A 57,671-nucleotide genomic window follows, 5' to 3' on the forward strand; every position below is an offset into this window, starting at 1 on the left:
GACAGGCCGTATTGAAAATACAGCATGGCGTTGAGATAGCACAATCGCTGTTGCCACTTCAGTCCGCGGCCGAATAGCGGGTTATCCATGCGCAAGATTTGTGTCATGCCGCGCGCCCAGCGGATACGCTGGATGACATGCAGCCCCAGTCGTTCGGTGGCCAGGCCGGCCGCCAGCGGGATCGCCAAGAAGGCCGAATTCCAGCCCTTACGCTGTAGTTTGAGCTCGGTATGGGAATCTTCGGTGACGGTCTCCACCGCAAAGCCGTGGGTTTCCTCCAGCGCCGTCCGGCGAATTACCGCGCAGGAGCCGCAGAAGAAGGTCGCGTTCCAGTTATCGTTGCCCTGCTGCACCGGTCCGTAAAACAGCGCGCCCTCATTCGGGTTATGCCGCGCCGCCGAGAGATTGCGCTCGAACGGGTCGGGAGAATAAAAATAGTGCGGCGTTTGCAGCAGCGCCAGCCGCGGGTCAATGAGAAAACTGCCGACGGTGGCTTGCAGGAAACCGCGCGTCGCGACGTGGTCGCAGTCAAACACGCTTTGTTGAATAAATCCGAAATTTGTGACGACTTCCTCCCTATCAGGGCGATTGTTACATGATGCGGACGCTGTTTGGCATTCCTAACAACGTGATCCGGTTAAGCGCTTTGACCATTGCCATAGCCTCACCTACCTGCGCGTCATAGTCATGCAGACTCAGATGACCACCCAGAAGTATTTTAAACCGGAACATGGCCGTTTCAGCCAGTGAACGCCGGTGATAACCTACTTTCTTTTTCCAGGTATCGTTATTGCCGCTCAGATGCTGATTTGCCACCGCATGGTTACGCTCATGGTATCGAGCTGGCCAATATTGCGCACCACTTCGCGGTGGGATAAGCGGCTTTATTTTTTTCCTCAGCAGAGCATCATGACAGTAACGCGTATCGTAAGCACTGTCAGCCGACGCTTCCCTGATTTTCCGGTGGGTTTGGTTAATCAGCCCGGGCAGCGCCTGCGCATCTGTCGTACCGCTTAGCGATAAATCGGCACAGATAATTTCATGTGTCGCGCTATCTACTGCCAGATGAAGCTTGCGCCATACTCTGCGCCTCTCAGCCCCATGCTGTCTGACTTTCCATTCGCCTTCGCCGAAGATTTTCAGGCCGGTGCCATCGATGACCAGGTGTGAGATTTCGCCGCGGGTTGGCGTTTTTATGCTGATGTCGACGGTTTTTGCTCGCCGGCTGACCAGAGAGTAATCTGGGCAGCGCAGCGACAGCCCCATCAGTTTAAAAATCGAGTCAACGAAACCCTGTAACGCCCGGAGCGAAAGGTTAAACACGCGCTTTATCATCAGAACCGTGGTAATGGCCATATCGGTGTAGTGAAGCGGCCGGCCACGATGTTCAGGTGGTGTACTCTCAGTCCATGCAGCAATGGCTGACTCATCAAGCCATACTGTCAGGTCCCCCCGCTGCCTGAGCGCATTGTTATATGCGGGCCAGTTGGTGATTTTAAACTTTTGCTTTGCCATGGGGACCTGATGTTGAAACGAATGTAGTGATCAGAGCCGCCAGTCACCTAAAAGTTCGATTTATTCAACAAAGCCAGTCAAACACGCAAATCAGTTCGCCCCGGGTCAGGGTCAGGGCATGGTTAAGGTTGCCCGCTTTTGCGTGTTTATTATCGTCGCGGGTGATATAGCCTACGCCGGCGTCGGCGGCAAACACCGCAAATTCGCTACGCTTGCCATCATCGAGAATATAGATACGCATTTTATCGCGCGGGTAATCAATGCATTGCGCCGCCAATACGCTTTGTTGAATAAATCCGAAATTTGTGACGACTTCCTCCCTATCAGGGCGATTGTTACATGATGCGAACGCTGTTTGGCATTCCTAACAACGTGATCCGATTAAGCGCTTTGACCATTGCCATAGCCTCACCTACCTGCGCGTCATAGTCATGCAGACTCAGATGACCACCCAGAAGTGTTTTAAACCGGAACATGGCCGTTTCAGCCAGTGAACGTCGGTGATAACCTACTTTCTTTTTCCAGGTATCGTTATTGCCGCTCAGATGCTGATTTGCCACCGCATGGTTACGCTCATGGTATCGAGCTGGCCAATATTGCGCACCACTTCGCGGTGGGATAAGCGGCTTTATTTTTTTCCTCAGCAGAGCATCATGACAGTAACGCGTATCGTAAGCACTGTCAGCCGACGCTTCCCTGATTTTCCGGTGGGTTTGGTTAATCAGCCCGGGCAGCGCCTGCGCATCTGTCGTACCGCTTAGCGATAAATCGGCACAGATAATTTCATGTGTCGCGCTATCTACTGCCAGATGAAGCTTGCGCCATACTCTGCGCCTCTCAGCCCCATGCTGCCTGACTTTCCATTCGCCTTCGCCGAAGATTTTCAGGCCGGTGCCATCGATGACCAGGTGTGAGATTTCGCCGCGGGTTGGCGTTTTTATGCTGATGTCGACGGTTTTTGCTCGCCGGCTGACCAGAGAGTAATCTGGGCAGCGCAGCGACAGCCCCATCAGTTTAAAAATCGCGTCAACGAAACCCTGTAACGCCCGGAGCGAAAGGTTAAACACGCGCTTTATCATCAGAACCGTGGTAATGGCCATATCGGTGTAGTGAAGCGGCCGGCCACGATGTTCAGGGGGTGTACTCTCAGTCCATGCAGCAATGGCTGACTCATCAAGCCATACTGTCATGTCCCCCCGCTGCCTGAGCGCATTGTTGTATGCGGGCCAGTTGGTGATTTTAAACTTTTGCTTTGCCATGGGGACCTGATGTTGAAACGAATGTAGTGATCAGAGCCGCCAGTCACCTAAAAGTTCGATTTATTCAACAAAGCCCCTACAACGTTGCACTGTTCATCAAAAAAAGGATTTATATCAAAAACATAAGGCTGGATGCAGTTTTCTCTGCCGAATGCTGATGTAACAACTAACGATAGCGAAACGTTCTTGTCCATCACTATTTTATCATAATGTTTAAACTCATCCTCGCTTTGTTGAATAAATCCGAAATTTGTGACGACTTCCTTCCTATCAGGGCGATTGTTACATGATGCGGACGCTGTTTGGCATTCCTAACAGTGTGATCCGGTTGAGTGCTTTAACCATTGCCATTGCCTCACCTACCTGCGCGTCATAGTCATGCAGACTCAGATGACCACCCAGAAGTGTTTTAAACCGGAACATGGCCGTTTCAGCCAGTGAACGCCGGTGATAACCTACTTTCTTTTTCCAGGTATCGTTATTGCCGCTCAGATGCTGATTTGCCACCGCATGGTTACGCTCATGGTATCGAGCTGGCCAATATTGCGCACCACTTCGCGGTGGGATAAGCGGCTTTATTTTTTTCCTCAGCAGAGCATCATGACAGTAACGCGTATCGTAAGCACTGTCAGCCGACGCTTCCCTGATTTTCCGGTGGGTTTGGTTAATCAGCCCGGGCAGCGCCTGCGCATCTGTCGTACCGCTTAGCGATAAATCGGCACAGATAATTTCATGTGTCGCGCTATCTACTGCCAGATGAAGCTTGCGCCATACTCTGCGCCTCTCAGCCCCATGCTGCCTGACTTTCCATTCGCCTTCGCCGAAGATTTTCAGGCCGGTGCCATCGATGACCAGGTGTGAGATTTCGCCGCGGGTTGGCGTTTTTATGCTGATGTCGACGGTTTTTGCTCGCCGGCTGACCAGAGAGTAATCTGGGCAGCGCAGCGACAGCCCCATCAGTTTAAAAATCGAGTCAACGAAACCCTGTAACGCCCGGAGCGAAAGGTTAAACACGCGCTTTATCATCAGAACCGTGGTAATGGCCATATCGGTGTAGTGAAGCGGCCGGCCACGATGTTCAGGTGGTGTACTCTCAGTCCATGCAGCAATGGCTGACTCATCAAGCCATACTGTCAGGTCCCCCCGCTGCCTGAGCGCATTGTTATATGCGGGCCAGTTGGTAATTTTAAACTTTTGCTTTGCCATGGGGACCTGATGTTGAAACGAATGTAGTGATCATAGCCGCCAGTCACCTAAAAGTTCGATTTATTCAACAAAGCCTGTGTCACGCTATCTACTGCCAGATGAAGCTTGCGCCATACTCTGCGCCTCTCAGCCCCATGCTGCCTGACTTTCCATTCGCCTTCGCCGAAGACTTTCAGGCCGGTGCCATCGATGACCAGGTGTGAGATTTCGCCGCGGGTTGGCGTTTTTATGCTGATGTCGACGGTTTTTGCTCGCCGGCTGACCAGAGAGTAATCTGGGCAGCGCAGCGACAGCCCCATCAGTTTAAAAATCGAGTCAACGAAACCCTGTAACGCCCGGAGCGAAAGGTTAAACACGCGCTTTATCATCAGAACCGTGGTAATGGCCATATCGGTGTAGTGAAGCGGCCGGCCACGATGTTCAGGTGGTGTACTCTCAGTCCATGCAGCAATGGCTGACTCATCAAGCCATACTGTCAGGTCCCCCCGCTGCCTGAGCGCATTGTTATATGCGGGCCAGTTGGTAATTTTAAACTTTTGCTTTGCCATGGGGACCTGATGTTGAAACGAATGTAGTGATCAGAGCCGCCAGTCACCTAAAAGTTCGATTTATTCAACAAAGCCTTTGAGGGGGATACATAGACCACTCATCAAACATCACCCTTGAGAATTAAGCATACTATTAAGGAGTGGTCAGTATTGACGGCAGCGGGATAAAATTACATCATTGAATTTCCCTTATTGACATGGCGAAGATTGCATGTTAATCGGATCGGCTTACCTAGGTGGATCATGCAGATGCCTAATTTATCGAGAAACACTACTGTTGGCAGTTTTTAATAACCTTACTAAAGTAATGCGAAGCGTGTTGCCATGAGAGCCATCATCGTCAGCCAAATTTTCAGTGGTTAACTTCGCACTCCCTGGACGCCCATATTCATAGACCAAAGTGGTCTAAAATGCGAGTCTTTTTAGATGCTTTTATACTTAAGCTTGAGCCTGATGCGTCAAGGCTCAAGCCAACGAAACCGTTTTATTTCCTAAGTGCGGATTTTATGTTCATCAATAACCTATGCCAGCCGCAAAAATAGAATTCACAGAAGGGATCCCATATTTGAGATACACGCCCACGGTACTGCCTAAAGCGCAGGAAATAATAGTGACTGAATGAGTGATTGGCATTGATACGTCATTAGGTAGTTTGCCCAGTTTACGTGATCTCTCCAGATGATGTCGGCTAGTACGTAAAATATAATAGTCAACTAATATTACACCCGCGATGGGAGGGAAAATTAAACCAAGCGCCATCAAGAAGGGAATGAAAGCATCCAAAACGCCTGACAATGACAATAATGTGCCGAGCAAGCCTATCAGCAACGTTATGGCTGTATAATTGAATCTCTTACCGGTCAGCATTTCAAGAAAGCCAATGATGTTAATAGAGGCGGAGTATAAATTGGTGTCATTAACCTTGATGGCGGATAATATAACTGTAAGAACGCCAATCCAACCCGCCGTATGAATCATGATGAGCCTGTTTAGAAAGTTGTGTATTTGCCTGATTTTGATATGTTCAATCCAACATCAAAAACAGGTTAATTTATGGACGAAAAACAGTTGCAGGCTCTGGCTAACGAACTGGCCAAAAATCTCAAAACCCCTGAAGATCTCAGTCACTTCGAATCGGCTGCTGAAAAAAATTAGCGTCGAAGCATCTCTCAATGCCGAAATGACCCATCACCTCGGCTACGATAAAAATCAGCCTAAACCGGGGACCAACGCCCGTAACGGCTATTCCACAAAAACCGTTACCACTGGCGATGGCCCGCTGGCGCTGCGTACTCCGCGCGATCGTGACGGTTCCTTTGAACCGCAACTGGTGAAGAAGAACCAGACCCGGATTACCGGGATGGATAACCAGATTTTATCGTTGTACGCCAAAGGGATGACCACCCGCGAGATCGCCGCCGCGTTCAAAGAGCTGTATGACGCCGATGTCTCGCCGGCGCTGGTCTCAAAGGTCACCGATGCGGTCATGGAGCAGGTTGTCGAATGGCAAAACCGGCCTCTGGATGCAGTCTATCCCATTGTTTATCTTGACTGTATCGTTCTAAAAGTCCGGCAGGACAGCCGCATCATCAACAAATCTGTGTTCCTGGCGCTGGGCATCAACATCGAAGGCCAGAAAGAGTTGCTAGGTATGTGGCTGGCCGAAAATGAAGGCGCAAAGTTCTGGCTGAACGTGCTGACAGAGCTGAAAAACCGCGGCCTGAACGATATCCTTATCGCCTGCGTAGACGGGCTGAAAGGTTTCCCTGACGCTATTAACGCGGTGTATCCGGAGGCGCGGCTCCAGCTGTGTATCGTACATATGGTGCGCAACAGCCTGCGGTTCGTCTCCTGGAAGGACTACAAGGCCGTCACCCGCGACCTGAAAGCTATCTATCAGGCCCCTACGGAAGAAGCCGGCTTGCAGGCGCTGGAAGCGTTCTCCAGTGCCTGGGACATCCGCTACCCGCAAATAAGTCGAAGCTGGCAGGCAAACTGGGCCAATCTGGCCACGTTCTTTGCCTACCCAACGGACATCCGCAAGGTGATCTACACGACCAACGCCATCGAGTCGTTAAACAGCGTGATCCGGCATGCCATCAAAAAGCGCAAGGTGTTCCCGACCGACGACGCAGTGAAAAAGGTGGTGTGGCTGGCGATACAGGCGGCCTCACAGAAATGGACAATGCCTTTGAGGGACTGGCGCATGGCAATGAGCCGCTTTATTATCGAGTTCGGTGACCGCCTGGACGGTCACTTCTGAGAAAAGGCATTTACACAGAATCGTGTACAGGGTCATCATGATCTCTACAACATTCGAGGTACCCAACGCATGAGCGACTAATATAGCTATTCCATTGATAAAGAATTCACCGATAATCACCGAGGACATTATCATCCAAAATAGGTGTTTACCGTTTTTACAATATCGGCTTGTATCAGGTGTAATCAAGGCGCCTACGATAGGCTTTGTTGAATAAATCGAACTTTTAGGTGACTGGCGGCTCTGATCACTACATTCGTTTCAACATCAGGTCCCCATGGCAAAGCAAAAGTTTAAAATCACCAACTGGCCCGCATACAACAATGCGCTCAGGCAGCGGGGGGACATGACAGTATGGCTTGATGAGTCAGCCATTGCTGCATGGACTGAGAGTACACCACCTGAACATCGTGGCCGGCCGCTTCACTACACCGATATGGCCATTACCACGGTTCTGATGATAAAGCGCGTGTTTAACCTTTCGCTCCGGGCGTTACAGGGTTTCGTTGACGAGATTTTTAAACTGATGGAGCTGTCGCTGCGCTGCCCAGATTACTCTCTGGTCAGCCGGCGAGCAAAAACCGTTGACATCAGCATAAAAACGCCAACCCGCGGCGAAATCTCACACTTGGTCATCGATGGCACCGGCCTGAAAATCTTCGGCGAAGGCGAATGGAAAGTCAGGCAGCATGGGGCTGAGAGGCGCAGAGTATGGCGCAAGCTTCATCTGGCAGTAGATAGCGCGACACATGAAATTATCTGTGCCGATTTATCGCTAAGCGGTACGACAGATGCGCAGGCACTGCCCGGGCTGATTAACCAAACCCACCGGAAAATCAGGGAAGCGTAGGCTGACAGTGCTTACGATACGCGTTACTGTCATGATGCTCTGCTGAGGAAAAAAATAAAGCCGCTTATCCCACCGCGAAGTGGTGCGCAATATTGGCCAGCTCGATACCATGAGCGTAACCATGCGGTGGCAAATCAGCATCTGAGCGGCAATAACGATACCTGGAAAAAGAAAGTAGGTTATCACCGGCGTTCACTGGCTGAAACGGCCATGTTCCGGTTTAAAACACTTCTGGGTGGTCATCTGAGTCTGCATGACTATGACGCGCAGGTAGGTGAGGCAATGGCAATGGTTAAAGCGCTTAACCAGATCACACTGTTAGGAATGCCAAACAGCGTCCGCATCATGTAACAATCGCCCTGATAGGGAGGAAGTCGTCACAAATTTCGGATTTATTCAACAAAGCGTCACCGAGGTTGATGCGAGCATTTTGCAGACGGTCGACAAGGATACTCTCATTGAAGGGGAGTGGATGTATCGAGACGGAAAAATCCAGCCGCGAATTTACAGTGCTGAAGAACACCGCGAAGCGGCAGCCATGCTGAAAGAAGAAAAGCAGCGACAGGCTGAGAACAAAATAGCCCCGCTGGCACGTGCTGTTCGACTAGGTATATCAACGGATAAAGGGCTTTGTTGAATAAATGAGCCTGTTTAGAAATTTGTGTATTTGCCTGATTTTGATATGTTCAATCCAACATCAAAAACAGGTTAATTTATGGACGAAAAACAGTTGCAGGCTCTGGCTAACGAACTGGCCAAAAATCTCAAAACCCCTGAAGATCTCAGTCACTTCGATCGGCTGCTGAAAAAAATCAGCGTCGAAGCAGCTCTCAATGCCGAAATGACCCATCACCTCGGCTACGATAAAAATCAGCCTAAACCGGGGACCAACGCCCGCAACGGCTATTCCACAAAAACCGTTACCACTGGCGATGGCCCGCTGGCGCTGCGTACTCCGCGCGATCGTGACGGTTCCTTTGAACCGCAACTGGTGAAGAAGAACCAGACCCGGATTACCGGGATGGATAACCAGATTTTATCGTTGTACGCCAAAGGGATGACCACCCGCGAGATCGCCGCCGCGTTCAAAGAGCTGTATGACGCCGATGTCTCGCCGGCGCTGGTCTCAAAGGTCACCGATGCGGTCATGGAGCAGGTTGTCGAATGGCAAAACCGGCCTCTGGATGCAGTCTATCCCATTGTTTATCTTGACTGTATCGTTCTAAAAGTCCGGCAGGACAGCCGCATCATCAACAAATCTGTGTTCCTGGCGCTGGGCATCAACATCGAAGGCCAGAAAGAGTTGCTAGGTATGTGGCTGGCCGAAAATGAAGGCGCAAAGTTCTGGCTGAACGTGCTGACAGAGCTGAAAAACCGCGGCCTGAACGATATCCTTATCGCCTGCGTAGACGGGCTGAAAGGTTTCCCTGACGCTATTAACGCGGTGTATCCGGAGGCGCGGCTCCAGCTGTGTATCGTACATATGGTGCGCAACAGCCTGCGGTTCGTCTCCTGGAAGGACTACAAGGCCGTCACCCGCGACCTGAAAGCTATCTATCAGGCCCCTACGGAAGAAGCCGGCTTGCAGGCGCTGGAAGCGTTCTCCAGTGCCTGGGACATCCGCTACCCGCAAATAAGTCGAAGCTGGCAGGCAAACTGGGCCAATCTGGCCACGTTCTTTGCCTACCCAACGGACATCCGCAAGGTGATCTACACGACCAACGCCATCGAGTCGTTAAACAGCGTGATCCGGCATGCCATCAAAAAGCGCAAGGTGTTCCCGACCGACGACGCAGTGAAAAAGGTGGTGTGGCTGGCGATACAGGCGGCCTCACAGAAATGGACAATGCCTTTGAGGGACTGGCGCATGGCAATGAGCCGCTTTATTATCGAGTTCGGTGACCGCCTGGACGGTCACTTCTGAGAAAAGGCATTTACACAGAATCGTGTACAGGGTCGAATAAATCGAACTTTTAGGTGACTGGCGGCTCTGATCACTACATTCGTTTCAACATCAGGTCCCCATGGCAAAGCAAAAGTTTAAAATCACCAACTGGCCCGCATACAACAATGCGCTCAGGCAGCGGGGGGACCTGACAGTATGGCTTGATGAGTCAGCCATTGCTGCATGGACTGAGAGTACACCACCTGAACATCGTGGCCGGCCGCTTCACTACACCGATATGGCCATTACCACGGTTCTGATGATAAAGCGCGTGTTTAACCTTTCGCTCCGGGCGTTACAGGGTTTCGTTGACTCAATTTTTAAACTGATGGGGCTGTCGCTGCGCTGCCCAGATTACTCTCTGGTCAGCCGGCGAGCAAAAACCGTCGACATCAGCATAAAAACACCAACCCGCGGCGAAATCTCACACCTGGTCATCGATGGCACCGGCCTGAAAGTCTTCGGCGAAGGCGAATGGAAAGTCAGGCAGCATGGGGCTGAGAGGCGCAGAGTATGGCGCAAGCTTCATCTGGCAGTAGATAGCGTGACACATGAAATTATCTGTGCCGATTTATCGCTAAGCGGTACGACAGATGCGCAGGCGCTGCCCGGGCTGATTAACCAAACCCACCGGAAAATCAGGGAAGCGTCGGCTGACAGTGCTTACGATACGCGTTACTGTCATGATGCTCTGCTGAGGAAAAAAATAAAGCCGCTTATCCCACCGCGAAGTGGTGCGCAATATTGGCCAGCTCGATACCATGAGCGTAACCATGCGGTGGCAAATCAGCATCTGAGCGGCAATAACGATACCTGGAAAAAGAAAGTAGGTTATCACCGGCGTTCACTGGCTGAAACGGCCATGTTCCGGTTTAAAACACTTCTGGGTGGTCATCTGAGTCTGCATGACTATGACGCGCAGGTAGGTGAGGCTATGGCAATGGTCAAAGCGCTTAACCGGATCACGCTGTTAGGAATGCCAAACAGCGTCCGCATCATGTAACAATCACCCTGATAGGGAGGAAGTCGTCACAAATTTCGGATTTATTCAACAAAGCACAGCTGAGCCGCCTTTTGGCATAGCAGAGAGGCTAAATATGCATGTGCTAACCAGCATCTGTTGTCTTGGGTTTTCATTGTCTCCTATGGGCATTTTTCTTGAGATTTTTCCGCAGGAGGTGGTAGCGCTTAAATTGGCACAGTGGGTCAGTTTTGGAGCAGCAGTGACACAGAAAAATGAATAGCGATATTTATACTCTACGGCTCTGTTTGTATCTGCATATTTCTGCATGAGTGATAATTATTTTGACGATCAATAACCAATAATTGATCGGTAAAACTTATATTTATATGTAGAAACTATATTGATGAATACACCAATCATACCATGGGTGGGAGGAAAGCGAAGGCTGGCTAAACATATTTTACCGTGCTTTCCTGCGCACAAATTTTACGTTGAACCATTCTGTGGAGGAGCTGCGCTGTTTTTCAGCAAGGATCCATCCACAGTCGAAGTGTTGAACGATATCAACGGGGATTTGATAAACCTCTATCGGGTAGTCAAGTACCATTTGGAGGAATTCGTCCACCAGTTCAAGTGGGCCTTGAGCAGCAGGCAGCTGTTTGATTGGCTGAAAGAAATACCTCCGCAAACGCTGATCGATATACAGCGAGCCGCCCGCTTTTACTGTCTTCAGCAGCTCACATTTGGTGGCAAAGTGAGCGGGCAGAACTTTGGTACTTCGGCTGTGCGATCACAGTCATTGACGAAGAACAGCTATCACAGGCTCACCTGCGTTTATCCCATGCAACCATAAAGCATCTTGGGTGGCAGGCTTGTATTGAAAAATATGATAGGCCACACTCATTGTTCTATCTTGATCCACCTTACTGGAAGACTCAAGGCTATGGCACAGCGTTTGGCCTGGAGCAATACAGCATCATTGATAGCCTTGCTCATTCAATAGCAGGAAGAATGGTGATTTCAGTTAATGATATCCCAGAAATGAGGCTCATCTTCAAAAACCTTCATATCGACGTTGTTGACCTAAAATACTCATTAGGCAAGAACCGTCATAGTAGACGCGAGTTGGTCATTCGTAATTTCGCCTGATTTCCTGTTTGCAAACAATTCTGGACTGTCCAAAATAGCCATTTTTTAGGGGTTATGGGAGTCCAGAATTGTTTGCAAATTAGTCCAGAATTGATTGCATCGCTACATATCGCGGCAAAGGCTCCGCCTTCCGGGTATACGCGTAGAGGTTTCACGCCTACGTGTGCGCCGCTCCCCCATGGGTACAGGCACAAGCGTCTGCTGAGTTCTGGCACAGGCGACTGCTGGACAGGCATCTGCTGGATTCAAGCACAGGCATCTGCGGGCCGCCTCCGCTTGCACCCGGGGCGGGAGCGAGAGACCCGTAGGGGGCTAGCCAATCCCAGAACGCGATTGGCAAAATCGTTCGGCCCGGCTTGGCCAGCTTGCGGCGACGAAGTCGGCTGACAGTCCCGTCGCGGCTTACTGCGTTGTACCATCAGTTTTGGTACCGTCGGGCGATCCGGTGCCGGTGGTACCGGTTTCTACTTTCTTATTGACGTCCGGGCAACGGCCGTCTTTACACATGGTATTTTTATGCTGCTCGGTTTTATTCAGACCGGAAGCATCGGTACCGGTGGTGGTGCCGATGGTATTAGTGTTAGTGCTGCTATTATTGATATCCTTATTATCAACGCTATTGGGTGCGTTGTTTTGCAGTTCAGGCACGCCGCCGTCGCTACCACCCGCGTTAGATCCCGTGTCGGGTGCCGCCAGTACCGCGCCACTCCCGAGCGTCATAGCCGTGGTAAGAAAAAGCATTGCCATTTTTTTGCTGATGTTCGTCTGCATAGTTTTTCCTCTTAACCCGTTTTGATAAAGCCCCGCAGGTAAAAACCTGTTGGAGAGAGAATGTCGAGACGCAGAGCATCCCGCTGCGAAAAAAAATGAAAGCCTGCGCTAACCGGAGTTAAGTGCCGGTTATCTTTGGCTTATCATAAATTAAGCATAGTAAAGAATTAGCCAATATCAAATTTATTGGCTTTTAATAACGCTTTGTGGATTTATAGCCTGCACCACAAGGGATAGATTGGATCGCCTTTTTTAATTTTGTCGTCGTGCCTGGAGCTAAGCAGATTTAACATGAATTACCAAAATGATGATTTACGCATTACCGAGATCAACGAGTTGCTGCCGCCGGTAGCATTATTGGAGAAATATCCGGCGACGGACCGCGCTGCGAGCACCGTTTCCGCCGCACGTTCGGCTGTTCACAAGATCCTCAAAGGTAATGATGATCGTCTACTGGTAGTGATTGGCCCTGTTCGATTCACGATCCGCAAGCCGCTCTTGAATATGCCGGACGCCTGCTTAAACTGCGCGAAAGCCTGAGCGGCGAGCTGGAGGTGGTCATGCGGGTGTACTTTGAGAAACCGCGCACCACGGTCGGCTGGAAAGGGCTAATCAACGATCCCCACATGGACGGCAGTTTCCAAATCAACGAGGGTCTGCGTATCGCGCGCCGTTTATTGTTGGCGATTAACGACAGCGGCCTGCCCGCGGCGGGCGAGTTCCTCGATATGATCACCCCGCAATATCTGGCTGATTTGATGGGCTGGGGCGCCATCGGCGCCCGCACCACCGAATCTCAGGTGCACCGTGAGCTGGCTTCCGGGCTTTCCTGCCCGGTGGGTTTCAAAAACGGCACCGACGGCACCATTAAAGTTGCTATTGACGCCATCAATGCCGCCGGCGCGCCGCACTGCTTTTTGTCGGTCACCAAATGGGGCCATTCCGCTATCGTCAACACCAGCGGCAACGCCGGCTGTCATATCATTTCGCGCGGCGGCCGCGAGCCCAACTACAGCACCCATCACGTGCAGGCCGTGAAGGAAGGGCTCACCAAGGCTGGGCTGCCGGCGCTGGTGATGATCGATTGCAGTCACGCCAACAGCAGCAAACAGTTTAAAAAGCAAATGATCGTGGCGGAAGATGTCTGTGAACAGTTAGCTGCGGGTGAAACCGGTATTATCGGGGTGATGGTGGAAAGTCATCTGGTGGAAGGAAACCAGGGCGCCGAGCCGGGTGCGCTGGTGTATGGCCAGAACGTGACGGACGCCTGCATCGGTTGGGATGATACCGAAAACATGCTGAAGCAGCTTGCGCAGGCGGTGCGCGCGCGACGGCAGAAATAAAAAAACCGCGCCGGACCTCCCCAATAAGGGCGGCGTCGTCTTGGCGCCCTCAGCGGGGCGCGTCGGTTATTTCGCTTTACCCTGATTAGCGACCACGGCGGCCTTGGCGGCGATCTCGTCAGCGTTGCCGAGGTAGTAGTGCTTAATCGGCTTCATATTGTCGTCGAATTCGTACACTAGCGGTACGCCGGTCGGGATGTTCAGTTCCAGAATCTCTTCTTCGTTCAGATTGTCCAGGAATTTCACCATGGCGCGAATGGAGTTGCCGTGGGCGGCGATAATGATCCGTTCACCGCTCTTCATGCGAGGCAGAATCGTTTCGTTCCAGTAAGGAATCACGCGATCGATGGTTAACGCCAGGCTTTCGGTGGTGGGCAGTTCGGCGGCGGTCAAGTTGGAATAACGCGCATCGTGTCCCGGGAAGCGCTCGTCCTCTCGGGTCAGTTCCGGCGGGGTGATCGCAAAACCGCGACGCCACTGTTTTACCTGTTCATCACCGTATTTTTCCGCGGTTTCGGCTTTATTAAGTCCCTGCAGCGCACCGTAATGGCGCTCGTTCAGACGCCAGGATTTTTCCACCGGCAGCCAGGGCTGATCCAGTTCGTCCAGGACGCCCCACAGGGTGTGAATGGCGCGCTTCAGTACAGAGGTATAGGCGAAATCAAACACATAGCCTTCCGCTTTCAGTACCTGGCCCGCTTGCTTCGCTTCGGTGCGGCCCTTGTCAGACAGGTCAACATCGGTCCAACCGGTGAAACGGTTTTCATTGTTCCACTGGCTTTCGCCGTGACGTATCAGAACCAGTTTAGTTACAGCCATTACGCGACTCCTCAACGTCCTAAGATTTTCATGATAACTCCACGCATTATATAGCCTGCTTATATCAGGCGGCAACCGCCAGGGGGCCGACAGCAGGAATAAATTTCACAAGCAAACCGTTTACAGCGCCAGGAACCGGTAACGGGTTTGCGAAGCGTAGGCTTCCGTCGACTTGAGCAAGCATGCGGGCTGCGGCCATTCTGGATGATGGGGACTGTCGGGTAAAAATTCGCTTTCCAGCGTGACTCCGCTGTAGTTGAGATATTCGTCGCCTTGGCGAGCCGGCGTGCCGGCGAGAAAATTGCCGGTATAGAGCTGAAGGGCCGGCGCAGTGGTAAACACCTCCATTTGTACTTCGCCGTCGGCCGACCAAAGACGGGCCGCGGGTTCTTCGGCGCTGCTCAGGCCCGGATACAGCAGATAACCGTGGTCGTAACCCTTCATGCGCTGCTGATTGCGATCGCGCAGGAAGTCGGCGGCGATCGTTTTTGGCTGGCGAAAATCCATGCCGGTGTTGTCGACATCGGTCGGATCGGCGCAGGGAATGCCCTCGCTATCCACCGGCAAATATTGGTTGGCCATGATTTGCAGGCGCTGCTGGCGAATATCGCTGTTGGCGCCGTCAAGGTGGAAATAACCGTGATTGGTGAGATTGACCGGGCAGGGCTTATCCACCGTAGCGTGGTAATCGATTTGTAACGCGTTATCCTCGGTGACGGTATAGCGTACGTCCGCTACCAGATTGCCCGGATAGCCCTGATCGCCGTCGGCGGGCACCAGCGCCACGACGCAACCACCGAAACCGCCGCCGGTCATACGTACACCGCCTGCCTCACCAATCTCCCCTTTGATAATCGTGCCCAGGGTGTCGATGGCCGGCACGGTAATTTCAAAATCGTCGCGCATTGAGGCGTGAGATTCAGCCATCAAACGGCCCATCAGCCTGAGATCGTCTGCCGCCAGAGCATCGGCCGCGGCCAGCGTGCGTGCATTTTCGCTTAACACGTGGCGCACCCGCTTGGTGACCATGTCATCGAGTTCATGGGCCACCGCCTCAAATTGTTCCAGCGCGACATCGCGCAGTTTTTCCACCGCGAAGAAGCGCGCGCCGGTTTCACACTGCTCGCGGCGGGCGTTGTATTCACTGTCCACCAGGCCGCGTTTGACGTTGGAATTGACGATAACCACCGCGACATTGTCCGGCATCGGCACCGCGCGCGTACCCAAGGTACGGCTGTCGATCAACAAAGCGTGGTTGTCTTTGCCCAGCGCCGAAATCAGCTGATCCATAATGCCGCAGTTACAGCCGACGAACTGATTTTCCGCTTCTTGTCCGTTAAGCGCCAGCGCCACGTTATCCACCGATAGGTGATAAAGCGATTGCAGCGCTTTGCCCACGGCAACCTCTAGCGCTGCCGACGAACTCAGGCCGGCTCTCTGGGGGACATTGCCGCTGATAACCAGGTCGGCGCCGCCAAAACGCCCATCCCGCCGCTGTAAATGTTTTACTACCCCGCGAACATAATTGGACCATTGCTGATCGGCTTGGGATAAAATTGGCTCATCCAGAGAAAAAATATCGTGCTGGCGGTCATAGTCCACGGCAATAACCCGAATTTTGCGATTGTCACGGCGCGCGCAGCTAATCACCGTCTCGTAATCGATCGCGCAGGGGAGCACGAAGCCGTCGTTATAATCGGTATGCTCGCCGATGAGATTGACCCGGCCGGGTGTTTTCACCGTCAGGGTGGCATCATAGCCAAAGGCGTCGCGAAAAACGGTTTCAGTGGTGTTTAGTAAACTCATATTGAGGCTCCAGATTGCCGAAAATAATTTTCGCTGACCGCGCGCAGGCGCTCGGCGGCTTGTTCCGCGGTCAGATCGCGCTGGGTTTCCGCCAGCATTTCATAGCCCACCATAAATTTACGTACCGTGGCGGAGCGCAGCAGCGGCGGATAAACATGCGCATGTAATTGCCAATGTGCATGGTCGCCGTCGGTAAAGGGCGCGCCGTCGGCCAGCTCGCGGGCGGCGTAGTTCAAAAGCAGGGAGGACCCCTGCTGCCGGTAATACTCTCGCTGTAAACGGTCTTCGCGTTCGGCTTCGTTGGGCAGAAAACTGTTGGACCAAATCTGCCCGTGGGGATGGGGATTGGAGCAGCCCATGGCGGCGCCTTTGTTCTCGAACACCTGTACCCAGGGATAGGTTTTACCCAGTTCCGCGCTTTGATCGCGCCAGGCGGCGATCACCGCCTCAAGCGCCGGCAGCGACAGCTCGGGAAGCGTTTTACTGTGGTCTGGAGAGAAGCAGATTACCCGGCTGGTACCGCGGGCGCTTTGACTACGAAACAGCGGATCATCGCTGGGCGGCGCGTCGGGGGTATCCGGTATAAGCGCGGCAAAATCGTTGGTAAACACGTGCGTAGTGCGGTAATCGGGATTACGATCGCCGGTAATGCGGGTATTGCCCGGACAAAGGTAGCAGTCCGGATCGTGCGCCGGCAGGGTTTGCGCTGAAGGCATTTCCTGCTGGCCTTGCCAGGGGCGCTTGGCCCGGTGAGGTGAAACCAGGATCCACTGACCGGTCAAGGGGTTATAACGTCGATGGGGATGATCGACGGGATTAAACGGTTGCATGAGATCTCCTTAGTCCGGGTAGCCGTTCGGGTGCCGGGACTGCTAACGCCAGGTGTTGCGGACCGTATCTTCCAGCGTTCGGGTGACACGCCAGTTCAATTCCCGCGCGGCCTTTTCCGACGCTGCCCAGTAGGCGGCCAGATCGCCGTCGCGTCGGGGGGCGAAATGGTAAGGCAGTGGCTTACCGCACGCCTGGCTGAAGGCTTCCACCACTTCCAGCACGCTATGGCCTTTGCTCGAGCCCAGATTATAGATATGCACGCCGGGCCGGTCGCGCAGCGTGGTCAGCTCAGCAAGATGGCCGTCGGCCAAATCTAAAACATGAATATAGTCGCGAACGCCGGTACCGTCCGGCGTCGGAAAATCATTGCCGTAAATCGCCAGAGAGGGGCGACGTCCCACCGCGACCTGGGCAATAAAGGGCATCAGATTGTTCGGCATCCCCTGCGGATCTTCTCCCATCTCGCCCGAAGGATGGGCGCCGACCGGATTGAAATAGCGCAACAGGCTGATGCTCCAGCGGGGATCGGCATGCTGCAGATCCTTAAGTATCTGTTCGACCATCAATTTGCTGCGGCCGTAGGGGCTGGCGGGATGCCCGGTGGGCAAGCTTTCGTCGTAAGGGGTGACGGGCTGAACGCCGTAAACGGTGGCCGAGGAGCTGAATATCAGGTTGACAACGCCGGCCTCCCGCATGGCTTCTACCAGGGCAAGAGTGCCGTAAACGTTATTATCATAATAGTCGATAGGAAGATTGACCGATTCGCCTACCGCCTTCAGACCGGCGAAGTGAATTACCGCCTCAATATCGTGCTCGGCGAAAATCTTCGCCAGCAGTTGCCGGTCGCGTATGTCGCCTTGATAAAACGCCGGCGTGTGGCCGCTTAATCGGCCAAGGGTCGCCACGACGGAACTTTTGCTGTTACATAGGTTGTCGACAATCACGGGCGTGATGCCGGCAGCGATAAGCTGCAAACAGGTGTGGCTGCCGATGTAACCACCTGTAACCAGGACTGACATAATTCAACTCCCTTCGATTTAACGAGAATACTCTAGCATGATCCGCTCAAGGAAAAGGTGATCCTGCCGCGATTTATGAAATCGATTACATTTATACTAGCGCAAGGATACCACCCATCAGCGCCAGCCTCGCGCTCTCTTCTTTTATCCAACCACCGCCTCAATGGGCGTTAACAGCGGTTAAATGTGGTAGCGATTACATGCTGAATGGAGTAAATCTTACACGTAGGGGAGAGGATGACCCGAGACGGAAAGGGGACAGGCGCGTAGTTCTTGGCCGGGATAGCGCCACGTCAGGCGTCGAGCGTTTCTAGCTGATATCGATAGCGTTCTCCGTCAGGCACGAAGGTTAACCGGTGGGTAATACATTCCGGCGCATCTTCGGCATGATGGGAAACGAACAGCAGTTGGGTGCTACCTTGGCCAATCAACACGTCTATCCAGCGGCGCACCAGCTGGCGGTTAAGCGGATCCAAACCCTGTAGCGGCTCGTCGAGAATCAGCAGCGCTGGATGTTTAACCAACGCGCGCGCAATCAAGGTCAGACGCTGCTGACCCCAGGAGAGACCGTGAAACGCCGCGTCGGCCTGACTCTCCAGCCCGAGTAAACGCAGCCACTGCCGCGTCAACTGCTGCTGCCGCTCCGAGGGCGACTGGTAAACGCCGATAGAATCAAAAAAACCGGACAAGATGACGCTACGCGGGCTGGCGCTGACGCGATAATCCAAATGCAGGCTGCTGCTGACATAGCCGATATGGCGTTTGATATCCCAAATGGTTTCGCCGCTGCCGCGCCGACGGCCGAACAACGTGAGATCGTTACTGTATCCTTGCGGATGGTCGCCGGTTACCAGACTGAGCAGCGTGGATTTACCGGCGCCGTTCGGGCCGACAATCTGCCAGTGCTGGCTCGGCGCCACCTGCCAATCCAGATGGTGTAAAATCGGCCGGTCCTGGTAAGACACGACGCCGTCGCGCAAGGTAATCAGCGGCTGGTCCGCCGGTAGCGCGGCCTGCTGCTGCGGCGAGTCGGTTTCCGGGAGTGCCAGATCCTGCAGAGATTCCAGATGGGCCAGCTGCGCCACCAGCAGGCTTTGACGCGAGCCGGTGCAGGTCAGCGCACAATCCACCAGGATACCGACCCGGTCGATATAGTCAGGAATATCCTCGAACCGGTTGAGGATCAATACCAGCGTACAGGCGTTGTCCGCCAGACCGGCTAAGCGTTCGCTTAATTGCTTACGTGAGGCTACGTCCAGACCGTCGAACGGCTCATCGAGAATCAGCAAATCCGGCCGCGCCATCAGCGCCTGGCACAGCAGCACTTTACGGGACTCGCCGGTGGAAAGGTATTTGAACCGGCGCGTCAGCAACTGGCTGATACCGAATTGATCCGCCAATATTTGGCAGCGCGCATCGTCGTGGTGGTGCTGCTGAATAATCTCCGCCGCGGTGCTGCCGGTGTCATCTTCGCCGGGGCTCAGCAGGTCGGTATTGGCCCGCTGCCACTCCTCCTCCACCAGCCGCTGCACTTGTTCCAGCGATAGGCGGGCAATGCGCCGATAGTCGGTGCGGCGTTCGCCGGCCAAAAGGGTGAGGTCCTCGGCCAGCGCGCGCGCCAGGGCGGATTTTCCGCTGCCGTTGGCACCGACGAAAGCCCAGCTCTGGCCGGTAGCAATGCTGACGTCATTCAGGGTAAGCACGCGGGTATCGTTAAGGCGGAATGAACCTTGCGAAATTTGCAATGAAGACATCGATTGTTCCTTTGAACGCAACGGAAGGAGCAGCATAGGAAATTTGCGCGGCGATGTCAATGGCGGCGGGCCGCCTTTAGCACAGCGTGGCAGAGGATGGCCTGGTCGGCATTAAAATATGCTGCTATCGGCTGCGATAACTTTAGCTTATCGGTTACCGCGGTCGGCACCGTGGCGCACAGCTGCTGGCCGCCGGGCAGAAGGATAAGCGCTTCATCGTTTTCCCCGCCGCGTTCCAAATGAGTCAGAGTGCCGTGCAACACATTGTCCGCCTGCGGCGCGTCCGCGGCGGGTAAGGCAAGGGAAATCCAGGGCGCCTTTATCAGCACCAGCACCTCTTTGCCTCGCTCCAACTGTAGCCGCTCGGCGCTCTTTCGGTCAGGGCAACGTTCAATTGCGTGTTGCCATCGACCAGCGCGACCGTCACCTGCTGCTGCACCGGTTGGAGATGACGATTGACGATGGTGCCGAAAAATTGATTGCGCGCGCTGGTTTGCAGCGAGAAACGCGCAATCGCCGCCAACAGGCTGTCTAACGGTAAGCTATCGTCCTGCAGGACATCGAAGACCTTTTGCTGAATTTGGCCCAGCAGGTCGTAGAGCTGCAGCAACCGCTCGGCGTAGCGGGTTAACGTGGTGCCGCCGCCGCCTTTGCCGCCGGTCGCGCGCGCCACCAGCGCCTGTTCCGCCAGCGCGTTCATGGCATCCCAGGCGCTTTTGTAGCTGACGCCCGCCAGTTTCGCGCCCTGACTGATGGAGCCGGTGGCGCGGATCTGTTTGAGTAGCGCAATGCGGCGCGGGTCGGCGAACAGTTGCTGACGGAGTTTCAGGGTTAACAGAATTTCTGCCTGCATGCGCAAACCTCGTGGCTCAAAAAGGAAATTGTCGCTTATCCGACGGCCAGCGGCAAATAACGCCGGTCGTGATAACATAAAAGGCCTAATCGCCGCAGCCAGAAACTGGTATAAAGATAATGAAAATAACCATTATGCGCCAACTAGAAGCTATGAGGTAACGATGCTTGAACTATTAGAGAGCCTGGCCATTGTCATTTTAATGGTGCCTGTCGTCATGGCGATTATCCTGGGACTGATTTACCTGCTGGGAGAATTGTTCAATATCATCTCCAAGTTTGGGCAGCCCAAACAGCGTCGCCAGTCGAGCGACGACGTGAAACCGGCTTCCCGTCAGTAACGGCCTGTCGGGCGTGCTTCGCGGGCGGCTGCCGCGCGGCACGCACCCGTGCGTAAAAGTACGCCACCGCTTTTAAACCTTTAGTCGGGTCGCCGCCGTCCAGTGCCCAGGCGGTATCCACGTCATAAAGTCTGCCACCGCCTTTCAACGTTTTTCCGGACGGCTGCCCGCGCCGGCTGCGCCAGGCGGTGCTCTCCTTTCGCGCCTTATCCCCCGCCGTATGACCCGAAGCGCGTCCCCCATGTCCGATCCTGCTCTTTTCGTCCGTTTCGCCGCTATAATCACCGTCTTCGGACATGCGCCGTCGCCGGGGCTTTACACACCCGGCCCCGGCGCATATTCTGTGGGCGTTTAATAAGTGTTTCGGTAATCAATGAGGATGTAATGGAACCACGGGAAAGCGGCAAACTACGGGTCGCGGTGCTGTTCGGCGGCCAGTCCACCGAGCATGAAGTGTCGCTGCGCTCATCGTTGAATGTCATTCGCGCCATCGACCGGCAACGATACGATTTGGCCCTCATCGGGGTAGATAAACACGGGCGTTGGACGTTGTGCGACGAGCAGGACTATCTGCTTAATCCTGACGATCCTGCCGCCATTCGCCTGGCGCCGGCGCGGCGTTATCTGGCCGTCGTGCCCGGTCAGCAGCGGGCACAGCTGATTGATGCCGCCAACGGCCAGCCGTTGCCATCGATTGATGTCGCTTTCTCGGTGTTGCACGGCGCCAGCGGTGAGGACGGATCGGTGCAGGGACTGCTCAGGGTTCTTAATATTCCCTATGCCGGGCCAGACGTGCTGGGGTCGGCGGTCTGTATGGACAAGGACATGACCAAGTGCGTGCTGCGCGACGCCGGCGTACCGGTTACGCCTTCGGTGACGCTGCTGCGCACGGGAGACGCGGCGCCGGATTTCGACGCCATCGTCAGCCAGTTGGGCCTGCCGCTGTTCATTAAACCTGCCAGCCAGGGATCGTCGGTGGGGGTCAGTAAAGTGACCGATCGGGCCACCTTCGACGCGGCGTTGGCGCTGGCTTTCCGTTATGATGCTAAAGTCCTGGTTGAACAGACTATAACCGGACGGGAAATCGAAACCGCCGTCCTGGGCAACGACTCTCCGGAAGTGAGCGTCTGCGGCGAGATCCTCGCCAACGACGAATTTTACGCCTATGACACCAAATATTTGAAGGGCGCCCAGGCGGGACTGGTTATTCCGGCGCCGCTGGCGGCGCCCGTCGCCGACGCTATCCGCCAGACGGCTCGGCAGGCGTATCTGGCGCTGGGCTGTAGCGTGATGGCGCGGGTGGATTTCTTTTTGACCGAGCAAGGCGAGATCCTGCTCAATGAGGTCAATACCCTGCCGGGCTTTACCTCCATCAGTATGTACCCCAAGCTGTGGGAAGCCAGCGGTTTGGATTATCCCGCGCTGGTGGAACGTCTTATCACGCTGGCGCTGGCGCGCGCCCGCGCGGCGAGCCTCAGCCAAACCGAACGCTGAGCCCGTTGGTCGCCCGGGCGGGCGCCCGACCTGCCGCGGGCTTCGGGATGAAGGCGCCAGGCCAGCGAACGGCTTTGGTTCCGGCAGGGAGGTGCGGCCAGCAGTGGCGCATAGCCCCTGGCGAGGGCGTCAGGCCAGCAGGCGCTGGCGGATAAAATCGGCGATGGACGGCGCTTCATTATCGCCGATGACCACATCGGCGCGCGCTTTGATGGCATCGTCGCTTTGCCCCATCGCCACGCCGAGGCCGGCGCTCTCCAGCATACTAAGATCATTGTAATTATCGCCGAAAGCCACTACCTGACGCATGCTGAGCTCCTGGGCGGTGACCCAGTGTGCCAACTGGCGGCCCTTACTGTTGCCCCTTTGGGCGATATCCACTGGTCGTGCCAGGACCATTCGCAGGCCAGCCCCAATTCCAGCTCTACCGCTTCGGCGAAGGTTTGCAGCTTGCCGATGTCCGCGTCGGAGGTGGCGAACTTCCAAATCGCTGTCGCCTCTTGCGCCGCTGCCTCCAGGCTGTCCACCTGCACAAGCGTCGGCCGCTGCGCCGGCGGTAGGGTCTCCGACCAGGCCAGGGAACGCAGGACATGATCGCTCGGGTGTTGATACAACATGGCGTCATCCACATACAGCAGGCCGTGTATGGCGTAATGGTCCAAAAGATCCAGCACCGTTAGCGTCTGCGCCTTATCGAGGGGATTGGCGGTCACCACCCGCCGCGCCGGGTAATCGTAGAGATAGGTGCCGTTGCAGCAAATCGCCGGCGTGTCTATCTCCAGCGCCTGATAGAACGGGTGGATGACGACATGATGCCGGCCGGTGACCACCATCACCTGTAGGCCGGCGTCACGCGCCTGGCGCAGCGCGGTAAGGGATTCCGGCAGTATACGTTTTTGTCGGGTCAGCAGCGTGCCGTCCAGATCCAGAGCAATAAGGCGATAATCCATAGTTTTCATATTAGTTTAGTATTCAATCATACGCGATGTTACACCCTCGGCGCGGCGGCGAAAACCGTGATAATCTCGGTGGCTAACGCGCCTTAACGGTGACATGCTTATTCGAGGCGTGCCGTTAAGGTGACGAAACCTTGTCAAACGACAAACGACAAACGCCATGCCCGCCACAGAAGCGAAATGAGGAGAACACATGAAGCACATTGTCTACGTTGCCAGCCCGGAAAGTCAGCAAATACACGTCTGGCAAATGGACGACCAGGGCGCGCTAACCTTGCTGCAAGTCGTGGATACCCCCGGGCAGGGGCAGCCGATGGCAATCCACCCGGCGAACACGCATCTCTATATCGGCGTCCGACCGGCCTTCGGCGTGGTCAGCTACCGCATCGATGAACGAGGATTGCTGACCGAGGCCGGAATGGCGCCGCTGCCGGGCGGCCCGACGCAGCTGACCACCGATTTGCAGGGCACGACGCTGTACAGCGTTTCCTATAGCGGCAGCTGTCTGAGCGTCAGCCCCATCGACGAACAGGGTATCGTCGGTGCGCTGCAGCAAACGCTAAAAGGGTTAACCCATTGCCATTCGGCCAATGTCGATACCACCAATCAGGAGCTGTGGGTGCCCTGCCTGCAAGAAGATCGCATCCGGCGCTATGGGATTGGCGCAGCCGGCCGTTTAACGCCCCTTACCCCTGCGGCGCTGGACAGCGTGGCCGGGCCGCGCCACATGGCGTTCCACCACGGCGGGGATTACGCCTACGCCATCAACGAACTCAGCGGCACGGTCAACGTGATTGCCATTGACGCCGCCGGCGCCGGTCCGCGCATTGTGCAGACGCTGGACATTATGCCGGCCGGTTTCAGCGACACCCGCTGGGCGGCGGATATTCATATTACCCCCGACGGCCGCTGGCTTTACTGTTGCGATCGTACCGCCAGCGTCATCAGCCGGTTTGCGGTGACGGAAGACGGCGGTGTATTGCGTCTGTTGGGTCATCAGGCAACGGAAACCCAGCCGCGCGGATTTAATATCGATAGCCAGGGGCGGTTTTTGGTGGCTGCCGGGCAGAAATCGCACCATATCGCAGTGTACGCCATTGAGGGGCAATCGGGCGAACTGGCGCCGCTGGCGCGCTATGCGGTGGGGCAGGGGCCGATGTGGGTGTCTATTCTGGCGCGGTAAAACTCCGCGTGCGTGCGCCCTGTCACCCGCGTTATTCGTTCACGGGCGACAGGGGCCGTTTCATGGAGCAGGGTGGTCAGCGCCCTCAGCGGTAGGTGACGGTCAGCGACGCGCTGCCCAGCGTGTGAAAATGCACGTTAAAGCCAATCATCGCGCCGCTGGCGTTTTCATCCATCTCCAGATGCTCGACATCCAGCGCATGGACGGTGAACTGGTAGCGTTGCGTTTCCCCCGGCGGCGGCGCCGCGCCGCCATAACCCGCGCTGCCGAAATCCGTGCGTCCCTGAACCGCGCCCGGCGGCAGATGGTCCTGGCCGGAGCCCGCGCCCTGGGGCAGCATGCGTCCGTCCGCCGGAATGTTGGCCACCAGCCAGTGCCACCAGCCAGTGCCACCAGCCAGTGCCACCAGCCGGAGCCGGTCGGCGCGTCTGGGTCAAAAACGGTGATCACGAAGCTTTTGCTGCCATCAGGGACATCGTCCCACGCCAGATGCGGCGAAATATTATCCCCCTGATATCCCATACCGTTGAACACATGGCGCTCGGGTAACGTCGCGCCGGGCTGCAGATCGTTGCTGATTAAGGTAAACACGCGGGCATTCTCCTGTCGGGCATTAGCGGTTGAGGATTTTTAATAAATTCTGTGCGGTCGCCGTCGATGAGGCGGGATTCTAACCGGTGACCAAATGGCCATCCGTTACCGAGTAGGACTGCCAATCGTCGGTGCGCTCAAATTGTCCGCCCAGCCGCCGGAGTTCATCTTCCACCAGGAACGGGACCACCTTGGTCAACTGAACGCCCTGTTCTTCGCTATTGGTAAAACCGGTTACACGCTTACCCGCCACCAGCGGTGTGCCGTCAGGCTTTTTCGCATGGCGCAATACGCCGGGCGCATGGCAGACGGCCGCCACCGGTTTGCCATCGGCGAACGTTTGCTCGATAAGCGCGATGGAGTGGGGATCTTCCGCCAGGTCCCACGGCGGACCATGGCCGCCGGGATAAAACACCGCGTCAAAATCCTCGGCCCGCAGCGTATCCACTCTGACGGTCGCCGCCAGCGCCTGCTGCGCGGCGCGGTCGGTGTGAAAACGTTCGGTGTCCTGGGTCTGCGCGTCCGGTTCGTCACTTTTCGGATCCAGCGGCGGTTGGCCGCCTTGCGGCGAGGCCAAGGTTATCTCTACCCCGGCGTCGTGCAGGGTATAATACGGTGCGACCAGCTCTTCCAGCCAGAAACCGGTCTGCTTACCGGTATTGCACAACCGATCATGGGATGTCAAGATCATGGCGACTTTCATCAGCGTTCTCCATCGATTGCGGCCCGCGGGATAACGGTGCGTCGGATTCGTCTCCGATACCGGTATCGCCGCTCGGGGCGGCTACGTTCAGTGGTTAAGCATAGCGTATGTGGCCACGCGCGCATGGCACCCCGTGCCGGCGCGTCAGGAGAGGAAATGCGCCGGCGGTGAAATAATGTAAGGCGGCATGAGGTAAATCAGCTTACCGATAGGACGGATCCATACGCCGCGGTCGACGAACCAGCGCTGTAGCGCCGCCATATTCACCGGTTGTGTCGTTTCTACCACGCCAATGGCGCCGAGTACCCGCACATCGCGCACCCGTGGATGGTCGGCCAGGGGCGTCAGTCCGGCGCTGAGCTGGGCGGCGAGCGCCGCCACGCGCGGGCGCCAGCTTTCGTCCTCGAGCAGCGACAGGCTGGCGTTGGTGGCGGCGCAGGCCAGGGGATTGCCCATAAACGTCGGGCCGTGCATGAAACAGCCGGCATCGCCGTCGCTGATCGTTTCCGCCACGTGGCGGCGGGTTAGCGCGGCGGAAAGGGTCAGGGCGCCGCCGGTCAAGGCTTTCCCCAGGCACAATATATCCGGCGTGATTGCAGGCGAACCATTCGCTGGTGCGGCCAAAACCGGTCGCGATTTCATCGGCAATCAGCAGTACGCTATAGCGATCGCACAGCGCCCGTGCTCGCCGCAGATATTCGGGGTGATAAAAGCGCATTCCGCCTGCGCCCTGGACAATGGGCTCCAGGATCACCGCCGCCAGCGTGCGGTGGTGGGCGGCAAACAGCGCGGCCAGCGGTGCGTCGTCGCCTTCGCGCCAGGTCTCGCCAAAACGGCGCTGGGGCGCGTCGACAAACCGGTGCGGCGGCAGGTAGCCCTGGTACAGGCTGTGCATCGAGTTATCGGGATCACAGACCGACATCGCGCCGAAGGTATCGCTGTGGTAGCCCTGGCGCAGGGCCAGCAACTCTCTGCGCGGTTCGCCGCGCGCCTGCCAATATTGCAGCGCCATTTTTATCGCCACTTCCACGGCCACCGAGCCGGAATCCGCCAGAAAGACGCACTCCAGGCCCTCCGGCGTCAGCGCCACCAGACGCCGACACAATGCCACCTCGGGCGGATGGGTAATGCCGCCGAACATCACATGGGACATGCGGCTGATTTTGTCGTTCATCGTCTGGTTTATCACCGGGTGATTGTAGCCGTGGATGGCCGCCCACCAGGATGACATGCCGTCCACCAGCCGGCGGCCGTCGCTTAAGGTCAGCTCGCAGCCGGCGGCAGAAACGACGGGATAGGTGGGCAGCGGATGCATCATGGAGGTGTAAGGATGCCAGATATGGCGGCTGTCGAAGGCGAGGTCATCGGCCTGCATCGGAATACCATGTAAACTAAAATTTAAATATATGGTTGACAGTGTAGCGGCAAACTTTACATTGACGCCATCTATTTCCTTCAAGATGCTGTGGATAACCGTTATGTCAACTTCTCAACGCTGGACGCTGGCGCAGGCCAACGCGCTGTTTGATAAGCCGTTTCTTGATCTACTGTTTGAGGCCCAGCAGATGCATTGCCAGCACTTCACGCCCGGTGAAGTACAGGTCAGCACGCTGCTGTCGATTAAAACCGGTGCCTGTCCCGAAGATTGCAAATATTGTCCGCAGAGCGCGCGTTATCACACCGGGCTTGAAAGCGAGCGTCTGATGCAGGCGCAGCGGCTGGCGGAGGCGGTGCTGGATTTCTATAACCATAACCTGGATACCTCGTCGGAATTCTACGGCAGCATCGTGACGACCCGCAGTTATCAGGACAGGCTCGATACCTTGAGCAAAGTCCGTCAGGCGGGCATCAAAGTCTGCTCTGGCGGCATTGTCGGGCTCGGTGAAGATATCCGCGATCGCGCCGGATTGCTGGTGCAGCTGGCCAATTTGCCGACGCCGCCGGAAAGCGTGCCTATCAATATGCTGGTGAAAGTGAAAGGGACGCCGCTGGCCGATAACGACGATGTGGACGCCTTTGATTTCATCCGCACCATTGCCGTGGCGCGCATCATGATGCCGTGTTCCCACGTACGTTTGTCGGCGGGACGGGAGCAGATGAACGAACAAACCCAGGCGCTGTGTTTCATGGCCGGCGCCAACTCCGTCTTTTACGGGTGCAAATTACTCACCACGCCTAACCCGGAAGAGGATCGCGACATGGCGCTGTTTCGCAAATTGGGTATTAATATCGAGCGCCGCGCCGCGTCCGAGGGCGACGTGGAGCAGCAGGCGCAGCTGACCGGGCAACTGCTAGCGGCGGATACGCCGCAATACTACAACGCGGCACGCTAATGACCGACGGGTGGATGACGCGCATCGACGATGCGCTGGCGCAGCGGCGCCGGGAGCACACCTACCGCGAACGCCGGGCGGTAAGCGGCGGCAACGATCGCTTCCTTCACGACGGCGATAAACCGTACCTGAATTTTTCCAGTAACGATTATCTCGGACTGGCGAGACACCCCGAGGTGATTGCGGCGTGGCAGCGGGGCGCGGCGCAGGCGGGGATGGGGTCGGGGGGATCGGGACATGTCACCGGTTACAGCCTTTATCATCAGCGGTTGGAGCAGCGGCTGGCCGACTGGCTGGGTTACCCGCGCGCGCTGTTGTTTACCTCGGGGTTTGCCGCCAATCAGGCGGTGGTGGGCGCGTTAACGGCCTCAGGCGATCATATTTTGGCGGATCGCCTGCGCCATGCCTCCCTGCTGGAGGCGGTCATGCAGTCGCCGGCGGAATTACGGCGTTTCGCCCACAACGATCCCCTCTCCCTGCAACGTCTGATGCGGCGCGACTGCGCCGGTAATCGCCTGGTGATCACCGAAGGGGTTTTCAGTATGGACGGCGATCGGGCGCCGTCGGATAACGCGATTCAGCCGCTGGTGGTGGGGGATAATTTGCGCACGCTGCGCCTGGCGGAGCGGTTGCGCGAGCGCGGCGTGTGGCTGACGGCGATCCGTCCACCCACCGTCCCGCCCGGCTGTGTATCACGCTCACCGCCGCCCATCAGGTCCAGGATATCGATGCACTGCTGGAGGCGTTATCCGATGCACAATCCGATTTACCACACAACGCTTGAACCGTCTGCCGACCACAAGCATGGCATCGCCCGCAGTTTCAGTCGCGCTGCCCCGCATTACGACCGCTATGCGGCGTTTCAGCGCGCCTGCGGCGATCGCCTTTGCGGCCTGATCGGGCAGGTCAAAGGGCAACGGCTGCTGAATGCGGGCTGCGGTACCGGCTGGTTTAGCCGACGCTGGCAGGCGCAGGGCCATCGGGTCATCGCCCTGGATCTCTCCGCCGCCATGCTGGCCCGTGCCCGCCAGCAGCGGTCCGCGGGCGCGTACCTATTGGGCGATATTGAACGGCTGCCGCTGGCGACGGGATCGATGGATGGTGTTTTCAGCAACCTGGCGGTGCAGTGGTGCGACTCTCTGCCGCGTGCTGCGGCCCGGCGGCACATTGGCTTTATCCACGCTAGCGTCGGGGTCATTGGCCGAACTGGAGCAGGCGTGGGGACGGGTGGACGGCGGCGTGCACATCAATGGTTTCCTTTCTGAGACCGCGATCGCCGAGGCGTTTGCTCCCTACCGGCATCGCCTGCTGGCCGAGCCGCATCACCTGTACTACCCGAGCCTGACCGACCTGCTGCGGGAGATAAAAGGGGTGGGGGCCGGGTATTTACACGGCGGACGGGCCCCCGGCTTAACCAGCCGCGGCCGTCTGCGGGCGCTGGAAGCCAGCTGGCCGCACCATCCGGCGGGGCTGCCGCTCAGTTATCGCGTGGTGTATGGAGTGCTTTACCGTGACTAAACGTTTTTTTATTACCGGAACCGACACCGATATCGGTAAAACTTTGGCGGCCTGCGCGCTACTGTAGGCCGCCGCCCGTGCGGGTTACCGCGCCGCGGGGTACAAACCGGTGGCCTCGGGGTGTGAACCGACCCCCGCAGGGCCACGCAACGGCGATGCGCTGGCGCTGATGGCCAACGGCAACGTGGCGCCGGCGTATCATCAGGTCAACCCGCTGGCGTTTATCGAGCCGACCTCGCCCCATATTGCCAGCCGCTATGAGGGCCGGCCTATCGCTGCCGCCGAGCTATCGGTGGGGCTTCGCGCGCTGGAAACCGCCGCGGACTGGCTGGTTATTGAAGGGGCGGGAGGCTGGTTTACCCCGCTGGGGGAAACGCTCTCTTACGCCGATTGGGTGGCCGCTGAGGGTCTGCCGGTGATTCTGGTGGTCGGGATGAAGCTCGGTTGCATCAACCATGCGCTTCTGACCACGCTGGCGGTGCGCCAGGCGGAGCTGCGTCTGGTGGGGTGGATTGCCAACCATCCTGCGCCAACGACCCATCGGCCGCAGGATTATCTGACGGCGCTGCAAGAGCGGCTGGCGGCCCCGCTATTGGGAGAAATTCCCTGGCTCAGCGCGGCGGGCACGGCGGCGCTTGCGGACTATCTCGATCTGTCGCTGCTGGAAGCACCCCGTTCGCTCTGACTTTACCGGGGGGGGGGGTAAGGGAGGGCGGTTGGTGACACCTGGCCCCGCTCGCCATCGTCATGGCCGTCGGCTAGCGTCTGTGGGAAACGGCAGTTAAGGCAGTTAAGGCAGTTAAGGCAGTAAAGGCGCGCCACGGGGCCTGGTCAACTCGCCAAATAACTTTGAATCAGCGCATTGTCCTGCTCGTCGAGCGAACCCTGGGCCACATTGCGGCCGCCCTCCAGCAGGCAGTAACGATCGCCCGTATGAACGCCAAAGGGTAATTGCTGCTCCACCAGCAATAAGGTCAGCCCGAAGTCATGCTGCATGCGCCGCAAAATGTCGCCGAACGCCTGCGCCGCCGCCGCGCTGCTGTCGCATGGCGTAGAGAAAGGGAAACAAATCGTGCACCATTTCCGGCACCTGCCGGGTATGATTGTGGCCGGCCAGCAAGGCGACGTGGAGATTCTCCTCCACGCTCAATTGGGAAAAGACCTGCCTCCCCTGGGGGACATAACCAATGCCGAGCGACGCGCGCGCCTCGGCGGGATGCGCCAACAGATCCTGCGCCTCTTCCCCCCGCAATTGCCACGTGACGCTGCCGCTGCTTACCGGCACATGGCCCATGATGCAATTGATCAAGGTGGTTTTACCCACCCCGTTGCGCCCCAAGAGGCAAGTACACTGACCGTGGGGCAACTCCAGATGAATATCTCGCAGAATTTGCCTGGGGCCGTAAAATTGATTTACCGCGTGCATGCGTAGCATAGGTTAGCTGCCTCCCCTTGTGAAATAGCCGTCGTCGGATTCCTGTATATCGGCGCGGGCGACGTCGGAATGTAGGCTTAAGGGTGTAGCAACTATCAGGCCAACAGTGGCCGCGGACGGTATGCTCGACAGGATGCACTGACCGGGCGCGGCATTGTCAGGATAAAAAGGGTTCATCGCGGCGCTTTTGCCGGACAAAGTGCGGAATAATGCACTTTGTCGGTGCCGAGCGTGTTTTTTGTGGTGCAAGGTGCCCGGACAGCACTATCAGAGTGCGACGGCACCGCGCCCGCCGCCGGAGCGACGACGGCAGCTTGCTGTAGGGTTAGTTATTTTTGGCATAACACAGCCCATAATAAAGACAAAAAATAGCTAAAAAAACCTTTTGTCATCTTTCTTTCAAGTTATTCAATTTTGTGGAATGTAAGCTATAAGCGGGGCGGTGGAAGTTATCCACTATTCCTGTGGATAACCGTGTGCATTAGGTTTAGAAAAACGCGCCGGAGCGAGAGCGGGCGCGGCTTGGCTGCATTTTGCCTGTATTCTCCACGCTTTTAATTATTTACGTGTTTACAACTATTTATGTAAAATCAAGTAAATTTGTAAGCGCGCTCGGCGGCGCTCGCATTTCGCCGCCGGGGCTGCCCCGCGCCGCCCCAGGCCCTGTGGGTTAATCACCTTTTTCCGCCTAAAGTCAACACTTTTTCCCTTCACTGGAAATGCACTATCGGGTCACGATAATGTCTGATTACTGGTATTGTATGGGTCTTCCCCTGTTGTGGTGGCTAAGGGCATTATGATGGCAGTCTTGATTTTTGAGGAGTCTGCCATGGACGAAAAGTCCCTCTATGCCCATATCCTTAACCTGTCCGCACCGTGGCAGGTACAATCCCTTTCTCTTGATGAAAAATCTGGATCAGTGACGGTAATTGTCGGCATTGCCGAGCACACACAACTGGCCTGCCCAACCTGCGGTCAATCCTGCTCCATACATGATCACCGGCGTCGTAAATGGCGTCACCTCGATACCTGTCAGTTCACCATGCTGGTTGAGGCTGATGTCCCCCGCGTTGACTGCCCCGAGCACGGTTGCCAGACACTGCCTGTTCCCTGGGCAGGGTCAGGCAGCCGCTACACCTTGTTGTTCGAATCCTTTGTTCTTTCATGGCTGAAAGTCAGCACCGTGGATGCTGTCAGAAAGCAGCTCAAACTCAGTTGTAATGCCGTTGACGGCATCATGATGCGCGCAGTCAAACGAGGCTTGGCCCGGATAAAACAACCCTTATCCGCCCGTCACCTCTGCGTGGATGAAGTCGGGTTCAAAAAAGGACACCAGTACGTCACCGTTATCTCTGACAGGCAGGGACGCGCTTTGCAACTGACCGACGACCGTGGTGTAGAAAGCCTTGCCAGTTATCTGCGCAGCCTGAGAGATCACCAGCTTGATGAGATAAAAACGCTGTCTATGGACATGAACATGGCCTATATCAGTGCAGCCCGCATCCATCTCCCCAATGCCGCCGATAAAATCGCTTTCGATCACTTCCATGTGGCAAAAATGTTGTGCGCCGTCGTTGATAAAACCCGTCAGGCTGAGATGAAACAGATCCCGTCGTCAGACAGGAAAGACGCCCACCACTCACGCTATCTATGGTTTTACAGCAAATAAAATCGCCTCGGGTGCCGGGCAGAGAGGTTAGAAGTTGCCCGGCTGGTGTTACCCCAAACGAGCCAGTGCTGGGTAATGAAAGAGCTTGCTCGCGATCTGTGGCACCGCCGCCATGACAATCATAGCCGTAAGCTGTGGCAGGAATGGATGGCGATGGCTAAAGACACTGGCATACCGCTTATGGCCAGCATTGCCCGCATGGTGGCAAAACGCCTTTACGGCATTCTGAATGCAATGAAAAACCGGGTATCAAATGGGAATGCGGAGTCCCTGAACAGCAAAATACGGCTGCTCAGGATCAAGTCACGGAGCTTCAGGAACAAAGAACGTTTCATGCTGGGCGTAATGTTCCACTATGGGAAACTAAATATGAATTTTTGAGCAATCATTTAAGGGAGTTATAAAATTTTTTTTGCTGGTGATGTTGTATTCGCTCGTCATTCTCCTTTTCTTTTTCCTTTTGCCACATATTGCTGCATCCCGGATCGCTAGGGGTAAGACAATATTGAGTTTTATCAACTTGAGATTTACTTTTCTCCCAAGATAATTTTGGCATTACCTCTGGTGACAGTGAATAGTCTTTCTTATCAGTGTTATACATCATATTTGGTGAGGCCGATGCTGCAACACCATGAAGCAGTAAGATAAATGGGGTATATGTATATTTTTTTAAGCATGACATGAACGTTATTCCTTTAAACGTAAATACGTTTGACATCCATATAGAAGTCCAAGTTCCAGCCAAAAGAATAAGTAAAGTAAAAATGCAGAACTGTCGATTGAGCCACCACAACAGGGGAAGACCCTATTGTATCCAGTAGTTATCCACTGGTAAAGTAGCGCGACAGTTCCCATACTCATAGAGTATCCCGCCACCCACTTTCCCAGCAGGTAGCCATAGCAGATGAGTAAAGCATTTAAACTGGTTTCATCGTTTAAACCGTCCGGCGATCAGCCGGAGGCCATTCTTTGCCTGGAGGAAGGGTTGGAAGATGGTTTGGCCCATCAGACCCTGCTGGGCGTGACCGGCTCGGGGAAAACCTTTACCGTGGCGAATGTGATAGCCGATCTGAACCGTCCCACCATGGTGCTGGCGCCCAATAAAACGCTGGCGGCGCAGCTGTATGGCGAAATGAAGGCCTTTTTCCCCGACAACGCGGTGGAGTATTTCGTTTCCTACTACGACTATTATCAGCCGGAAGCCTATGTGCCCAGCTCCGATACCTTCATCGAAAAGGATGCGTCGGTTAACGAGCATATCGAGCAAATGCGCTTATCCGCCACCAAAGCGCTGCTGGAGCGGCGCGATGTCATCGTGGTGGCCTCGGTTTCCGCTATCTATGGTCTGGGGGATCCTGACGCTTATCTGAAAATGATGCTGCACCTGACGCGCGGCATGATTGTCTCCCAGCGCAGAATCGTTAACCGGCTTTCCGAGCTGCAATATACCCGCAATGATCAGGCATTCCAGCGCGGTACCTTCCGGGTGCGCGGCGAGGTCATCGATATTTTTCCCGCCGAGTCCGACGAAGTGGCGCTGCGCGTTGAGCTGTTTGACGATGGAGTGGAGCGCCTGTCGCTGTTCGACCCGCTCACGGGCCACGTCGACCAGGAAGTACCCCGTTACACCATCTACCCGAAAACCCATTACGTCACACCGCGCGAGCGTCTGGTGCAGGCGATGGAAGACATTAAAGTGGAGCTGGCGGAACGGCGCCAGATGCTGCTGGCCAACGGCAAGCTGCTGGAAGAGCAGCGCCTGTCACAGCGTACCGCCTTTGATCTGGAAATGATGAACGAGCTGGGCTATTGCTCGGGGATCGAGAACTACTCCCGCTATCTATCGGGCCGCGGACCGGGTGAGCCGCCGCCGACGCTGTTCGACTATTTGCCCGCCGACGGCCTGCTGGTGGTGGACGAATCCCACGTCACCATTCCGCAAATCGGCGGGATGTACCGCGGCGACCGGGCGCGTAAAGAGACCCTGGTGGAATACGGCTTCCGCCTGCCCTCGGCGCTGGACAACCGGCCGATGAAGTTTGAAGAGTTCGCCGCGCTGGCGCCACAGACCATCTATGTTTCCGCCACGCCCGGCCCCTATGAGCTGGAAATGTGCGGCAACGAGGTAATAGACCAACTGGTGCGGCCGACCGGTCTATTGGATCCGCAAATTGAGGTGCGGCCGGTCACTACCCAGGTGGACGATTTGTTGTCGGAAATCCGCCGGCGGGTACAGGTAAACGAGCGGGTGCTGGTGACCACGCTGACCAAGCGGATGGCCGAGGATTTGACCGAATATCTCGAAGAACACGGCGAACGGGTGCGCTATCTGCATTCAGACATCGAAACCGTAGAGCGGGTGGAGATCATCCGCGATTTGCGTCTCGGCGAATTCGACGTTCTGGTCGGTATCAACCTGCTGCGCGAAGGGCTGGATATGCCTGAGGTGTCGCTGGTGGCGATTCTGGACGCCGACAAGGAGGGCTTTTTGCGCTCGGAACGTTCGCTCATCCAGACCATCGGCCGCGCGGCGCGTAATCTCAACGGCAAGGCTATCCTGTATGGCGATAAAATCACGCCATCCATGGCGCGCGCGATCGAGGAGACCGAGCGCCGGCACGAGAAACAACATGCGTATAATCTGGCCAACGGTATCGTGCCGCAGGCGCTGAATAAGCAAATCGCCGATATCATGGAACTGGGTCAGTCCCCGGCGCACGCGAAGCATAAAAAACGCAAGACGATGGAAGCGGCGGCCAAGTATGGCGATTTGACGCCGAAAGCGCTGGAGCAGAAGATCCGCGAGCTGGAAACCCGCATGCAGCAACATGCGCAGAACCTGGAATTTGAAGAGGCCGCCAGCGTGCGCGACCAAATTCACGCCCTGCGCGAGCAATTCATCGCCGTTTCCTGACGGCGTTGCCGCCCTCGGTAGACGCTTTCTCGCCGCCCAGGCCACCCTGTCCGGCTTGACCGGCGTTGGGTTGCAGCCTTGACCACCGTCTCCGGCGGTTAGCCGAGTGACTGTAGGGCCAGATCCAGCGCCTGGCGCAGTAACCCGCGATCGTGATGATGAGGTCCGTCGTCTGCCGCCAGCGGCCGCTGTATGATAATGCGTTCCGCGAGGCCGTCCGTCGCCGTCCCCGGCCCGACAATCACCCCGTCGATAACCTTTTCCCGGCCGATGGCCTGCTCCATCATGCGCACTTTTTGCGCCAGCGTCATATTCGCCGCCGCCACGCTGAGCTCGCGGCCGAGGTTATCCAGGTAGATCATCAGCGCGGGGGTGCGGCGCAGCGCCAGCGTCAAATCTTCCACCAGCAGCAGCGGCATTAGGCTGGTGAGAAAGCTGCCGGGGCCGATAATGATAAGGTCCGCACCGGCGTTAGCCAGCAACGCTTCGCGCGTCGCCGGAACCGGCGCTGTGAGCTTCAGCTGTACGGGCAGTTCATTCAGCCGGTCAATGGCCACTTCCCCATACACGGTGTAGCCGGACAGCGCGGTGGCCTGCAAATCCACCGGCTGTTCCGACATCGGGATCAGGCTGGCGTTAACCTTCAGCAGGTTGCGAATCAGGTTGATGGCTTCAAGCGGCCTGACGCTGAGATTATCTAGCGCCTTTAACATTAAATTGCCCAGGTTGTGGCCCGCCAGTTCACCCTGGCCGCCAAAGCGGTATTCAAACATCGCCGAGGCGATAAGCTGATTGAGGCAGTTGCGGGTATCGCCCCAGGCAATGCCGCCCTCGGACTGGCGAATGCGGCCGGAAGAGCCGCCATTATCGGTGGTGGTCACGATGCCCGTCAATCGTGATCCCAGAAAGGAAAGCGCAGACATGACCCGGCCCAAGCCGTGGCCGCCGCCCAGGGCGACCACCTGGCCCAAATCGGCTAATGTTCGGTTGCGCATAATTCTCCTGATGGTGTGAAACGGGTGACTGAGGCTGAGTGTGGCATAAAATAGCGGATTTGCCGGCAAAAGCGAATCGGGACAAGCGCCTGGCGGGAGTTTTCAGGAAATGAAATGGGAAAATCATTGTAATATCAACGCTATATATATTGTTGTACAACGGTTTTTCATGCATAACGCATGGTATCAGCGCGGCTTTAGGGCTAGAATAGAAGCCAGTCAACCATTCCTTTTCGCACCTTTGAGCGAAAAGGTAACATAACTCCTAGCCTTTACGCCTAAGTGGCTCCCGATGAGCCATACGGGGTTCTGGCCGTGGCGATGGCCACCAGGGTGCAGGGTAGAAATGCCGGCATCTTCCGTATTTGGAAAGGTGTTACTGTGTCACAACTTATCGATGCGTTTGAGCGCAGGTTTTACTATCTGCGCTTGTCAATCACGGACGTCTGTAATTTTCGCTGCACCTATTGCCTGCCCGACGGTTATCGTCCGCAGGGAACCCGCAATACCGGTTTTCTGACACTGGACGAAATCCGCCGCGTCACTCGCGCTTTCGCCGAACTGGGCACGGAAAAGGTGCGTCTGACCGGCGGCGAGCCTTCGCTGCGGCGGGATTTCACCGAGATCATCGCGGCGGTGCGCGCCAATCCCGCTATCCGCACCGTGGCGGTCACCACCAACGGTTATCGCCTGGCGCGCGGTGTCGCCGCCTGGCGCGACGCCGGTCTCACCGCGCTGAATGTCAGCGTCGACAGCCTGGACGCCCGCCAGTTTCAGGCCATTACCGGCCAGGATAAATTTCATCAGGTGATGGCCGGCATTGACGCCGCGTTCGAGGCCGGTTTCGACAAAGTGAAGGTCAACACCGTCCTGCTGCGCGACGTGAGCGATATCCATTTGGACACCTTTCTGGCCTGGATCAAACCGCGGCCGCTGCAACTACGGTTTATCGAACTGATGGAAACCGGCGAGGGTAACGCGCTGTTTCGTGAGCGGCACGTTTCCGGCGAGCTTATTCGCCAGCGGCTGGAGCAACGGGGCTGGCGGTGTCAGCCCCGCGGGCGCACGGACGGTCCGGCGCTGGTTTTCCACCATGAGGATTATCGGGGTGAAATCGGCCTTATCATGCCTTACGCCAAAGATTTCTGCGCCAGCTGCAATCGCCTGCGCGTGTCGTCGATGGGCAAGCTGCACCTGTGCCTGTTTGGCGATGGCGGTATACCGCTGCGCGATTTGCTCGAGAGCGATGGGGCGCTTGAGGCGCTGAAAACCCGTATCGCCGGCGGATTGAACCACAAAAAGCAGACCCATTTTTTACACCAGGGCAATACCGGCATTACCCGCAACCTGTCTTATATCGGCGGTTAGGCCTGCCCGGAGAGAACCTATGTCGCAATTGACCCATATTACCGAGCGCGGCGACGCGCATATGGTGGATGTTTCCGCCAAAGCCGACACGGTGCGCGAAGCCCGCGCCTGCGCCTATGTCACGATGGCGATGATCCTCGATGGCCAGCACCATAAAGGGGATGTGTTCGCCACCCGCCCGCATCGCCGGCATTCAGGCCGCCAAACGCACCTGGGAGCTAATCCCTTTGTGCCATCCGCTGTTGCTCAGCAAGGTAGAGGTGCTGCTCACCGCGGACACCGAGCCGGCACCGCGTGCGAATTGAAGCCCTTTGCCGCCTGACCGGCAAAACCGGCGTGGAGATGGAGGCGCTGACCGCGGCCTCGGTGGCCGCCCTGACGATTTATGATATGTGCAAGGCGGTGCAGAAGGATATGGTTATCGGCCCGGTACGGCTGCTGGCCAAAAGCGGCGGTAAATCCGGCAATTTTACGGGGGACGACGCGTGATTACGGTGTTGTTTTTTGCCCAGGTCCGTGAGCTAACCGGCGTCGAGCGCTTGACGCTCGAGGCGGGTTTCCCGACCGTAGAGGCCTTGCGCCAGGCGCTGGCGGGGCGCGGCGACCGCTGGGCGCCGGCGATGAAGTGGCGTTTTTCCCGCCGGTCACCGGAGGCTGAATGGACGCTACCTTGATTGAGGTCAGTACGGCGGATTTCGACGTGGCGGCGCTGTATGCCTGGTTGTCCGCCAGCGATACCGATGGTGCGGTCGTCACGTTTACCGGCAAAGTGCGCAACCATAATTTGGGTGCCGATGTCAGTACGTTGACCCTGGAACATTATCCGGGCATGACCGAAAAAGCGCTGAAGGGAAGATCACACGCCGGGTGATACAGACGGTATCGGCTGAGTTTTTGCCGTGCGGTGCGCCGCGGGCGAAGGGGATCTTCTTCGCCGAACGCACTTTTATGGTATGCTTGGCTAAGGTGGGTCGTTCGCGCGGCCTGGATGTTTCGCCCGCGTGCGGCCTAGTATATTTCGCTACCACAAAGGTGATAGTCATGGACCGCTTTCCCCGCTCCCAGGGCTCCATCGTAGAACGCGCCAATAGCGCGGTGCAGCCGTTTATGGCGCAGGTCTACGGCTGGATGACCTGCGGATTACTGTTAACCGCCTTCGTAGCCTGGTACGCCTCCCGCACGCCGGTGCTGCTGCAATTTATTTTCTCAAGCCAGATAACCTTTTTTGGTCTGATCATCGCCCAATTGGCGCTGGTGTTTGTCATTTCGGGCATGATTAATCGCGTTAGCGGGGCAGTGGCAACATCGCTTTTCATGCTTTACTCCGCGCTGACCGGGTTGACGCTTGCCAGCATTTTCATCGTCTACACCGCGTCCTCCATCGCCAGCACCTTCGTGGTGACCGCCGGCATGTTTGGCGCCATGACGCTTTACGGCTACACCACCAAGCGGGATTTAAGCAGCTTTGGCAACCTGCTGTTCATGGCGCTCATCGGTATCGTGTTGGCCTCGCTGGTGAATATTTGGCTGAAAAGCACTGCGCTGATGTGGGCGGTGACCTATATCGGCGTGCTGGTATTCGTGGGACTGACCGCCTATGACACCCAGAAATTGAAGAACATGGGCGCGCAGCTGTCGTTGGAAAACAAAGACCAGTTCCGCAAATATTCCATCGTCGGCGCCCTGAGCCTGTATTTGGATTTCATCAATCTGTTCTTGATGCTGCTGCGTATTTTCGGCAACCGCCGTTAAGCCGGAGCTATTGAACTATGTGCGATCTTGTCCAACGGTTGGCCGCTTTTCCTCGGCTGGATATTATCGGCCCGCCGACGCCGCTCGAGCATCTCCCCCGGCTGTCGAGTTTTCTCGCGCGGGATATTTTCATCAAGCGCGATGATCTTACCCAGCTGGGCCTGGGCGGCAACAAGCTGCGCAAGCTGGAGTTTCTTGCCGCCGATGCTCTGCGCCACGCCGATACGCTGCTTACCGCCGGCGCCATCCAGTCCAACCACGTGCGGCAGACGGCGGCCAAGCTGGGGTTGCATTGCGTCGCGCTGCTGGAAAACCCGACCGGCACCGACGACGGTAACTACCTGACCAACGGCAACCGTCTGCTGCTGGATTTGTTTCAGTGCGACGTTATCTTGTGCGAAGCCCTCACCCAGCCTGTCCAGCAGCTGGCCGATGCGGCCCTGCGTCTGGAGGCGCAGGGCTTTCGGCCGTATGTTGTGCCGGTGGGCGGTTCCAACGCGCTCGGCTATGCCGGTTGCGCGCTGGAAATCGCCCACCAGTGCCAGGGGGTCATTCAAACGGGGGCGGTAGTGGTCCTTCGGGCAGCGGCGGCACGCATGCAGGGCTGGCGGTCGGGCTGAGCGCTGTACTGCCGGAAACGGCCCTGGTCGGCGTCACCGTCTCACGCCGCGCGTAACAGCAGCGGCCCCTGATTGCGGGACTTATCGCGCAGGCGAGCGAACACTTGTCGCTGGCGCCGCCGGTGGCGGACATTTCCCTCTGGGACGAGTATTACGCCCCCGGCTATGGCGTAGCCAGCGACGAGGGGCGCGAGGCGATTGCGCGTCTGGAGGGCATCGTGCTGGACCCGGTATACACCGGCAAGGCGATGGCGGGGCTTATTGACGGCCTGGACCGCGGTCGCTTCCCCGACGGGCCGCTCGTGTTCGTACACACCGGCGGCGCGCCGGCGCTGTTTGCTTATCATCATCTGGAGACCCGATGAGCGCTATTGAAGTTAAAGGCCAGGTGAAGTCATTCAATGACCATAGGGTGCTCAACGGTATCGACCTCGCGGTGAATCCCGGCGAGGTGCTGGCCATCGTCGGCTCGAGCGGATCCGGTAAAACCACGTTGCTGCGCAGTATTAACCTGCTGGAAACGCCGGACGGCGGCAGCATTCAGGTGAGCGACATAACCATTGACGCCAACCGCCCCCTCAACGGCCAGAAAGAGCAGATCCGCGCTCTGCGCCAGCAGGTGGGATTCGTGTTTCAAAATTCCAACCTGTTCCCGCATCGCTCGGTGCTCGACAATATCATTGAGGGGCCGCTGGTGGTGAAGAAGGAGCCGCGTGAGGAGGTGGTCGCGCGCGCGGGAGCTGTTGGCCAAGGTTGGGCTGAGCGGTAAAGAAGAGGCTTTCCCCAAACGGCTCTCCGGCGGCCAGCAGCAGCGGGTGGCTATCGCCCGCGCGCTGGCGATGCGCCCGGCGGTGATTTTGTTCGATGAACCCAACCTCGGCGCTGGATCCCGAACTGGTGGGTGAAGTGTTGAGCACGCTCCGCGCGCTCGCCGAGGAGCGGTGCACCATGGTTATCGTTACCCACGAGATGGGGTTCGCCCGTGACGTGGCCGACCGCGCGATTTTCATGGATGAGGGCAACATCGTTGAGCAAGGGCCCGCGCGCGAGGTGTTCGCGCACCCTGGTCATGAGCGCACCCGGCTCTTTCTCAATAAATTTCTCGGCGCATAGTCGCACGGGCCCGCCGCGCCGCGTTTATCGCCGCTGCGGCGGGGAGGATTACAGTTATTTACCGGATACTCGTGCCCAACGGCCGGATATTTTGCTACAATCCCGTTATCGTTGTTTTGCCCGTTCACCATGGTAAGGCTTTGACTCCCATCTGATTATCCCCCTGAGCGCGGTTTCGGCCGGCGTCGTCGGGGCGGATCTGGAGTTTTTCAGTTTATGTCATTTGATTCACTTGGCCTGAGTGCCGAGATTTTGCGCACATTAGCGGAAAAGGGCTATCTCGAACCGACGCCGGTTCAGCAACAAGCCATCCCTTATGTATTACAAGGCCGCGATATCATGGCCAGTGCCCAGACCGGCACCGGCAAAACCGCCGCCTTTACCTTACCGATACTGCAACTGCTCGAGCAGCGCCCGGCGCCGGCAGGTAAACAGCGCCGGCCTGTACGGGCGCTTATTCTGACGCCGACCCGTGAGCTGGCGGCGCAGATCGGTGAAAACATTACCGAGTACAGCGCCCATCTCGGCCTGCGCTCGCTGGTGGTGTTCGGCGGTGTCAGCATCAACCCGCAGATGATGAGGCTGCGCGGCGGCGTGGAAGTGCTGGTGGCGACGCCCGGGCGCCTGTTGGATTTGGCTCAGCAGCGCGCGGTCGATCTTTCCCAGGTGGAAATCCTGGTGCTGGATGAGGCCGACCGCATGCTGGATATGGGCTTTATTCACGATATCCGCCGGGTGATGAAGCTACTGCCGACAAAACGTCAGAGTCTGATGTTTTCCGCGACCTTCTCCGATGAGATTAAAACGCTGGCGAACAGCCTGCTGGATAATCCGGCGTCGGTTGAGGTGGCGCGGCGCAATACCGCGTCCGAGCAAATAACCCAGTTTGTGCACATGGTCGATAAAAAGCGCAAGCGCGAGCTGCTCTCTGACATGATCGGTCGGAACAACTGGCAGCAGGTGCTGGTGTTTACCCGTACCAAGCACGGCGCTAACCACCTGGCGGAGCAGCTTAACAAGGACGGCATCACTACCGCCGCCATCCACGGTAATAAGAGCCAGGGCGCACGTACCCGGGCGCTGGCGGATTTCAAGCAGGGCGGCATCCGCGTCCTGGTGGCGACCGATATTGCCGCCCGCGGTCTGGATATCGATCTGCTGCCGCACGTGGTGAACTATGAGTTACCTCAGGTGGCGGAAGATTATGTCCATCGCATCGGGCGCACCGGCCGCGCGGCGGCCACCGGCGAAGCGCTGTCGCTGGTGTGTGTCGATGAACTGGGCCTGCTGCGCGATATCGAGCGTTTGCTGAAAAAGTCGATCCCGCGTATCGCGTTACCGGGCTATGATCCAGACCCTAGCATCAAAGCCGAGCCCATCCAGCAGGGGCGGGGTAGCGGCCGTGGCGGCAATTATGCCGGTAACGGCGGCACCCGCAGCGGTAATCGATAACGCCGTTAAACCGACGCCCGCGCGGCGGGCGTCAGGGCTCTGCGTATCTTACGCCGAGGCAGGATAGCCAGGCGCCGGCGGTGGTTTTTTCACGACCGCCGGCGGTCGACCGACGCGCCTCGGCCGCAGGGGCTTGACGCAGGCCATGGGCGTTGGCGCTTATCTGTTGCTTTTCGCGACGGTTTTCCCCTACTATTGCGCCCCTGCAAGTGATCGGGTGGCGTTATGCGTGTCGTGTTGGTTCCGATGGAAGGCGTGCTTGACGTGCTGGTCCGCGAGCTGTTGTGCGAAATAAATGATTACGATTTGTGCATCACCGAATTTTTGCGGGTGGTGGATGGTCTGCTGCCGGAAAAATCCTTTTACCGACTCTGCCCTGAATTGCGCCGAGACAGCCGGACGCCTGACGGCACCCCCGTGCGGGTGCAACTGCTGGGTCAAAGCCCGCCTTGGCTGGCGGAAAATGCCTGGCGCGCGGCGGCGCTGGGATCCTGGGGTGTCGATCTCAACTGCGGCTGCCCGTCGAAAACCGTCAACGGTAGCGGAGGCGGAGCGGGCAATCGTGCCTGTCGGTTTCCGGTTGCCAGTCGCTGATGATTGGCCGCGGCGCGCTCAGCGTGCCCAACCTGAGCCGGGTGGTCAAAGACCAAGCGCCGCCGCTGTGCTGGTCTCAGGTCGTCGCACTGCTGCAAAAATACAGCCGCATGGAAAAACAGGGCGATACCGGCCTGTATCATGTCGCGCGCATCAAGCAGTGGCTTAACTATTTGCGCAAGCACTATCCCGAAGCCGGCGAGCTGTTTAGCACGCTGCGCGCGCTGAAAACCTCTTCGGCGATAGGTGATGTGCTCTGCCGCCTTTCCGGCCAAGCGCAATGACTTTCTGCCGCAGGCAAACACCCCTTTCCTGACCTGCGTCAACGCCGGCCGCTATCCTTTACTACGTTGAGAGCGCGGCATTGCCGCGGTCATCGGTCTTGCTTGTTCAAAGGACGATCATGAAAGATAACGCGTTGCGCAAGACAGTCATTTTGCTGAATTTTCCCCTACAACTCCCCGGTTTGGAGATTTCACTGCTGTTTCGTCCCGCCACGGATAAAGCGCAGCACAATGTGTGCTATACCGATTACACCTCGGCGGAGGATTCCCGACAAAAACATGCGCATTATGAACACGATGACATCGTCGACATTGATTTTATCTGGCATCCCCACGCCACGCTGGAAAGCTGTGTACCGGGGCACCAGCGGTTCGACTGGGCGGTGGCCTCGCACGTTCTGGAGCATGTCCCGGACCCTCTGGGGTGGATATTGGAGGTGCTGGCGGTACTCAACGACGGGGCGATTTTTTCACTGGTGCTGCCCAATAAACGGTATTGTTTTGACCGGTTTCGTCAAATCAGCAGCGCGGCGCAGTGGTTGCAATGGTGGTTGACCCGCCAGCGAATACCGGCGCCGCAGCAGCTGTATGATTTCCTGCGCAATTGCACCTCCGACGACGGCGAGATGTACGAGCGATTGAAAGATTTGACCCCCGAAGCCTACCAAAACACCCGCTGCCCGCATTATACGCAGCAGCAAGCGTTGGAATTCGTGTTGAACGCCTGGACGATCGGCCACTATTTTGATGCCCATTGCCCGGTTTTCACCCCCGAGAGCGCCGCGGCCTCTGCTGGTGGGCGGGCGTTTGGCTCACCGCGTGCCGAAACGGGATTGCTTCTTATCCCGCCATCCGCCGCTAGCCGGTCGAGGGTGAGCGTCATCTCCCGGCAGTCAAAGAAAGGACCGCGATCATTCCCGCCTTCGCCGGCCGCCGCCAGCGGCGCGCACGGCGGCTCTGTTTTCACGCTAGTGTGTCGTCCATGAGATAGCGTAAAACAGCGCCCATAGCATTTTCTTATGACCAGACAGAATAATGTTATGCGCTTAAGTACGTAGTGGCGGCGAGGATCCTGTGTAACACTCTGATTCCTGGCGGAAGTGCTGTGAACGGGGCGTGCCGTCCCACCATCAATCACGCCCAGGAAGGGTGTTAGCGCTCAGGTGATAATAAGATCGATAAGGAAAACCGATGGCTTATTTTAGGCAGAACTCCAGGTTAACCAGAGCGGCGGGCGCCCTGCTAATGTTAAGTCTCGCTCCCTTGGCGGCGCGGGCGGATCAGTTGGCGGATATTCAGCGCACGGGGGTAGTGCGCGTCGCCACCTTTGACGCCAATCCGCCGTTTGGCGCCATTGATGCCAAAACCCATCGTATTGTTGGCTATGACGTGGATTTCGCCTGCGCCATCGCCGATGCGCTCGGCGTAAAACTGGCGCTGGTGCCCACCAATCCCGCCAACCGCATTCCTCTGCTGCAGTCCGGCAAGGCCGATCTGATTATTGCCGATATTACGATTACGCCTGAACGGGCACAGGTGATTGATTTCTCGATCCCGTACTTTGTCACCGGTCAGCAATTCCTGGTGCCGGCCGCCTCGTCGGATAAGCTGGAGGACTATGCTTCGGCCAGGATCGGCGCCGTGAAGGGCACAACCGGCGAACAGGCGCTGCATCACCGTTTTCCCAACGCCCGGGTACTGGCCTATGACGATATTCCGCTGGCGCTGTCGGCGCTGCGCAACGGCAATGTCAAAGCCATCACCCAGGACAGCACCATTCTGGCCGGGCTGTTGGCCGGCGCGCCGGATAAGGCGAACTACAAGATTTTGCCGGCGTTGCTAAGCGCGGAGCAAATTGGCATCGGCGTTAAAAAAGGCGAGGGCGTGCTGTTGAATGCAGTCAATCAGCAGCTTATCGCGCTTGAACATAGCGGGGAGGCACAGCGGATTTACAACAGCTGGTTTGGACCGCAATCCCCGGCGCCGCAACCGCGGTCGTTCACCATCACCTCCCATTAACAGGCGGTGCCGTGGTGAAGTCATTATATGTCCCGGCGGCAACGTTGCCGCCGGGGGCGGGCGATGTTCCGGTAGCGGTGGAGTTTCGCCGGGTAAGTAAAGTTTTCGGTCAGCAGCCGGTGCTGCGGGATATCAATTTCCACGTTAACGCAGGGGAAGTGGTGGCGATCTGCGGGCCGTCAGGCTCCGGTAAGTCCACCCTGATCCGCCTTATCAATCAGCTTGAAACCCTGAGCAGCGGCGAGATTCTTGTTCACCAGCGCGCCACCGCCGGACTGCGCGGCCGACGGCTGCGGGCGCTGCGTACCGGCATCGGTTTCGTCTTCCAGCAGTTTAATCTCTATAGCCATCTGACCGCGCTGGATAATGTCGCGCTGGCCCTTATCAAAATTCAGAAGTTGAGCGTGGCCGCGGCGCATCAGCACGCGCGCGAGAAGCTGCGCCAGGTCGGATTGGCGGACAAGGCGCAGCATTTCCCTCATCAGCTTTCGGGAGGCCAGCAGCAGCGGGTGGCTATCGCGCGCGCGTTGGCCACCGACGCCGATATTATTTTGTTCGATGAACCTACCTCGGCGCTGGATCCCGAGATGATCGGCGAAGTGTTGGTGGTGATGCGCGATTTGGCGGGCAACGGGATGACCATGATGGTCGTCACCCATGAGATGCAGTTCGCCCGTGAGATAGCCGATCGGGTGGTCTTCATGGACGGCGGCGAGATCCTCGAACAGGCCGAGCCGGCGCTATTCTTCACCCGGCCGCAGCATCCCCGCGCCCAACGTTTTCTGGAAAGGGTACTATCGCCGCTCGGCGTCGGGGAGCCGACGCCGTTATGATTTGGCATCCTGATTGGGCCGGCGTGCTGAGCGGCCAGCCGTTGGCGTGGATTGGTACCGGCTTTGTCACTACCTTGCTGGTGACGCTGGTGGGGTCGCTTTTGACGACGGTGATTCTGCTGCTCTTGGCGCTGCGCATGATGCCGGGCCGTAGCGGGCGGTTGCTGGTGGCGGGCTGGGTTTCGCTTTTTCGCAACACGCCTTTGCTGGTACAGCTGTTTTTTTGGTATTTTGCCGCCTGGAGCGCGCTGCCGGTCGGATGGCGCGACTATTTGGCCGACGACCACCGCTGGGCGACACTGCCCGGTAATCTTCCTTGGCTGACGCCGGAATTTATCTGCGCCGCCTGGGGCTTGGCGGTGTTCAGCGCGGCTTACCTGCTTGAAGAGTTGCAGGCGGGGCTTAACGCCCTGTCGGCGGGGCAGCGCGAAGCGGCGATCGCGCAAGGTTTCAGCCGCCTGGCAATGCTGCGTTACATCCTGTTGCCGCAGGGGGTGCGCAACGCTTGGCAGCCCCTGGTTGGGCAATACCTCAACTTGATGAAGCTCTCCTCCCTGGCCTCCGCCATCGGCTTTGGCGAGTTGACTTATTACATCAGCCAGATTGAAAGTTACAATGCCCACGCGCTGGAGGGGGTCGCCGTCGGTACGGCGCTGTATTTGCTGCTGGGGCTGGCGATGGGCGCAATCTTGCTGCGGCTGGGCCCACGGCCTCCCGCGCACGGTGCGCGGGAGGCCGGTCATGAACTTTAATTGGGCGGTGGTGCAAGATAATATGACGTATCTGCTTTGGGGCATGGTGGCGGAAGGGGAACCCGGCGGCCTGCTGCTGACGATTTTGATAGCGCTTGCTGCGGGCGTCATCGCCCTGGCGCTGGGTGTGCTGCTGGCGGCGCTGGCCTGGCGTTTCGGCGGCTGGACGCGTCGCTTACTGTTTGTCTGGGCGGATCTTATCCGCGGTATCCCGCTTATTTTCGTCATTTTCTGGCTCTACTTCCTGCTGCCGGTGGCGTTCGGCCACTCTCTGCCCGGCGCGGTGACCGTCACGCTGGCGCTGGCCTGGTTTACCTCCGCGGCGGTCATGCACGCGACGCTGGCCGGTCTGCGGGCCTTGCCGACCGGTCAGGTGGAAGCCGGCCTGGCCAGCGGTCTTAGCCATTGGCACGTCCTGCGGTTGATTCTGCTGCCCCAGGCCTGGCCGAATTTGTTGCCCTCCTGGACCGGTCTGCTAACGTCGCTGATTAAGGATACGTCGCTGGCGTTTATCGTCAATGTGCCGGAGCTGACTACCGTGGCAGGCCAGGTCAACAGCCGGCTGCAAATTTATCCGGCCGAAATCTTCTTGCTGGTCGGCGCACTGTATTATGTTTTGTGCGCCTTGCTTACCGCGTTGGCGGCCTGGTCCGGTCGCAGTGCCGGGCTGCGTCGCGGTGGCGAACGCCGGCTGGGGGCTTAAGGCGAGCGCCGACAGTCTGGATGGCGGTGTCGCGGCGCAAGACTTTGGCGCCGGCGCCGTTGTGCGTTACGGCCTTGCCACACCGGCGAACGCGATTGGCGGGAGGCGAACGGCGGCCTCGCTTTAGGCAGCGCGGTGCGCTTTGAAGGCAGGCAAGGCGGTGTGCGTTGAGGGCGGTGCTCCGGCGCTATTCGTTCGCCTGCAGCCACAGGCGCAGCAATGCGGTTAACTGCTGGCGCTGCGCCACATCAAGCGGCGCCAGCAGGCGTTGTTCATTCTCTACATGGGCGGTCATGGCGCTGTCGATGAGCGCCAGCCCGGCATCGGTCAACCCGACTTTGCAGCTGCGGCGATCGTGCTCATGGGGCTGGCGGTAAATCAGCCCGCGCGTGAGCAGCTTGTCCAGCCGCACCGACATGGCGCCGGAGGATAACATCAACGTCTGATACAGCCGGGTCGGCGTCACCTCTTCCCCGCTGCGGCGCAGGGTGGCGAGAATATCGAACTCCACCGGCTCCAGGCCCGCGCGGGCATGGAGCGCATTGACCTGGGCGCCGATCAGGTTATTCATCCGGGCAAGACGGCCAACCAGACCTATGGGCAGGCAATCCAAATCCGGGCGCTGGCTGCGCCATTGTTCCAGTACGCGGTCGACGTGATCCTGGTTCATCATTTCCCCCCGACAGTGCAATAACCAAAAGATACTTGAGAAGCTGAAATGTTTCAAAAATCATATCTTTTATAAAAGATACTTTTTGGAAAGATAACATGCCTATTCTCCTCGCCTTGCTTGCCCCGATACTGTGGGGCAGTACCTACGCGACGGTCAGATTGTTTTTGCAAGAACAATCTCCCGTCTGGGTGGCGGTCTGGCGCGCGCTACCGGCCGGTATCCTGCTGTTGATGATTCATCCCACCAAACCGCCGCTGCCGGCGAAAAAAATGCTGGCGCTAAGCTTTTGCAATATTGCGGCCTTTTTTCTGCTGCTTTTGATCGCTGCCTACCGGTTACCGGGATCGATTGCCGGCACGTTAAACGCCACCATGCCGCTGCAGGTGATGCTGCTACGCTGGCTGCAGGAAGGAAAAAGGCCGTCGTGGTGGATGGCGCTGCTGTCATTGGCCGAGATTGCCGGCGTGGCGTTATTACTTAATCCCTCGTCGTCGCCGGATCCGGTCGGGGTCGCGGCGGCACTGGCGGCGACGCTGTTGATTGCGCAGTCCACGCTGTGGATGAGTCGCTGGCAATATCGGGATGCGCTGGCGCTGACCGCCTGGCAACTGCTGCTCGGCGGCATGATGTTGCTGCCGGTAGCGCTGGCGCTGGCGGGGCCGTCGGCCCTGCCGCGGCCGCACGCCTGGCCGGGACTTATTTGGCTGGTGCTGGCCAACAGCGCGCTGGCGTATTGGTGCTGGGTATGGGCGCTGAACCGCTTTGGCCCCGCGGTGATGTCGATAGTGTCGTTACTTAATCCGCTGAGCGCGGTGTTGCTGGGGGTCATGCTGTTGCCGGAGCGGTTATCGTGGCCGCAGTGGCTCGGTATCGCACTGATTTTGTTTGCCGTGCTGTTGATGAAAATTCCCACTGCGCTGCGCCGACCGGTGCGCGCTAAAGCGGCCAGGGGCGTACCGCCAGCCGCCGTGGCGGACAGGCCTGAGGGCAGCCCCGAGCAGCGGTGATAGCAACGGCGCGGGGCTGTTCTATCTCCTGGTCGGCGTCGGCGTGATAGGGGCAGGCTACATGACCAGCGAACGTCTGTACGTTCAGCATGCACCGCTGCCGGCTGCGGCGGCGGCGACCGAGACAGACAGGACCGGGCGCAATGAGTGGCGCCACTATGATCGCACCCCCGCCTGGGCGATCCACACCGACGATGTCATGCAGCCGGGGGAAGATAAAAAAGGGCGCGAATTCAATTTTGAGGCTACCCCGATTAAAGTGGCCAATCGGCTTTATCTCTGTACGCCGCACCGGCGGGTGCTGGTGCTGAATGCGACCACCGGTAAAACCCTCTGGACCTACGATCCCCACAACGACACCCGCGCCAACGAGTATCTTGCCTGTCGCGGGGTGCCTATTACCAATCGCCCACCCCGCCAATGCCCCCTGCGATCGGCGCATTATCAGCACCACCGCCGATGCCAAACTCATCGCGCTTGATGCCGACACGGGGCGGTTGTGTCAGGATTTCGGGGCAGGGGGCCGCGTGAACCTGACCGATTTAATGGGCAAGGTTCCGCCGGGCTTTCATTTCATCACCTCACAGCCCCTGGTGGTGAACGATCGCGTCGTGCTGGGCGGCAGGATCTATGATAATCAGGCGCGCGGCGAGCCGTCCGGCGTGGTGCGCGCCTTTGATCCCCAAAGCGGCAAATTGGCTTGGGCATGGGATATGGGCCGCAGCGATCCCACCGCGCCGCTGAAACCCGGCGAAACTTACACCCGCGGCACGCCGAATGGCTGGCGCGGACCCGGCGCTGGGGCTGGTCTATATCCCCCTGGGGAACGCCACGCCGGATTATTACGGCGCACAGCGTCGGCCGTTTGATGACAAGTATTCCAGCGCTATCGTGGCGCTGGACTTGGCGACGGGGAGAGAGCGTTGGCATTTCCAGACCGTCCATCATGATGTGTGGGATTTTGATTTGCCCATCGGGCCTTTGCTGGTGGATCTGCCCCAGCCCGGGGGAGGGACGGTGCCCGCGCTGGTGCAGACCACCAAAATGGGCCAATTGTTTCTGCTGGATAGGCGTACCGGCAAACCGTTGGCGCAGGTCGAGGAGCGGCCGGTGCCGCAGGCGGATCCGTTCCCGGGAGAGCGTCTATCGCCCACCCAGCCCTACTCCACCAGCATGCCAACGTTCGCGCCCGCCAATTTGACCGAAAAGGATTTATGGGGCGCTACGCCGTTCGATCAGCTTTGGTGCCGCGTGCAGTTCCGCCGGTTCGGTTATCAGGGGCAATACACGCCGCCGGGGCTGGGAACCCGTATCGCTTATCCGGCGTTTGACGGGGTGATGGATTGGTTCGGCGCCTCGATTGACCCGGCGCGTCACGTGCTTATCGCCAATACCAGCTATATCCCGTTTATCGCCGAGGGCGTCACCGAGCAAAAAGCGTTACGCCGCGGGTTGATGCAACCCTGGGCCGGTTGGGAAAGTAATCAGCCGTATCCCAAACCGAAGGAGTTCGCGGTGGGGCCGCAGTACGGTACGCCTTATGCCGAGATTGTGCGTTCCTGGCTATCGCCCCTTGGTGAGCCCTGCAATGCGCCACCCTGGGGTAAACTGGCGGCGATTGATTTGCAAAGCCGAAAAATCAGCTGGGAGCGGCCGGTGGGCACCACTCGCGATATGAATATTTTGAATACCCATACCAATGCGGTGCTGCCGACGGGGATCTTTACCATGGGCGGCAATATTATCACCGCGGGCGGGCTGATTTTTATGGGCGCCACCGCCGACGACTATCTGCGCGCTTTCGACGAAGCCAGCGGCAAAGAGCTGTGGCGCGGCCGCCTGCCGGCCGGCGGGCAGGCGACGCCCATCACTTATTTGGGCGCCGACGGTTGCCAGTATGTGGTGATTGCCGCCGGGGGACACGGCGGGCTCGGCACCCGCACCGGCGACAGCGTCGTGGCCTGGGCGCTGCCCACTCGCCGCGCCGCAGGGAAATGACGGCGCGGCGGACGCCGGTTACGCTCGGGGACGCCGGCGCAAACGGGCCACGCGGGCTGATGCGTTGGGGCCTATCACGGCACGGCGTGCGGCTTAGGCGCCGTATCGCTGGCGTTTTGCGCCGCGCAGGGGCGATACGGAGGCGTTATCCGTTATCCCCAGCGGTGATCCTTTAAACGATTAGGGTTAGGTGAACTGCAGATCGGGCGGCGTGTTGGCCATCATAAACAGCATACCTTGCTTCATGCTTTCCCACATTTCGTGGCGAATCATCAGCAACTGCGCCAGGGTAATCCCCAGCAGCCCGGTGACAAACCAGCACGCCATACCGATGCCCACGCCGGTGAAAATAAACGCCGTCGCGTTGCGGCTGGACCGGTTGCTGGTTCCGGTCACATCCGATCACTGATTCCGATTTCACCCGATCACTAATTCTGATTTCATCCGATCACTGATTCCGGTCGCCCGATCAGCGATTCCGATTCTGTCCGATCGCTCATCTTCTGTTCCGCCATACTCTGGAGACTTTTAGCTTCCGGGGGCATGGCATGGCACGTAAAAAGAAGAAAGCGAGAACGGAAATGTGCATCTATATTAATGTCTTACGTATGAAATTCGAGCAGCGTCGCTCGAATCGCACTATCGCAGCAGCGCTCGGCATAGGCTGTACTACCGTGCACGATATCCTCGGCCGATTCACGGTAGCTAACCTGGTCTGGCCATTGCCGGCGGAACTGTCCCCCGTCGACCTCGACCGCCTGCTCTATCCCGGCAAATCCGGAAAAGTTATCAATACCTTACCCAGCTGGCTTGATATCGATACCGAGTTAAGCCGCAAGGGCATGACCAAGCAGCTGCTCTGGATGGAATATCAGTCCGCCGTGGGCGGTGATGCCCTCGGTTACTCACAGTTTTGTGCACTGTTCCGTGACTGGAAAAAGAAGCAGCGGCGTTCCATGCGCATGGAGCACAAGGCTGGCGAAAAGCTCTTCATCGACTTCTGTGGCCCCACCGTACCTATCGTCAACCCTGCGACCGGTAGCGTACGCCAGGTCGCTATCTTCGTCGCTGCCATGGGCGTGTCAGGCTATGCGTATATCGAAGCCTGCGAAGGCCAGGACATGGCATCGTGGCTCAACGCCAATAGCCGCTGCCTGCACTTCATGGGTGGGGTTCCGGAGCTGATGATACCTGATAATCTGCGCAGCGCTGTCAGCACCCCTGACCGCTATGAGCCGGTCATAAACCAGAGCTACCAGGCGCTGGCAAATCACTATGAGACAGTGGTGCTACCGGCGCGCCCGAGAAAACCGAAAGACAAGGCGAAGGCAGAATCAACTGTGCAGCTGGTAGAACACTGGGTTTTGGCCCGGTTGCGTAAACGTAGGTTCTACTCGCTGGCCGAACTCAACCAGGTGATACGAGAACTCAATCATGAGTTGAATCTGCGCCCGATGCGTCATTACGGCGGACAAAGTCGCCTTGAACGCTTCGAGCAGCTGGACAAACCGGCTCTTGGGCCTCTACCGCCCACACAATGGGAATACAGTGAGTATCTCGTTGCCTGAGTGGGACCTGATTACCACATAGACTACGGCAAAAACTGGTACTCGGTGCCGCATCCGCTGGTTGGCGAGCGCGTTGACGTCATCGCCACCCAACGGCTGGTGCAAATCCACCATAAGGGCGTCTGCGTGGCTACGCACCCTCGCAGCGATAATGCCTATAGGCACACGACTCAGACGGCGCACATGCCGGCTAACCATAAGGGGCAGAGTCAGTGGACGCCGGAAAGGCTGTGCAGTTGGGCGCTGTCGGTGGGTGTGTGCACACTGAAAGTGGTCGAGTCCATCCAAAAGAGCAAAGCCCATCCGGAGCAGGCTTACCGCTCCGTGCTGGGGCTACTCAATCTGCAATCTGCAACGGCGCTATGAGACGACGCGACTGGAGAAGGCCTGCGCGCTGGCGTTGGAGAAAGGGTGCATTAACCGCTCTTTCATAGCCAACGTATTGAAACACGGTCGTGAAAGTGAGGTCACCCAGGACGGAGCCGGCGTATCAATGCTGGTTCACGAAAACCTCCGAGGTCCGGACAGTTATCACTAAGGAGAATAAATATGGATACACTGTTAATGGCTCTGCGAGAGCTGAAGTTGTCGGCAATGGTCCAGGCGTTGGAGACGCAACGCGAACTCCCGGGGAGTTATGGGGAGCTGGGGTTCGAGGAGCGGTTGTCGCTGATGGTAGAAGCGGAAAATTTGCATAGAAAAAACAACCACATATTCCGTATGCGACGGCAATCGCAAATGCACTTGCAGGCAAAACCGGAAGATATCCGTTATATCCCTAGCCGAGGAGTGACACCGGAACAGATGCGAGATCTGCTAGGGGGACAATATCTGAAATATCAGAAAAGCATACTCATCACGGGGCCGACAGGTACGGGAAAAACCTGGCTCAGTTGTGCGCTTGGTGAGCAGGCATGCCGGCAGCAATATAGCATGCGTTACTGGCGAGTGGGTCGGTTGCTGGCCCATCTTCACCAGTGTCAGGTAGACGGGACCTATCTAAAACAGCTTAAGCAGTTAGAAAAAATAGAGTTACTGATCTTGGACGACGTGGGCCTAGAATCAATAAGTCCGATGCAGGCAACGATGCTGTTGGAGGTGATGGAAGATCGCTACGACAAAAGCAGCAGCATCCTGATCAGTCAACTGCCGGTGAAAAAATGGTATGGACTGATAGAAAACCCCACGACAGCTGACGCGTTACTCGATCGGTTAGTACACCCCAGCTATAGACTGGAACTTAAAGGCGAATCACTACGCAAAGAGCAAGGAGTAGCCAGCACAGGAAAAATAGACTAAACCCGAGTCAGAAGATGAGCGAACACGTGATCGAATATCACTGGAATGGGTGATCGGAAAATATCGGAATAACTGATCGGATGTCGCCGGAACAGCTGATCGGATACGTCGGAATCTGCACCGGTGGCACTGCACGTGCAGCTGGCTGGCAAAAAACATCATCATCGCGCTGAGCAGTTCCCAGCGCATCACAAGAAAGCTTGCGGCAAGCATTCCCACGGTAAAAATTTCTCCAATCATCAACTGATGGTGTAATTTTCCCTCGTTTTTTTGCATTGCGCCACAAAAATATGTGACGAGGATCATAATAATTACCCCCCGCCGCTTGCTTTCTACTGATTTAAGATTTTCCGTTTACCGTCTCGGCCGGGCCAACTATCTGAAACTTAGGCAAATCTCCCTGCGGATAGAGCTCCAAGCCGCCGCCCAGCGCTTTATACAGCGAGACCAGGTCCACGCTGGATTGTACGCGGGCGCTGGCGGCCTGCTGCCGCGCCTGTGCCAGCTGACGCTGCGCGTCCAACACCTCGATAAAGGTGCTTATCCCCTGGCGATAGCTGTTGCTGGCCAGATTGAAGGCATTTTGCAGCGCGTCGGCGGTTTGTTCCAACCCGTCGACCCGCTGCTGGTCGGCGCGATAACTGACCAAGGCGTTTTCCACATCCTGGAGCGCGGTCAGTACCGTTTGGCGATAGGCGAGGACGGCATTTGCCTGTTGCGCCCGCGCCAGCCGCACATTCGACACCAGCCTCCCGCCTTGGAAAATGGGAATAGACACCTGCGGACCATAGGAATAAAAATGGCTGCTCCAATGGGTGAGATAATCAGAATCGGTGTTGCGCATCTCGAATTGGCCGGTCAGCGACAGATCCGGGAACAGCTGCGCGCCCGAGACGCCGATATTGGCGGTTGCGGCGTGCAGCTGCGCTTCCGCCTCGCGTACATCAGGACGGCGACGCGCCAGGGAGGCGGGGACGCCCACCGGCACCGCCAGCCCATTCATTGCCTGGCGCTGTTGGGCTTGATACTGCGCCACGTCAATTTGCGCCATCAGCGTGTCGCTGACGCTTTGCGCGCCGCGCAACTGTAAAAACTGTAAATAGGCCCGCGCCACTTCGGCCTCCAGCGAGACCAGAGCATCATTGCGGCTTTCCACCGAGGCCTGCGTTTGCGCGTTGGCCATTTCAACGGAGCGGCGCACCCGACCCCATAAATCCAACTCCCAGGACGTGTCGAAACTGCCTTGATAAAGGTGAATCGGCCGCGTGAGCGAATCCAGGCGCGAGGCGAGCTCTTCGCTGCTTTCAGCCACCTGGGCGCGGACGCCATACGAGTCCAGTTCGCCTTTCAGGCCCAACTGCTGGCGCGTGGCGCTGGCGTTGGCGCTAACGGTCGGCAGGCCGGCGGCGCCCGCTTGCAGCGTTTGTTCACGGGCGCCGGCGATACGCAATACCGCCTGCTGCAAGGAGAGATTGCCGGCGATGGCGCGGTCGATAAGGCTATCGAGCTGCGCATCGTTAAAGGTGCGCCACCACTTTGGGTCTGGCTGCGCGGCCAGCGCCCGGGAGGCGGTGCGGTCGGTGCGGCGCAGGTCATTGAAGGCCGACGGCGTGGAGGGTTGGGGCGGTTGGTAATCGGGCCCCATCGAACAGGCGCTAAGCGTCAGTGCGCCCAAACCGAGCAGCGGTAACAGGGGAGTTGGCCGCCTCCTGGCGGTGCGAATACGAGCCGGCATATTAGTGAGCTCCCGCGTTGCCTTCGCTTTTCACCGGCGAAAGCAGCAAACAAAATGGAATAAGGATTAATGAAACCAGCGCGCAGAGACTGAAGACATCGACGTAGGCCAGGATCCGCGATTGCGCCACCATCTGTTGGTAGAGTTGTCCCGTGGCAAGCGATGTCGGATCGCCGATGAGGCTGCCGGCGTCGCGGAACGCCTGGGCGGCACGCTGTATCGCCTGCTGGAATTGCTCGTTGAACGGCGACATGTTATGCACCATATAGGCGCTGTGGGCCTGGGAGCGCTCGGTAATGGCGGCGGTGGACAGCGAGATGCCGATAGAACCCGCCACGTTGCGGAACATGGTGAACAGCGCTGAACCATCGGCATTCAGCCGCGGGGCAAGCGTAATAAAGGCCAGGGTGGTCAGCGGCACGAACAGGAAACCGAGGCCGATGGACTGCGCGGCGCGCATTTTGACCATCGTGCTGAAATCGATATTCGGGACAAAATGGCTGGAATAGATAAACGACAGCGTCATCAAGGTAAAGCCGAACGCTATCAGCCAGAGGGTCTGCACTACCGGCATCAGCTTCAGCACCAGCGTGATGGACATGACGATCAACTCCGCCCCCGGCGAAAGCACCAGCCCGGACCAGGTGACGGTATAGCCGAGCTCCTGCTGCGCCAGCTGCGGCATGACCACCGAACTGCCGTAGAGAATCATCGCCATGCCCGCCATCAGCAGGCTGGAAACGGCAAAATTGCGGTCCTTCAGGCAGCGCAAATCCACCACCGGTTTGCGGGTATAAAGCAGCCAGTACACCGCCCCCACCAGTCCGACCACGGCCAGTAGCGCGAAGAGCTGAATAAGGCCCGAGGCGAACCAA

At 57.4% G+C, this 57,671-nt stretch carries 36 protein-coding genes, 26 pseudogenes and 1 riboswitch (2 of these 63 only partly in view); of the genes and pseudogenes, 35 read left to right on the forward strand and 27 right to left on the reverse strand.

Annotated features, from left to right (window positions below; genetic code table 11):
* The 7 genes and pseudogenes from SOPEG_RS02400 to SOPEG_RS02430 form a co-directional block, all read right to left on the reverse strand.
* Nucleotides 1-536: pseudogene (locus SOPEG_RS02400) on the reverse strand (glycosyltransferase family 2 protein) (its annotated part extends 931 nt beyond the left edge of the window); the annotation flags it as partial.
* Nucleotides 537-591: 55 nt separating this feature from the next.
* Nucleotides 592-1,515: an IS5-like element ISSoEn1 family transposase gene (locus SOPEG_RS02405; RefSeq protein ID WP_025243834.1), complete on the reverse strand. Its 924-nt coding sequence runs from the start codon at nucleotides 1,513-1,515 to the stop codon at nucleotides 592-594.
* Nucleotides 1,516-1,591: 76 nt separating this feature from the next.
* Nucleotides 1,592-1,807: pseudogene (locus tag SOPEG_RS02410) on the reverse strand (glycosyltransferase); the annotation flags it as partial.
* A gap of 43 nt (nucleotides 1,808-1,850) precedes the next feature.
* Nucleotides 1,851-2,774 (reverse strand): IS5-like element ISSoEn1 family transposase, encoded by a 924-nt coding sequence (locus tag SOPEG_RS02415; RefSeq protein ID WP_025243926.1) that lies wholly within the window; start codon nucleotides 2,772-2,774, stop codon nucleotides 1,851-1,853.
* Between the two features lie 282 nt (nucleotides 2,775-3,056).
* On the reverse strand, nucleotides 3,057-3,980 hold the full coding sequence (locus SOPEG_RS02420) for an IS5-like element ISSoEn1 family transposase (RefSeq protein WP_025244151.1): 924 nt from the start codon (nucleotides 3,978-3,980) through the stop codon (nucleotides 3,057-3,059).
* 65 nt (nucleotides 3,981-4,045) lie between these two features.
* Nucleotides 4,046-4,528 (reverse strand): annotated as a pseudogene (locus tag SOPEG_RS02425) (IS5 family transposase); the annotation flags it as partial.
* Between the two features lie 513 nt (nucleotides 4,529-5,041).
* Nucleotides 5,042-5,506: a cytosine permease gene (locus tag SOPEG_RS02430; RefSeq protein WP_025244178.1), complete on the reverse strand. Its 465-nt coding sequence runs from the start codon at nucleotides 5,504-5,506 to the stop codon at nucleotides 5,042-5,044.
* Between the two features lie 75 nt (nucleotides 5,507-5,581).
* Here SOPEG_RS02430 and SOPEG_RS02435 point away from each other — a divergent pair.
* Nucleotides 5,582-6,791: pseudogene (locus SOPEG_RS02435) on the forward strand (IS256-like element ISSoEn2 family transposase).
* A 33-nt stretch (nucleotides 6,792-6,824) separates the two neighbouring features.
* On the opposite strand, the pseudogene SOPEG_RS29075 reads toward SOPEG_RS02435, so the two are convergent.
* A pseudogene (locus SOPEG_RS29075) lies at nucleotides 6,825-6,992 on the reverse strand (cytosine permease); the annotation flags it as partial.
* Nucleotides 6,993-7,068: 76 nt separating this feature from the next.
* Here SOPEG_RS29075 and SOPEG_RS23880 point away from each other — a divergent pair.
* From SOPEG_RS23880 to SOPEG_RS02465, 5 genes and pseudogenes are all read left to right on the forward strand, one after another.
* Nucleotides 7,069-7,992: pseudogene (locus tag SOPEG_RS23880) on the forward strand (IS5-like element ISSoEn1 family transposase).
* A 31-nt stretch (nucleotides 7,993-8,023) separates the two neighbouring features.
* Nucleotides 8,024-8,278 (forward strand): annotated as a pseudogene (locus tag SOPEG_RS02450) (tail fiber assembly protein); the annotation flags it as partial.
* 78 nt (nucleotides 8,279-8,356) lie between these two features.
* On the forward strand, nucleotides 8,357-9,565 hold the full coding sequence (locus SOPEG_RS02455) for an IS256-like element ISSoEn2 family transposase (protein ID WP_025244030.1): 1,209 nt from the start codon (nucleotides 8,357-8,359) through the stop codon (nucleotides 9,563-9,565).
* 100 nt (nucleotides 9,566-9,665) lie between these two features.
* Nucleotides 9,666-10,589 carry an IS5-like element ISSoEn1 family transposase gene (locus SOPEG_RS02460; protein ID WP_025243865.1) on the forward strand — a complete coding sequence of 308 codons (924 nt, stop codon included), beginning with the start codon at nucleotides 9,666-9,668 and terminating at the stop codon, nucleotides 10,587-10,589.
* A gap of 364 nt (nucleotides 10,590-10,953) precedes the next feature.
* A pseudogene (locus SOPEG_RS02465) lies at nucleotides 10,954-11,699 on the forward strand (DNA adenine methylase).
* Nucleotides 11,700-12,101: 402 nt separating this feature from the next.
* Here SOPEG_RS02465 and SOPEG_RS02470 read toward each other — a convergent pair.
* Nucleotides 12,102-12,470 carry a YbgS-like family protein gene (locus SOPEG_RS02470; protein ID WP_038468103.1) on the reverse strand — a complete coding sequence of 123 codons (369 nt, stop codon included), beginning with the start codon at nucleotides 12,468-12,470 and terminating at the stop codon, nucleotides 12,102-12,104.
* Between the two features lie 291 nt (nucleotides 12,471-12,761).
* Here SOPEG_RS02470 and aroG point away from each other — a divergent pair.
* Nucleotides 12,762-13,813 (forward strand): annotated as a pseudogene (aroG, locus tag SOPEG_RS02475) (3-deoxy-7-phosphoheptulonate synthase AroG).
* Nucleotides 13,814-13,879: 66 nt separating this feature from the next.
* Here aroG and gpmA read toward each other — a convergent pair.
* The 6 genes and pseudogenes from gpmA to modE all read right to left on the reverse strand — a co-directional run bounded on the left by gpmA (nucleotide 13,880) and on the right by modE (nucleotide 20,895).
* Nucleotides 13,880-14,632 (reverse strand): 2,3-diphosphoglycerate-dependent phosphoglycerate mutase, encoded by a 753-nt coding sequence (gpmA, locus tag SOPEG_RS02480; protein ID WP_025244183.1) that lies wholly within the window; start codon nucleotides 14,630-14,632, stop codon nucleotides 13,880-13,882.
* 120 nt (nucleotides 14,633-14,752) lie between these two features.
* On the reverse strand, nucleotides 14,753-16,438 hold the full coding sequence (gene galK / locus SOPEG_RS30350; RefSeq protein WP_025244184.1) for a galactokinase: 1,686 nt from the start codon (nucleotides 16,436-16,438) through the stop codon (nucleotides 14,753-14,755).
* A complete protein-coding gene (galT, locus tag SOPEG_RS02490) occupies nucleotides 16,435-17,268 on the reverse strand; it encodes a galactose-1-phosphate uridylyltransferase (protein ID WP_025244185.1) in 834 nt (277 codons plus the stop codon). Before galT ends, galK begins: the two co-directional genes overlap by 4 nt.
* Nucleotides 17,269-17,310: 42 nt before the next feature.
* Complete coding sequence (galE, locus tag SOPEG_RS02495) at nucleotides 17,311-18,288, reverse strand: UDP-glucose 4-epimerase GalE (RefSeq protein WP_038468106.1); 978 nt, start codon at nucleotides 18,286-18,288, stop codon at nucleotides 17,311-17,313.
* A 293-nt stretch (nucleotides 18,289-18,581) separates the two neighbouring features.
* On the reverse strand, nucleotides 18,582-20,042 hold the full coding sequence (gene modF, locus SOPEG_RS02500; protein WP_025244186.1) for a molybdate ABC transporter ATP-binding protein ModF: 1,461 nt from the start codon (nucleotides 20,040-20,042) through the stop codon (nucleotides 18,582-18,584).
* 76 nt (nucleotides 20,043-20,118) lie between these two features.
* Nucleotides 20,119-20,895, reverse strand: a pseudogene (gene modE, locus SOPEG_RS02505) (molybdenum-dependent transcriptional regulator).
* Between the two features lie 163 nt (nucleotides 20,896-21,058).
* On the opposite strand from modE, the gene SOPEG_RS23890 reads away from it, so the two are divergent.
* Together SOPEG_RS23890 and ddlA are read left to right on the forward strand one after the other, a co-directional pair.
* Nucleotides 21,059-21,235 carry an AcrZ family multidrug efflux pump-associated protein gene (locus SOPEG_RS23890; protein ID WP_025244187.1) on the forward strand — a complete coding sequence of 59 codons (177 nt, stop codon included), beginning with the start codon at nucleotides 21,059-21,061 and terminating at the stop codon, nucleotides 21,233-21,235.
* Nucleotides 21,236-21,619: 384 nt separating this feature from the next.
* Entirely contained in the window at nucleotides 21,620-22,729 is a 1,110-nt protein-coding gene (ddlA, locus tag SOPEG_RS02515) for a D-alanine--D-alanine ligase (protein ID WP_025244188.1), read from the forward strand.
* A 129-nt stretch (nucleotides 22,730-22,858) separates the two neighbouring features.
* Here ddlA and SOPEG_RS02520 read toward each other — a convergent pair.
* A pseudogene (locus tag SOPEG_RS02520) lies at nucleotides 22,859-23,679 on the reverse strand (pyridoxal phosphatase).
* Between the two features lie 199 nt (nucleotides 23,680-23,878).
* On the opposite strand from SOPEG_RS02520, the gene pgl reads away from it, so the two are divergent.
* Entirely contained in the window at nucleotides 23,879-24,868 is a 990-nt protein-coding gene (gene pgl, locus SOPEG_RS02525) for a 6-phosphogluconolactonase (protein WP_025244189.1), read from the forward strand.
* An 85-nt stretch (nucleotides 24,869-24,953) separates the two neighbouring features.
* On the opposite strand, the pseudogene SOPEG_RS02530 reads toward pgl, so the two are convergent.
* From SOPEG_RS02530 to bioA, 3 genes and pseudogenes are all read right to left on the reverse strand, one after another.
* Nucleotides 24,954-25,459, reverse strand: a pseudogene (locus tag SOPEG_RS02530) (YbhB/YbcL family Raf kinase inhibitor-like protein).
* Between the two features lie 79 nt (nucleotides 25,460-25,538).
* Nucleotides 25,539-26,162, reverse strand: coding sequence for a type 1 glutamine amidotransferase domain-containing protein (locus SOPEG_RS02535; RefSeq protein ID WP_051419397.1), 624 nt, complete (start codon nucleotides 26,160-26,162; stop codon nucleotides 25,539-25,541).
* 144 nt (nucleotides 26,163-26,306) lie between these two features.
* Nucleotides 26,307-27,537, reverse strand: a pseudogene (gene bioA / locus SOPEG_RS02540) (adenosylmethionine--8-amino-7-oxononanoate transaminase).
* Between the two features lie 103 nt (nucleotides 27,538-27,640).
* Here bioA and bioB point away from each other — a divergent pair.
* The 4 genes and pseudogenes from bioB (at nucleotide 27,641) to bioD (ending at nucleotide 30,698) form a co-directional block, all read left to right on the forward strand.
* Complete coding sequence (gene bioB, locus SOPEG_RS02545) at nucleotides 27,641-28,495, forward strand: biotin synthase BioB (RefSeq protein ID WP_025244190.1); 855 nt, start codon at nucleotides 27,641-27,643, stop codon at nucleotides 28,493-28,495.
* Nucleotides 28,495-29,279: pseudogene (locus SOPEG_RS02550) on the forward strand (aminotransferase class I/II-fold pyridoxal phosphate-dependent enzyme). Before bioB ends, SOPEG_RS02550 begins: the two are co-directional and overlap by 1 nt.
* Nucleotides 29,248-30,013, forward strand: a pseudogene (gene bioC, locus SOPEG_RS02555) (malonyl-ACP O-methyltransferase BioC). The pseudogenes SOPEG_RS02550 and bioC overlap by 32 nt, the downstream one beginning before the upstream one ends.
* A pseudogene (gene bioD / locus SOPEG_RS02560) lies at nucleotides 30,006-30,698 on the forward strand (dethiobiotin synthase). Before bioC ends, bioD begins: the two co-directional pseudogenes overlap by 8 nt.
* Before the next feature lie 146 nt (nucleotides 30,699-30,844).
* Here the strand turns inward: bioD and SOPEG_RS02565 are convergent.
* Nucleotides 30,845-31,448: pseudogene (locus SOPEG_RS02565) on the reverse strand (ABC transporter ATP-binding protein).
* An 829-nt stretch (nucleotides 31,449-32,277) separates the two neighbouring features.
* On the opposite strand from SOPEG_RS02565, the pseudogene SOPEG_RS02570 reads away from it, so the two are divergent.
* Nucleotides 32,278-33,498: pseudogene (locus SOPEG_RS02570) on the forward strand (ISL3 family transposase).
* A 4-nt stretch (nucleotides 33,499-33,502) separates the two neighbouring features.
* Here SOPEG_RS02570 and SOPEG_RS27010 read toward each other — a convergent pair.
* Nucleotides 33,503-33,835 (reverse strand): hypothetical protein, encoded by a 333-nt coding sequence (locus SOPEG_RS27010; RefSeq protein ID WP_158382322.1) that lies wholly within the window; start codon nucleotides 33,833-33,835, stop codon nucleotides 33,503-33,505.
* 186 nt (nucleotides 33,836-34,021) lie between these two features.
* Between SOPEG_RS27010 and uvrB the strand changes: the two genes are divergently transcribed.
* On the forward strand, nucleotides 34,022-36,031 hold the full coding sequence (uvrB, locus tag SOPEG_RS02575; protein ID WP_025244191.1) for an excinuclease ABC subunit UvrB: 2,010 nt from the start codon (nucleotides 34,022-34,024) through the stop codon (nucleotides 36,029-36,031).
* A 98-nt stretch (nucleotides 36,032-36,129) separates the two neighbouring features.
* On the opposite strand, the gene SOPEG_RS02580 is transcribed toward uvrB, so the two are convergent.
* Nucleotides 36,130-37,026 carry a gluconeogenesis factor YvcK family protein gene (locus tag SOPEG_RS02580; protein WP_025244192.1) on the reverse strand — a complete coding sequence of 299 codons (897 nt, stop codon included), beginning with the start codon at nucleotides 37,024-37,026 and terminating at the stop codon, nucleotides 36,130-36,132.
* 250 nt (nucleotides 37,027-37,276) lie between these two features.
* A riboswitch (molybdenum cofactor riboswitch) is annotated at nucleotides 37,277-37,418 on the forward strand.
* On the opposite strand from SOPEG_RS02580, the gene moaA reads away from it, so the two are divergent.
* From moaA to SOPEG_RS02650, 14 genes and pseudogenes are all read left to right on the forward strand, one after another.
* Entirely contained in the window at nucleotides 37,408-38,394 is a 987-nt protein-coding gene (gene moaA / locus SOPEG_RS02585; RefSeq protein WP_025244193.1) for a GTP 3',8-cyclase MoaA, read from the forward strand. (Overlaps the previous riboswitch by 11 nt.)
* Before the next feature lie 19 nt (nucleotides 38,395-38,413).
* Nucleotides 38,414-38,883, forward strand: a pseudogene (moaC, locus tag SOPEG_RS02590) (cyclic pyranopterin monophosphate synthase MoaC).
* A pseudogene (locus tag SOPEG_RS31110) lies at nucleotides 38,880-39,052 on the forward strand (MoaD/ThiS family protein). Before moaC ends, SOPEG_RS31110 begins: the two co-directional pseudogenes overlap by 4 nt.
* Nucleotides 39,053-39,241 (forward strand): annotated as a pseudogene (locus tag SOPEG_RS02600) (molybdenum cofactor biosynthesis protein MoaE); the annotation flags it as partial. It abuts the pseudogene before it with no gap.
* Nucleotides 39,242-39,435: 194 nt separating this feature from the next.
* Nucleotides 39,436-40,146 carry a Bax inhibitor-1/YccA family protein gene (locus tag SOPEG_RS02605; protein ID WP_025246991.1) on the forward strand — a complete coding sequence of 237 codons (711 nt, stop codon included), beginning with the start codon at nucleotides 39,436-39,438 and terminating at the stop codon, nucleotides 40,144-40,146.
* A 17-nt stretch (nucleotides 40,147-40,163) separates the two neighbouring features.
* Nucleotides 40,164-41,131: pseudogene (locus SOPEG_RS02610) on the forward strand (D-cysteine desulfhydrase).
* Nucleotides 41,128-41,879: pseudogene (gene tcyN / locus SOPEG_RS02615) on the forward strand (L-cystine ABC transporter ATP-binding protein TcyN). Before SOPEG_RS02610 ends, tcyN begins: the two co-directional pseudogenes overlap by 4 nt.
* Nucleotides 41,880-42,095: 216 nt before the next feature.
* Nucleotides 42,096-43,331 (forward strand): ATP-dependent RNA helicase RhlE, encoded by a 1,236-nt coding sequence (rhlE, locus tag SOPEG_RS02620; RefSeq protein ID WP_025244195.1) that lies wholly within the window; start codon nucleotides 42,096-42,098, stop codon nucleotides 43,329-43,331.
* A 225-nt stretch (nucleotides 43,332-43,556) separates the two neighbouring features.
* Nucleotides 43,557-44,209, forward strand: a pseudogene (locus SOPEG_RS02625) (tRNA-dihydrouridine synthase).
* A gap of 119 nt (nucleotides 44,210-44,328) precedes the next feature.
* Nucleotides 44,329-45,195: a class I SAM-dependent methyltransferase gene (locus SOPEG_RS02630; protein WP_025244196.1), complete on the forward strand. Its 867-nt coding sequence runs from the start codon at nucleotides 44,329-44,331 to the stop codon at nucleotides 45,193-45,195.
* Nucleotides 45,196-45,400: 205 nt separating this feature from the next.
* Nucleotides 45,401-46,228: an ABC transporter substrate-binding protein gene (locus SOPEG_RS02635; protein ID WP_025244197.1), complete on the forward strand. Its 828-nt coding sequence runs from the start codon at nucleotides 45,401-45,403 to the stop codon at nucleotides 46,226-46,228.
* 14 nt (nucleotides 46,229-46,242) lie between these two features.
* Nucleotides 46,243-47,061 (forward strand): amino acid ABC transporter ATP-binding protein, encoded by an 819-nt coding sequence (locus SOPEG_RS02640; RefSeq protein ID WP_269465028.1) that lies wholly within the window; start codon nucleotides 46,243-46,245, stop codon nucleotides 47,059-47,061.
* Nucleotides 47,058-47,813, forward strand: coding sequence for an amino acid ABC transporter permease (locus SOPEG_RS02645; protein WP_025244199.1), 756 nt, complete (start codon nucleotides 47,058-47,060; stop codon nucleotides 47,811-47,813). Before SOPEG_RS02640 ends, SOPEG_RS02645 begins: the two co-directional genes overlap by 4 nt.
* Nucleotides 47,803-48,516, forward strand: coding sequence for an ABC transporter permease subunit (locus SOPEG_RS02650; RefSeq protein WP_025244200.1), 714 nt, complete (start codon nucleotides 47,803-47,805; stop codon nucleotides 48,514-48,516). Before SOPEG_RS02645 ends, SOPEG_RS02650 begins: the two co-directional genes overlap by 11 nt.
* Before the next feature lie 187 nt (nucleotides 48,517-48,703).
* On the opposite strand, the gene SOPEG_RS02655 is transcribed toward SOPEG_RS02650, so the two are convergent.
* Nucleotides 48,704-49,189 carry a MarR family winged helix-turn-helix transcriptional regulator gene (locus SOPEG_RS02655; RefSeq protein WP_335334071.1) on the reverse strand — a complete coding sequence of 162 codons (486 nt, stop codon included), beginning with the start codon at nucleotides 49,187-49,189 and terminating at the stop codon, nucleotides 48,704-48,706.
* Nucleotides 49,190-49,284: 95 nt separating this feature from the next.
* Here SOPEG_RS02655 and SOPEG_RS02660 point away from each other — a divergent pair, with 95 nt between their 5' ends.
* The 3 genes and pseudogenes from SOPEG_RS02660 (at nucleotide 49,285) to SOPEG_RS28605 (ending at nucleotide 52,194) form a co-directional block, all read left to right on the forward strand.
* Nucleotides 49,285-50,196, forward strand: a complete 912-nt coding sequence (locus SOPEG_RS02660) for a DMT family transporter (protein ID WP_025244202.1) — start codon at nucleotides 49,285-49,287, stop codon at nucleotides 50,194-50,196.
* Between the two features lie 61 nt (nucleotides 50,197-50,257).
* Complete coding sequence (locus SOPEG_RS28595) at nucleotides 50,258-50,677, forward strand: PQQ-binding-like beta-propeller repeat protein (RefSeq protein ID WP_051419398.1); 420 nt, start codon at nucleotides 50,258-50,260, stop codon at nucleotides 50,675-50,677.
* Nucleotides 50,574-52,194, forward strand: a pseudogene (locus tag SOPEG_RS28605) (outer membrane protein assembly factor BamB family protein). The gene SOPEG_RS28595 and the pseudogene SOPEG_RS28605 overlap by 104 nt, the downstream one beginning before the upstream one ends.
* Nucleotides 52,195-52,380: 186 nt before the next feature.
* Here SOPEG_RS28605 and SOPEG_RS02670 read toward each other — a convergent pair.
* On the reverse strand, nucleotides 52,381-52,590 hold the full coding sequence (locus SOPEG_RS02670) for a YjcB family protein (RefSeq protein ID WP_025244203.1): 210 nt from the start codon (nucleotides 52,588-52,590) through the stop codon (nucleotides 52,381-52,383).
* A 152-nt stretch (nucleotides 52,591-52,742) separates the two neighbouring features.
* Between SOPEG_RS02670 and istA the strand changes: the two are divergent.
* Both istA and istB read left to right on the forward strand, forming a co-directional pair.
* A pseudogene (istA, locus tag SOPEG_RS23895) lies at nucleotides 52,743-54,300 on the forward strand (IS21 family transposase).
* A gap of 11 nt (nucleotides 54,301-54,311) precedes the next feature.
* Nucleotides 54,312-55,061, forward strand: a complete 750-nt coding sequence (gene istB, locus SOPEG_RS02680) for an IS21-like element ISSoEn3 family helper ATPase IstB (RefSeq protein WP_025244204.1) — start codon at nucleotides 54,312-54,314, stop codon at nucleotides 55,059-55,061.
* On the opposite strand, the gene SOPEG_RS27015 is transcribed toward istB, so the two are convergent.
* The 3 genes from SOPEG_RS27015 to SOPEG_RS02690 form a co-directional block, all read right to left on the reverse strand.
* Nucleotides 55,017-55,367 carry a YjcB family protein gene (locus SOPEG_RS27015; protein ID WP_417903432.1) on the reverse strand — a complete coding sequence of 117 codons (351 nt, stop codon included), beginning with the start codon at nucleotides 55,365-55,367 and terminating at the stop codon, nucleotides 55,017-55,019. The genes istB and SOPEG_RS27015 overlap by 45 nt on opposite strands.
* A 34-nt stretch (nucleotides 55,368-55,401) precedes the next feature.
* A complete protein-coding gene (locus tag SOPEG_RS02685) occupies nucleotides 55,402-56,706 on the reverse strand; it encodes a TolC family protein (RefSeq protein WP_236851597.1) in 1,305 nt (434 codons plus the stop codon).
* Nucleotides 56,707-56,797: 91 nt separating this feature from the next.
* A protein-coding gene (locus tag SOPEG_RS02690) for a DHA2 family efflux MFS transporter permease subunit (protein WP_025244206.1) crosses the window boundary here: on the reverse strand, nucleotides 56,798-57,671 show its 3' portion. Its footprint extends 695 nt past the window's final position; only the last 874 of its 1,569 coding nucleotides appear in the window; its start codon lies beyond the right edge, outside the window; its stop codon occupies nucleotides 56,798-56,800.

This window comes from Candidatus Sodalis pierantonius str. SOPE (assembly GCF_000517405.1).
Taxonomy (GTDB): domain Bacteria; phylum Pseudomonadota; class Gammaproteobacteria; order Enterobacterales; family Enterobacteriaceae; genus Sodalis_C; species Sodalis_C pierantonii.

Coding starts and splice junctions, on each gene's coding strand:
- SOPEG_RS02405 (WP_025243834.1), bottom strand. CDS start 1,515: ATGGCAAAGCAAAAGTTTAAAATCACCAACTGGCCCGCATATAACAAT.
- SOPEG_RS02415 (WP_025243926.1), bottom strand. CDS start 2,774: ATGGCAAAGCAAAAGTTTAAAATCACCAACTGGCCCGCATACAACAAT.
- SOPEG_RS02420 (WP_025244151.1), bottom strand. CDS start 3,980: ATGGCAAAGCAAAAGTTTAAAATTACCAACTGGCCCGCATATAACAAT.
- SOPEG_RS02430 (WP_025244178.1), bottom strand. CDS start 5,506: ATGATTCATACGGCGGGTTGGATTGGCGTTCTTACAGTTATATTATCC.
- SOPEG_RS02455 (WP_025244030.1), top strand. CDS start 8,357: ATGGACGAAAAACAGTTGCAGGCTCTGGCTAACGAACTGGCCAAAAAT.
- SOPEG_RS02460 (WP_025243865.1), top strand. CDS start 9,666: ATGGCAAAGCAAAAGTTTAAAATCACCAACTGGCCCGCATACAACAAT.
- SOPEG_RS02470 (WP_038468103.1), bottom strand. CDS start 12,470: ATGCAGACGAACATCAGCAAAAAAATGGCAATGCTTTTTCTTACCACG.
- gpmA (WP_025244183.1), bottom strand. CDS start 14,632: ATGGCTGTAACTAAACTGGTTCTGATACGTCACGGCGAAAGCCAGTGG.
- galK (WP_025244184.1), bottom strand. CDS start 16,438: ATGAGTTTACTAAACACCACTGAAACCGTTTTTCGCGACGCCTTTGGC.
- galT (WP_025244185.1), bottom strand. CDS start 17,268: ATGCAACCGTTTAATCCCGTCGATCATCCCCATCGACGTTATAACCCC.
- galE (WP_038468106.1), bottom strand. CDS start 18,288: ATGTCAGTCCTGGTTACAGGTGGTTACATCGGCAGCCACACCTGTTTG.
- modF (WP_025244186.1), bottom strand. CDS start 20,042: ATGTCTTCATTGCAAATTTCGCAAGGTTCATTCCGCCTTAACGATACC.
- SOPEG_RS23890 (WP_025244187.1), top strand. CDS start 21,059: ATGCTTGAACTATTAGAGAGCCTGGCCATTGTCATTTTAATGGTGCCT.
- ddlA (WP_025244188.1), top strand. CDS start 21,620: ATGGAACCACGGGAAAGCGGCAAACTACGGGTCGCGGTGCTGTTCGGC.
- pgl (WP_025244189.1), top strand. CDS start 23,879: ATGAAGCACATTGTCTACGTTGCCAGCCCGGAAAGTCAGCAAATACAC.
- SOPEG_RS02535 (WP_051419397.1), bottom strand. CDS start 26,162: ATGAAAGTCGCCATGATCTTGACATCCCATGATCGGTTGTGCAATACC.
- bioB (WP_025244190.1), top strand. CDS start 27,641: ATGTCAACTTCTCAACGCTGGACGCTGGCGCAGGCCAACGCGCTGTTT.
- SOPEG_RS27010 (WP_158382322.1), bottom strand. CDS start 33,835: ATGTCAAACGTATTTACGTTTAAAGGAATAACGTTCATGTCATGCTTA.
- uvrB (WP_025244191.1), top strand. CDS start 34,022: ATGAGTAAAGCATTTAAACTGGTTTCATCGTTTAAACCGTCCGGCGAT.
- SOPEG_RS02580 (WP_025244192.1), bottom strand. CDS start 37,026: ATGCGCAACCGAACATTAGCCGATTTGGGCCAGGTGGTCGCCCTGGGC.
- SOPEG_RS02605 (WP_025246991.1), top strand. CDS start 39,436: ATGGACCGCTTTCCCCGCTCCCAGGGCTCCATCGTAGAACGCGCCAAT.
- rhlE (WP_025244195.1), top strand. CDS start 42,096: ATGTCATTTGATTCACTTGGCCTGAGTGCCGAGATTTTGCGCACATTA.
- SOPEG_RS02630 (WP_025244196.1), top strand. CDS start 44,329: ATGAAAGATAACGCGTTGCGCAAGACAGTCATTTTGCTGAATTTTCCC.
- SOPEG_RS02635 (WP_025244197.1), top strand. CDS start 45,401: ATGGCTTATTTTAGGCAGAACTCCAGGTTAACCAGAGCGGCGGGCGCC.
- SOPEG_RS02645 (WP_025244199.1), top strand. CDS start 47,058: ATGATTTGGCATCCTGATTGGGCCGGCGTGCTGAGCGGCCAGCCGTTG.
- SOPEG_RS02650 (WP_025244200.1), top strand. CDS start 47,803: ATGAACTTTAATTGGGCGGTGGTGCAAGATAATATGACGTATCTGCTT.
- SOPEG_RS02655 (WP_335334071.1), bottom strand. CDS start 49,189: ATGATGAACCAGGATCACGTCGACCGCGTACTGGAACAATGGCGCAGC.
- SOPEG_RS02660 (WP_025244202.1), top strand. CDS start 49,285: ATGCCTATTCTCCTCGCCTTGCTTGCCCCGATACTGTGGGGCAGTACC.
- SOPEG_RS28595 (WP_051419398.1), top strand. CDS start 50,258: ATGACCAGCGAACGTCTGTACGTTCAGCATGCACCGCTGCCGGCTGCG.
- istB (WP_025244204.1), top strand. CDS start 54,312: ATGGATACACTGTTAATGGCTCTGCGAGAGCTGAAGTTGTCGGCAATG.
- SOPEG_RS27015 (WP_417903432.1), bottom strand. CDS start 55,367: ATGATCCTCGTCACATATTTTTGTGGCGCAATGCAAAAAAACGAGGGA.
- SOPEG_RS02685 (WP_236851597.1), bottom strand. CDS start 56,706: ATGGGGCCCGATTACCAACCGCCCCAACCCTCCACGCCGTCGGCCTTC.